Raw genomic sequence first — 51,329 nt, 5'->3', positions numbered from 1 at the left:
CCGCCCGCTTCCTCGACTTCGTCAGCGAAGGACTCATTCGCGCCGCGGAGCAGGGTCGCGAGGTCCTCTACGCCAGAACCGAAACGACCCCGGACGGCACCGCCACGCCACGTTCGGATCGCGCATAGACGGTCGTCTCGACGGTCGCGCAACCAGTGATGCCCGCGCCGGATCCTTCATCTTGAGCCGACCCCTGGCTCCGGCCAGGGGTCTCGTTGTCTCTGCTGCTGAGAAATGGGGAGATCTCAGCGGCGATCCGCAGCATTACCGCCACGCCCCGAAAGGAGCGTGCAGAGGGTTCAGGAGGAGACCGCCTTTCGGCCCTGCGCATCGCAGGGCACGTGATGTGCGCCCCGGCCGGCCAGGAAGGGGCGAGAGGCCTGGTCCTCGACGTCCGCCAGCGTCGGCGTGCAGACGATCACGCTGAGCCTTGGGCGCATACTCGGCCACCTCGGCCAAGTTGTCCACGGCGTGGGCCTCGGCTCGTGCGGCTTCCTCGGCGTTCTTGTAGGAGCTCGATGCCGTGACCAGGGTGAAGGCGAGGAGCAGGACGGTCAGGGTCAACAGCGGCCCCACGAGATCGCGTACGCACATGCCGTCATCGTCCTCGGGAACCAGCCCCGCGCACCTCCACCTGCGCCGGTTCGGCATCCTGGAGACCAGCACGCTGCGGCTGGCGCACCGCGATGTCATCGACACGCACGCAGTCGTGGACAGCATTCCTCCTTTCGCTCGGCCGCTTTCCGGGCCGTACCTGGGGCAGCCACGAGGAGACGGCCCGTTCGACATCGCCCAGGCACCCGGCGTCCTCCGCGCCACGAACCTGCCCGAAGCCTGGTACCCGGCCAACGACGAGAACGAGCCCGTCGGCAGCGCACCGTTGGCGTTCTTCGCCCCGAGCGCCAGTCCCTTCCTGACCATGATGGTCGACCCCTCGATGATCATGCAGGTCTCACTCGAGGGCACGCTGGAGCTGGAAGTGGCCGGCAAGACCGTGCGGGTCGAGATGGCGGGCGACTACCGAAAAGCCGCCGGCGTGGAGATCCTGCTGTTCGGCCCCGAAAAGCACACCGACGGCGCCGGCGTGCAAGCCCGGTTGGCACGCCTGGCGGTCCGCGGCCACTGCGCGGAGCTGGGCGGCCGCGTCATGCTGCGGGTCAGCTGGCCGCGTCCGTCGAACGGCACGCTGGACGACGATACCGAGGACAGCCTGAGCCGCGTCTCCTACCCGGGCGCGTTGCACTTCGACGCCAACTTCGAGCTGTGCACGCCGCACGGGACGCTCTACGCCGACAACCCGGTACACCTGGCGGGCAAGCTGCGCGACCTGGAGGCCACCGGTACCGAGTTGCGCGCCAGCGGCGCCGCCGCCCCACTGACGACCGCGGACAACCAGGTCAAGGCCCGGATCACCGATGTGCAGCTGGCCATGCGCGACGCCCACGTCGGCGAGACGGCGGCGGTGAACATCTGACACCTCCAGGCGGGGCCGGCCTGACTGGCCTGCCCCGCCACGTCCCGGCGGGTTCTCAAGGCCCACATCGCCCGCGGTGACCTCGCCCGCCCTCGCCCCTTCCGACGATGCCTGCTGCGCGCCGCATGCACCACCGGAAGGGGCCAGACCCGAAAGGGCAGACCGGACGAATTCGCGAAGACGACTATGAAGTTGCGTCGCCGTTGCCGTTGCCGTTGTGCTCCTCCGCAAGGCTGCAGGCCCGCCGATATCTCAGATCAGCCTGCCGATGCCACAGGCGAGCCACCAACGCGACGACGACGGCACCCGCGAGCCCTGCCACGGTCGAAACCCAACCCGACAAGGACGCCCTGATGACCGTTCCCGCGCAGATGGCCCCGGCGACTCCGCCCGCGAAGAACAGACTGCCGTTCGGTGGACGCGGATCCTTCCGCTTCATCGCAACATCACCTTGAAGCATCCCCACACCCTAACTTCCGCTGCGCCGGTCAGCACTTGTGTGCGCCCTGGACAGCACCGGCCACGGCCCCACCGAAGCCACCCACGGCGGCACCCGGGGCACAGCCGGTCTCCAGGTCTGCGACACAGCCGGCAACGCCGCCAAGCTCCGCCGTGTCCAGGCTCTTCTTGCCGACACACTTGGCCCAGTCCCAGAATCCGTAGGCCGTCACGGTGGGAACCACGGCCCCCTTGAGGGTGGCGTTCGGGGTGTCGACGTGCTGGTAGAGGGTGTTGCCCTTAACCGTCCACGTCACCTTGTGCAGGTGACCGGCCGTGTCCTTGATGGGCTTTGGCGACATGGTGAGGAGCTTCTCGCCCTTGCCGTCCTCGATCGACACGCCGCCGTCCTTGTCGGCGGCAAGGTGGTGGTCCCCCTTCAACTGAGAGAACGTCCACGCGGTGTCGCGAGCGAAGGTGGTGGTCTTGCCGGAATCGGCCAGCACCTGGTCCAGCGTCTGCCCTGAGGGCGCCGCAGCGGTGGCGCTCGGCGCAGCAGCGATGAGGGCGGCCGTGGCAGCCAACCCCGTTGCTATGCCAGTCCGCTGACGTGCCGTCATACGCATAAAGTCATTGCCTTCCTGTTCAAATCCAAGGAAAGAGGACACATGCGCCTCTGTCCGGTGTACGCACACCAAGATCAACATCTATGCCCAGTACCACGCAAAGCGCATTTACCGACTTGAGGAACCATTTACCAAGGGTTTACGAGCCATGCGCGGAGCCAGCACGCGACGCGATATCCGGATGTCGCCGCGCCGCGGCCCGAACACGAGCCACGGCCGGTGCGGGCCCCAAGGCGCCAAGGGACCAGGGCACCAGGGCACCAACTCAGTCCACACCAAGGGGAAATAGCCCCCCACATGCCCCCCACCTGTGAAGCCGACCTCCGCCTCCGCCTCCGCCGCCTCCGCCAAGAGAAACCTGGCCGGAGCGCAGCGCGGCAGTACAAAGACCGCGACAGTGGCAGGGCGCCAGCGAGGGAACGCCTCGCATCTTCGAGCCCCGCCACTGCCGGCGCCCCATGGGAGTGCCTGGGCCGGCGGTCAGCGCAGTGCGCCACCGGCTCGCGTCGTAAGGCCGTAGCCGTACGGGAACAGCGGGTCGTAGTTCTTGTCCCCGACGTTGATGGGCTCCTGCGCCTCGCTGCGCGGCCAGGTCACGGGGAGCTTGCCGGTGAACGGACGCTTGCCGAACAGCACGTCGGCCACGCCTTCGCCCTCACTGCCGGGAAGCCACGACATGACGAAGGCGTCCGTCTTCGGCAGCTCGTCGGTGACGATCTGCGGTCGTCCCGCAACGTCGAGAACGACGCACGTCTTGATCGCCCCGCACACGCGGGCGACGTTCGCGCGATCGGCGTCCGAAAGGTTCAGGGTGCGGCCGTTGTTGCCGACATCGCCGATGCCTTCGGCGTAGGGCGTCTCGCCGACCACCACGATGCCCACGTCATGTCCTCCGGTCGGCGCCGACGCGTCCTTGCTGTACGTCACGTTCGAGGCGTTCTGCTTGATGCCCTGCAGGATCGTGGTCCCGGGGAACGCGGTGTTGCCGGACTGGCCCTGCCAGGTCACCGTCCAGCCACCGGCCTGGTTGCCCAGGTCGTGAGCGTTGGTGCCGGCGACGTAGATCCGCTGGGAGGGCCTGAGCGGCAGCGCGTGGTGGGCGTTCTTCAGCAACACCTGCGACTGTGCGACGGCGCGGCGCGCCACCGCGCGGTGGACGGGCGAGCCGATCGTGTCGATGTTCGTGCGGTCGGAGTACGGGTGCTCGAACAGTCCCAGCTGGAACTTGGCGTGCAGGATACGGCGCACCGCGTCGTCGATGCGGGACATCGGGACCCGTCCGGCCTGGACCTCCGCGATCAGGGTCTGCACGAACTTCGGGGCGCTGTAGGGCTCCATGAACATGTCGACCCCGGCGTTGACGGCCGTGCGCACCTGCGTGGCGTAGTCGCCGGGTATCTGGTGGATCGCCTCCCAGTCGCTGATGAGAAAGCCCTGGAAGCCGATCTTCTGCTTCAGGACGTCCGTCAGCAGCTCCTTGTTTGCATGCATCTTGACCGGGTTGCCGACGCCGTCCTCGGTCCAGTCGACGCTGGAGTAGGAGGGCATGATGCTGCCGACGCGGTGCTGTCGGACGGCCGGGATGTACGGCGCCAGGTCGGTCTTCCAGAAGTGCTCGCGACCGGTGATCGTCACACCCTGGTCGATCTTGTACGTGCCGGTCGTCGACGTGCCGTACGTCGTGTCGCCGTCACCGGCGTAGTGCTTGGCGGACGCCAGGACGCGGTCGCGACGGGCGAGGTCCTTCGGGTCCGTGCCTTGGAGGCCGTCGATCGCGGTCTCCATCTCGGTGACCAGCTTGGGGTCCTCACCGAAGCTCTCGTAGGTCCGGCCCCACCGGTCGTCGCGCGCGACGCACAGGCAGGGGGCGAAAGCCCACTGGGGGCCGGTCGCCCGGGTTTCGGTGGCCGTGATGTGGGCCGTCTCCCGTACCAGCGCCGGGTCGCGGGCCGCGCCCAGTGCGATGTTGTGCGGGAATACGGTGGCGCCGACGAGGTTGCCGTGGCCGTGCACCGAGTCGGTGCCGTACAGCAGCGGGATGTGCAGCCGCGTGGCGAGCGCGTGCTTCTGATAGCCGTCGAACATATCCGCCCAGGCCTCGGGCGCGTTGGGGGTCGGCGCCGAGCCGCCGCCGGAGAGCAGTGAGCCGAGGCCGAGACTGGTGATCTTGCTCTGGTCCTCATCGACAGCGGCGCGCTCGGCCTGCGTCATCTGGCCGGCCTTCTCCTGGAGCGTCATGCGCCCGAGGAGGTCGCCGACCCGCCGCTCCACCGGGAGCTTGGGGTTCAGGTACGGCGCCTTCTGGCTGCTGGAAGACGTCGGGGACGTCCCGGACTCCGGGAACGTTTGCGCCGATGCTGCGGGCACCGCGCTGACGGCCAGCGCCGACGCGGCGAGCAGCGCGCCAATGAGGCGGGATCTGGAGGGACGCCCATGTGGCGATGGGTGAGCTATCAAGTTGGACTCCTTGGTGGGAAGCGGCTTCCACAGGGGAGCCGGCTTTCAAGAAGCCGCCGCGGCAGAACGAACCACGCCGACCGGTCAGGGCAGTCGCGCGCCCGCTGACATACCGTCAGAATCCCTATGGGGCAGGGACCTTGACGGTTCGGCCGAGATCTTTCTCCACGGTCCATCCAGGGGTCAAGATGTAAACCAAGGTAAAAATGAAAAGGGCTCAGTCATTCACTAGTTGAATGGACGCGACAGGTTCGACGCACTGGATTCGCCCATGCTCTGCGCCTTGCGCCAAGAGTCGCCACCGCAGCCACACCGGCCGCCACAGGTCAGGCGCCGACCCCGCGCACCCCCTCATCGGACATGTCCGCTTCCACGCCCGGATCCTCACCACCTGTTCGCCGAGCTGCCGACAGTCGGCATATGGAGCTGGCCCAGGCCGTAGGGTTGTTGAGGGGGTAGTCCACGCGGTCAGCAATGATCTTGACGCGTCTGTGCTACCAGGGCGATGAACAGTTTCGCCGACCGTATGCGAACACGCCCGCCAACCGCCCCCGGACGGACTGATCCCGCTGACGTGCAGCGAGATCCAGCACCCGTTCACCCACCTCGCCGTCCGGCCCGTCCACAATGCAGTCCACCGGCTCCGCTGGTCCGACTGACGACGGCTTCACCAGGCCCGAGCCCGCGGTGGCCATCACCGACGGCATGCAACGCACCAGCCATGAAGCTCAGCTTCCCTGACTGGAGTACGAGGCGGTTTCCCACCCGCGGCTCACGCATCGAAATCGTGAGATCCATACTCGACATAGCCTCGTTCGATCAGTTCATCCTCCAACTCGTCCTCGTCGAGGTCATCAAGGTCATCGAGGTCGTCGAGAGGGCCGTCGCCAAGCATCACGTAGTCGCCCTCCTTCGCGATCTCACCCACGAGCGGAGGGACGACGACACCGCCCCAGTCCACGGTGACTTCGATCGCGTCGTCGAAGTCACCGGAAAATATCCCGTCCTCAAGCACTGACTTCACCTTGTAGGGATCATCCGCACCGACGGCGTAGCCGGTCGGCTTGCCCGGTCCGCGGAAGGTGATGTCCGGGTAGCCGTCGACTCGGATCGTGACGAAGGGGTGAAGATCGATCGACCGCACTCGTTCACCCCGCTGATACACGTCCAACGCCAAATCCGCGCCGTACTCGAAGAGCAGCCATACGTTGAGGGACTCTTCGAGTTCGGAGTCCAGAGCGGCCATGGCTTCGTCGAGACTGCCGCAGATGTGGTGCGCGTCCTTCCTGGCCCCGCCGGGGGACACGCCAAACCTCACATCGTAGAAGCTCTTAGGCACCATGCCCGCAACGCTACCCAAGAGGACCGACAACCGGCTTCCGTCACAGGACCGGCACCGCGGCCGAAGCCCTCGCCGCTACCCACGACACGCAGCCCATCGAATGCGGCGGCTCGCCTTGAACCTCGCGGCCGCCGTTGAGTTGGTGGAGAATCACCGCACGCCGCAGTCGTCAGTGACGATCAGCCGGTCGTCGGTAGGGCCCTGGGCAACCACCTCGATCCGGCACCGCCGGACCGGTCGTCAACCCCAACCTCGAGCCTCAGTAGAGCTGCCGAAGGTGATCTCGGAGTCTGCGGGCGGCCTGGGACATGAGGGCTTCGGCACCGGGCTGTGTGGTGGCCGGGACGAGTGACTCGGTGAGGACGGCGATGGCGAAAGCCTGACCGTCGGAGTGCTCGACGACGCCGATTTCGTGGCGGAGGTTGAGGAGGGTGCCGGTCTTGGAGGACCAGGTCGTGGCGTCGGAGCTGAAGTCCGGGGCGAGTCGGTGTCGTAGCAGGTTGTGGGCCATGAGGCCGCGTACCCGCTCGGCCACGTCGGGGTGGATCGCCGAGGGTATCCACAGGGCTTGAAGCAGGTCGACCCAGGCACGTGCACTGCCGGTGCTGGCCCGGGTGGCGTCGAGCTGCGGCACCCGGTGTCCGCGGCCGCTGGTACCGGAGTCGATGGCCAGGGCGAGGGCGAGATGAGCCTGGGCGGCGTCGAAGCGTTCCGCAGGGGTGTCGGACAGCTCGCGCGTGGTGTGCCGCACGGTGATGCCGTGGAGGCCGAACTCGTGGAGGGTGTCGGCGACTTGGGAGGGCGGGGTGAGGCCGAAGAGCGCGTCGGCAGCCGTTCCGTCGCTGATGCAGGTACTGAGGTACAGGAGGTCGTCGATCGCGATGCGGGCGGGGTGGCGGAATCGGCTCAGGCCGGTGGGGCCGGGCGTGGTGATGCGCCCGGGCTGCACATCGAGCGTCGTGGCTCCGTCGAGCTCGCCCCGCCGGATGCGCTCTGCTGTTGCCAGCGCGAGCGGGACCTTGACCAGGGACGCGGCGGGGAGCTGGGTGTCCGGGTCGATCCCCAGCTCGTCCCCGGTGTGGAGGTCCCGCACGAGCAGGCAGCCGCGCAGGCCGCCGTCGTGCAGCTGCCGGCGCAGGTCGCGAAGGAGTGCCTCGGTGTTCACGCTGCCGCCCCTCCCGCGGTGCCCGCCCGGGTGTCTGCGCCGAGGCAGCGGGCGATGGCGTCGCCCAGGCGTGCTTCGATGTGCTGGGGGTTGCCGTCCGCGGCGGCCAGGGCGAAGCCCCGGCTGAGCGTGGTCTCGCCGATGGGCCGCCAGGTCAGGGCGAGTTCGTCGGCCTGCGCGGGAGAGCACAGCAACAGGTCGTGGGTGCAGAGGACTTCTGCCGCGGCGGTCGTCAGATCGGCCCCGGCGACGACCTGTGCGGGCCGCAGGCCGACGGCGTCGCGCAGTCGCGTCAGCGGGTCGCGGATGTGGGGCACATCGTCCTCCGGCTGGATCCAGATACGGCGGGCCGGGCCGGCGGAGGCGCGGCCCATCCGTAGCGTGTCGAGGTAGACGCGCTTCACGCCGGGATCCTGGGCCCCGGCAAGGCCGAGCGGGACGGACCACCGCGCCTCGTCGGGCGGCACGGCGCGCAGGGCAGCGCGCACCTGCTGCGCGTGGATGAGCTCCATGCGCTGCGCCGGCGCCGCGACGCGAAGATCGAGGACGACACCGTGTCCTCGTGCATCGGCGACCAGGCGCGCCAGATCGACCGTGGAGCAGATGCCGGGTACCGCGAGCCGCCACGGCTTGCGTTTGGCGGCTTCCGCCTCGTCCAGCAGCACATCGGCCGCCTGCACGAGCTGCCTGGCCACCGGCAGCATGTCCCGGCCGAAGGGGGTGAGGACGGCTCGCCGCGACCTGCGCTCGAACAACTGCTCACCGAAGTGGTCCTCCAGAGCGGCTACGCGACGGCTGGCCACCGACTGGGACATCCGGGCAGCGGCCGCTCCGACGGTGAAACTGCCGTGCTTGCTGACATTGATGAACGCGCGACAGGCTCCGACCAGATCCACAGTCCGGACTCTATCCGGCCTCCATCCGGACTCCATGCCAGATCGGCATGGAACAGCGCATGAGCGTATTGGACTGCATGGCTGCCGACGGTGAGGGTGTTCCCGGCACTCACCACCACACACAACACGCCGGATGGAGCCTGTCGCTCCCTCCCCTGTCGTGCCCTGCGTGCGGGGCACCTAGGAGGTTTGGACCATGCAGCACTCTCGTACCCGGCGCGCCGTTCTCGGTGCGCTTGCCACACTCACCATCGTCCCGCTCGCCGCCTGCGGCCAAGGCGGTTCCGCGGCCTCGTCGTCTCCGTCCGCAGCAGCGGCGAGGCCGACAGTGGCCGGTCAGCCGTTCGCCGGTGAGTTCAAGAAGCTTGAACGTAAATTCGACGCACGGCTCGGTGTCTACGCCGTCGACACCGGCACCGGGCGCGAGGTGGCCTACAACGACGGCGAGCGGTTTGCCCATGCCTCCACGTTCAAGGCGCTGGCCGCCGGTGCCGTGCTGAGCAAGTACGCACCGAGCGGGATGGGCAAGGTGATCAAGTACTCCAAGAGCGATCTGGTCGAGAACTCCCCCATCACCGAAAAGCACGTCGAGACCGGGATGACCCTGCGCGAGCTGTGCGACGCCGCCGTCCGCTTCAGCGACAACACCGCGGGCAACCTGCTGTTCGACGCGCTCGGCGGGCCCAAGGGCCTGGACGCCGCACTCGCAAGGATCGGCGACGACACCACCCGGATGGAGCGCCGCGAGCCCGAGCTGAACCGCTGGGCCCCTGGCGAGCAGCGGGATACCAGCACGCCGCGGGCGCTGGCCAAGGACCTGCGCGCATTCGTCCTCGGAAACCTCCTCGGCAAGGGCGAACGCGCCCAGCTCACCAAGTGGCTGCGGACCAACACCACCGGAGGCGAGCTCATCAGGGCGGGGATGCCCAAGGACTGGAAGGTCGGCGACAAGACCGGAGCCGGCAGCACCTACGGCACCCGCAACGACATCGCCGTGGTGTGGCGCCCCCACGCCGCCCCCATCGTCGTAGCGATCCTGTCGAACCGCAGCAAGGCAGGCGCCCACTACGACAACAAACTGATCGCGGAAGCGGCATCCGTGGTCGCCGACAGGCTGTCGTAGCAGGAGGAACGCGCCGCGGCCGAGTGCGCCGGAGAGCGTCAGAAACTCGGAGGGGTTTCGGCCCAGACGCAGACGGCCGGCACATCACCGGGGTTGCTGTAGCGGTGCGGGGTGGCCGAGGGGAAGCTGACGCAGTCGCCGGGCCCCAGGCGGTAGTGGACGCCGTCGACCCAGTAGTCCAGTTCGCCGCTGAGCAGGACGCCGACCTCCTCGCCGGTGTGGGTGTGCGGCCGGTCACCGGAGGAGGCTCCCGGGGCCACCTCCAGCATCATCATCTCCAGCCTGCCGCCGTGTTCGGGGTTGAGGAGGGTGTAGGTGACCCCCTCCACACCGGCCCGGGTCAGCTCGACGCGCTGGTCGGGGCGGGTCAGGACGCGCTGCTCGCGGTCGACGGCCTGCAGCAGCCGGCTGAGGGTGGTGCCGAGGGCGTTGACGATGGTGCGGAGCGTGTTGATCGTCGGGCTGTTCACGTCCCGCTCGACGTTGCTGAGGTAGCTCCGGGACAGGCCGGTCTTCTCGGCCAGCTGTTCCAGCGTCAGCCCCCGCGCCTGACGTTCGCGGCGCAGGTGCCGGCCGATTCCCTCGTCTGCGTCGGCGGCCGCGCCAGGAACACCGTCCTTCGCCACGCACCCTCACCCCTCTCTCTCGCACGTCGAGTAAACAAGACGTCCCATCCACTATACCGTTTGCCCGCACGTCTCATATCCTCTACTGTCCGTCTTCTATAGAAGACACCGGCAGGCGGACATCCGCCTGCCGGACGCACTGCCGAGAACCCCTTGAGGACAGATGGACTCCCCTCCCGCTTCCCCTGCCTCCCGCCGAGCCCGCGCGCTTCCCGAACTCTGCCTCGATCTGGGCGCGTTGGAACACAACGTGGAGCTCATGGCGGACTGGTGCCACGCACACCGCCTCGAGCTGTGCCCCCACATCAAGACGACGATGACCCGCCCCGTGGTCGAGCGGCAGCTGTCTGCCGGGGCATGGGGCGTGACGGTGGCCACCGCCCGCCAGGCCGACATCGCGCTGAGCTGGGGAGTACGCCGCATCCTCATCGCCAACCAGGTCGTCCACCCCACCGACCTGGCGCTCCTGCGACAACGCCTCGACGCCACGCCGGACCTGCAGCTCTACTGCCTCGTCGACTCGGCGGCCGGGCTCCGATACGCCCGCGCGGCCTTGACGGGCGCCGCCACCCCCCTCCGGATACTGGTCGACGTCGGGGTGCCGGGCGGCCGTACCGGAGTGCGCACCGCCTTGGAGGCGTACGAGCTGGGGGCGGCCGTGGCGAAGGCGGGGGACGGACTGCTGCTGGCCGGTGTCGCCGGGTATGAGGGGGTCCGCCCCAACCACCGGGACGCCGCCACGCTCGCCGCGGTCGACACCCACTGCCGCACGACGGCCGACGCCTTCGCCTCCCTCGCCCCGCTGTACCAGACCCCGCGACCGGTCTTCAGCATGGGCGGCTCCGCCTTCCCCGACCGCGTCGCCGACACCGCGGCGGACCTCGCACGCCGGTGCGGCGACCTGCCCCTGGCGCCGGTGCTGCGCTCGGGTTGCTACGTCACCCACGACCACGGCACCTACGCACAGGTCTCACCCCTGCCCGGCCTGCGCCCGGCCCTCACCGTCCGCGCCGCCGTACTCTCCACGCCTGAGCCCGGCACCGCCGTCGTCGGCGCCGGAAAACGGGAACTTCCCTACGACGCCGGCCTGCCCGTCCCCCTCGCCGCGTACACGGCGACCGGCACCCCGCGCCCCGTGGCACGGGCCACCGCAGCCCAGATCTACGACCACCACCTGGTCCTCACCGACGCGCAGGGCCTGGACGTGGGCGACATCGTCGACCTCGGCATCTCCCACCCCTGCTCCGCCTTCGACCGCTGGCCCGACATCGCCGTCACCGACGGCGACGGAGACGTGCGCGAGGTGTGGCACCCGCAGTTCCACCTGTAGCCACCGTGCACACTCGTCGGGCGACGGCTGCGACGGGGGCGTCCAGGCCGGCCGACACGACCGAGCCGCAACTGCCGGGGGCGTCCTGGCCCTGCACGTCATCGGCCGCCCCGCCTCGTGACCGTCCTGCACCTCCTACGGAGCTGCTGCCTCCCCCTCCCTGGCAGCCGCGCTGCTCGGCCGCATCCCACGGTGATGGGCGCGCGCACGCCGAAATGACGCCCGATCACCTCCGCTGCCTCCAGGCACCAGCCCTCGCGATACATCTGGTCGACGAGCCGGACGCTCTGTGACCCTGCCGTCCGCGAATCCGGTGGGCACGCCCCACCGGAGGCTCAGGCGCGGCGGCAGTGGAAGATGCCCCAGCGCAGGTGCCCGCGGTGGGCCGCATCCACCCAGAGGGGCAGGTTGGCGACCAGGCCGTCGACGTAGGCGGGGCTGATGATCCCGCGCAGTTCCTGCTCTCGGCGGCGGGTCTCCGCGGTGATGCGCTCGTAGTGAGGGATCAGCTGGCCGCTGCGGTCGTCGAAGTCGACGCGGGACAGGCCGAGTCCGGCGAGCGCCCTTCGGTAGAAGTCCGGGGTGGCCAGGGCGTCCACGCCCAGGCGGGACACGGCGGGGTAGAGGGTCTCGACGGGGGTCTCCTCGGCGGCCATCAGATCGGTGAAGACCATGGCCCCTTCTCGGTCGAGGACGCGTACGGCTTCGCTGAGCAGGCGTGTGCGGTCGCCGCTGTGGCAGAAGGCTTCCTGGGACCAGACGACGTCGAAGCGGCCGTCCGGGAAGGGGATGTCGTGGAAGGACCCGGTGACGACCTCGATCAGACCGTCGAGGCCGCGCTTGGCATTCGTGGCGCGATGGCGCTCGTTCTGGCTCTCACTGAGGTTGAGGGCGAAGACATGGCACCCGAAGCGTTCGGCCAGACAGCGGGCGGCGCCCCCATAGCCGGACCCGAGGTCCAGCACCGTGCCCCCCGCGGAGAGAAGGTCGCTCACCTTGTCTGCGGCCTGCTCGATGGTGCGGCGGGATGCCGTCGCGATCGACTCGTCGTCATGGGTGTAGACCCCCGTGTGGATGTCCTCGCCGCCCCACACGGCATCGTAAAAGGCGTCGACATCGGCGGTGTCGTAGTAACTGCGGGTCGCTTCCTCAGAATTCGATGCGCTGTCGTACGGCATGCGTATCTCTCCTCGCCCTGTGGTGCCGGTGCAGTTCAGGCACCACCTCAACGTACTCATCGCTGCGGCCACAGAGGGCAAACAGGCCAACCGGCTCCTTCGCGTGGACGAGTGAAAGAAGAAGAGTGAAGGATGCGGCGAGGCATGGCCATCCGCTGACTGATGTACCCCAACCGACTGGCGCACGCCTGGTTCCGAGCCGGTTCGGACGAACCCGTTCAGAGGTGAGTGATCACGCCGACGATGAACCAGATGGCCCATACGAACGGCACTGTCGCGACGTATGCCAAGGGCCGCCGGTGGATCGGGGCTCCTTCCGGAAGACGTGCGTATCCGGGCGCCGTCGGCCCCGGCGGTGCCAGCGCAGCGAGCTTGCGGCCGGTGCGGAAGTTGGTCAGCAAGGTGATCAGGCTGAAGATCAGGGAGAAGGGTGACCACCAGCCCTGCCACATTGTTTTCGTGCTCAGGTCGCGGACTATGGCGATGCCGCACGACCGGCAGAAGGGGCCAGGCACTTTGTGGAAGCGCATCGCCAGCAGCAGCCCCTGGTGCGCGGAGACGGACACCACGGCAGCGGGCATACCGCCACAAATACGACAACACGGCTTGATGGCCTGCCACAGGGGTGCGCCCCCGGGGTAGGCAGGCGTGTGGCGCGCGGGCCGGCCGGCGTCCTGCGGATCGTAGGGACTGGGATGCGCAGCCGGACTGGTCATGGGGAAGCCTCCTGAGGCGTCGGGACGGTGTGGTGGTCGCGGGAGCGGGCCGCGTGCGACGACTGAACGGTGGGCGGCTGCCGTGTCATCCGTCTTCCGCGCTCGCAGCCGTGCCGTGAGACGTTCGGCAGCCGCCGCGCACTCCAACCGGGCGCTGAGGCGCAGGTTCTGTCTGGTCGCGCAGGCCCGGATGATGCGATCCGGGCTCTTGCCCCCCGGCCCCTGCCTGCGGGTGGTTCTTCGGCACAGGAGGCGCCGCTGTCCTCCGGACTTGGTAGTTCCAGCGTGTGAGCGCCCGGACGACGGTTTCGGCGCCGATGGGGTTGGCACTGTGAACGAAGACCGTTCCGATGTGGAAGGGCCGTCCGCTGAAGGCGGCCTCTTCCATCAGGGTCACCACAGGCATGATGCTGTCGTCGCCGCCGAGATCGTGGTCGAGCCAGAGTTCGTCGATGAAGACGTCGCGGTGCTCTTGCAGGAGATGGATACCTTCACGGCTGGTACGGGCGATCCGGGTGGCTCTGGGGAGCGGCCGGAGGTCGTCAATGCCGAGGATGACAGGCGTTGGCGCGGCTGGGTCCTCACTCACCTGATCATCATCGCAGCAGATCGGCCGCGAGAACCGCGGGGTGCCGGACAAGGCGGCATGGCCGACGTCGTGGGCAGGTCGCACCGAACTCGCCGGAAATACCGAAGTCACCTTTACTGCGGTCGAGTTGTCCGCAGCCAAGAGGCTCTGGCACAGATCTTGGGGAGCTGTTACGGCGAGTGGTATTGCGGACCTGGCGGACACCGCCGGCCCGCGCCCTGCACCGCCTCCGGCCGCGGCCCCGAACGGTGGAGATCTACAACTACTTGACGGAGCGTCGGGGTTGCGGCCTTCCAGAGGGCGGTCGAGGATGCGCTCGCCCCCTATGCCGGGCCGGTCACCAGCACAGTGAACACGGTGCCTGAGGCGCCGTGCGAACCCGCCCTCCCTGTAAAGCAAGCTTGACACCCATCGAGGGGTGACAAGTAAGCTTTACACGTGCGAAACAGCGTCAGGAAACTGCGGTCGTCACGAGGGCTCTCCCAGGGCCAGCTGGGCACAGCCCTCGGGGTCTCACGGCAAACGATCAACGCCATCGAGACCGAGCGGTACACACCTTCCCTGCCGCTCGCCTTGTCCATGGCCAAGTTCTTCGAGGTCAGCGTTGAGGAGATGTTTCATGTCGATGAGAGCCCGGCAGATGTCCATGACCAGTAACACAGCCAGGCGGTCCGTCCCCGGCTTCTTCCTCGTCCTCGGAGTCGCCTGCCTCGTGGCCGCGACTTTCGGCGGCCGCCTCGCTCTCGGCCTGGTGACGTTCGGGATCCTGGCGGCCTGCAGTCTCGCCTTAGTGCTGCTGGGACGGCGGAGCGAGACCTATCAGGGCCTCACCGAGAAGGAACCCGACGAGCGCTTCGCCCGGATCGGAGGGCGGGCCTGGGTCGGCACGGGCGTGGTGCTTACCGTGGGGAATCTCTGCGCCTTCATCGGTGACCTGGCATCCGGAAGAAGCGGCGATCCTTACTTCTGGTTGGTGGCCACCGCCGCCGTCACCTACATCGCGGGTGTCGCCTTCTGGTCTCGGCATACCTGAGATGCCATCGCGTCGAACGGCTCGCCACCGTACGTCCGACCAGGCAATGCGACCTGGTCACCGGAGGGCGGTGCCAGACGTGTCACGCCGCCCGCGGCGCCCCAGGCCCGGCCGGCGCCGGCTGGCCGACAGCTCCGCGGACGGGCCCGGGCGGGCCCGGCTTCATGGGGTCTGAGCCCTCTCCCTCGCGCATCCCGCACGGCCCCGTCATACCGCGAACACGTCTCGACCTCGCGGCCTCTCGACGTCTCCCCCGACAACCTTCGAAAAAGTCAGTAGCCGGGGGAGCTTGAGGGCGCGGCGTCGGCGGTGCCCGCCCGCGCCCTCGCCAACGCGGCCGCGTTCTCCTTGAACGCCCAGGACAGTTTCGGCTCCACCACATATCGGAACACCCGCCGCACCGGCCTCGTACACAGCAGCGTGATCAGCGCGGCAGCCAGCACCGTCACCACGATCTCGCCGACCGGCGTACGCACCCAGGAGAAGTCGTCGTACCAGCCGAACCAGCGCGACATCTTGATCACGAAACCGTGCAGCAGATAGCCGTACAGCGTGCCCGCGCCCAGCTTCGTGAACCATGCCTGCCGCCGTGGCACCAGGGCCAGGAAGCACACGGTGAGCACCATGGAGCAGCCGAACAGCGCGAGTTCCATGACCGGGGAGACCCACGCCGGCACACCCAGGTCCTGTACGGCGTCGTTGTGCCGGAACCATGCGGCGTTGATGCGCGGCGCGGCCCAGTACGCGAAGACAACGGCGCCCAGCATGACCGGCACTGCCGCGATGCGGAGCGCGCGCCGCCGCAGCAGGTCGAAGTGGGCCGGCGTCAGGTGCAGTCCGAGGACGAAGAACGGCAGGAACTGCAAAACGCGCATCATGGCGAAGTCGTTGCCGACCTCGGGCGAGGCCGCCGCGAGCACGGCGATCACCAGGGCCAGCGGAACGGGCCAACGCACCAGCTTCCAGATCGGGGTGCTCAGCCGCCAGACGAAGAGGGCTGCCAGGAACCAGTCCAGGTAGTACGGGCTGGTGAGGCTGATCGGCTCGTTCGGGTCGTTCTGCAGCCAGCGCTGGAAGAAGGTGTAGAGGACCTCGAACACCACGTACGGCACGGCGACACTGGTGATGAGCCGCTTGAGCTTGGCCGGGCTGAGGTCGAACCCGCGGGATAAATAGCCGGAGATGAGGATGAACACCGGCATGTGGAAGGTGTAGACGGTCATGTAGAGCGCCATCGCCGCCCGGCCGCCGTGTGTGAGCGGCTCCCACGTGTGCCCGAGGGCGACGAGGACGACCGCCAGGTACTTCGCATTGTCGAAGAACGGGTCTCTCCCACCGGATGGGGGCTTGACGCGTGGGGCGAGGGCGCGTGGGACGGGAGCCTGCTGCCCTTCGGGCGCCGGGTCCACATTACGTACGAAGGGTATGGCCGCGCTGAACATTTGAGGCACCCTAAGCCCCTCAGCGGCAACGGGTAAAACCGCCCTGCGAAGTTCTGAGGAAAGCGGTGTGGCCGGGCTGACGTTGGGTATGCGGCTGCGTTCGGAACGATGCGGGGGGGGGGACGGGCGGCGCCGTCGAAACTCGGGCATGACGGTGGCGCCTGGGCCTGTCGCGGCGGGTGGCTCGCCTCATCCAGGGAAACGGCGTGAAGCGGACCCTTTCCTGGCGCGACTTGGCTCGGCTCTCGTGGTGACGGTGTGATGTCGCCGGCAGCGGGGAGCCGTTGGGAGCGAGGGCTTTGAGGCCAGGTCCAGATCCAGGTCCAGGCGCCCCCGCGCCACCCCCGTCGTACCGAACGACGACCTCGTCGCCGGTTCGCCAACGCCCTCCCGTCCAGGCACCGGTCCTGCGCCAAGTGCTGCCAGAGAGCTCCCGCGGGTGGCTCTTGCGTGTCAGCACCGATCAGGGCCAGGGCCTCTCTGGCGGGTCGAGAGCGTTCAGGGCGTCTTGGCAGTGTCAGATACCGCGTTCGATCATGTCGATGACATGCCGGCCGGCGTCGTGGGCCTGGGTGGGGTGGAGGCCGCGGAGGGGGCCGTCGATGAGGAGGGCGGCGAGGCCGTGAACGGCTGACCAGGCAAGGAACTCGGCACCGGGGCGGCGGTCTTCGGGCAGGATTCCAGCCTCCACGAGGCCGTCGAGGGCTGCGCCGAGGAGTTCGAAGGGGGTCTTGCCGGTGGTGCCCGCGGCGGTGTCGGCGGCGGCGTGGGCCATGTCGTCGGGGACGTGGAAGGCCGTGCGGAACAGGCCTGGTTCTTCCTGGGCGAAGCGCAGGTAGCCGGTGCCTACGGCACGGAAGCGGTCACGGGCGGCGGCCGTCGCGTCCGTGGCCGGCGGCAAGGCGGCTTGCTCGGCCTCCATGGTGCGGGCGAGGTGGGCCATGGCGGCCTGGGAGACGGCGTGGAGCAGTGCATTGCGGTCGGTGAAGTGGCGGTAGGCGGCGTTGGGGGCGACTCCGGCCTGCCGGGTGGCGGCGCGTAGCACGACGGCGGCCGGCCCGCCCTGGCGGGCGAGTTCGAGACCGGCTTCGATCAGTGCGTTGCGGAGGTCGCCGTGGCGGTAGGTGTCCCGCTTCGGCTTGTTGTTCTCGGCTGCTGTCATGACCGCCGCCTCCAATGTGGACAGCATCCACTTAGGTCGTCTAGGCTCCTGCGTGATCACTCGGGGGGCGCGGATCGCCACACCCTCCGAATGTGGACATCGTACACAATGGGTGGTCGTCGACCGCCCGGGCGCTCGTTCATCAGGGGGATCCGCTTCTCATGGGCAAGATCACGCATTTCGTGCACCAGTCGCTGGACGGTTTCATCGAAGGCCCGAACGGTGAGTTCGACTGGCCCTGTTTGGACGGCGAGCTGTCCGCCTATTCACAGGCCCTCACCGACAGCGCCGACGTCTTCCTGTACGGCCGCGTGGTGTGGGACATGATGTCCGGCTACTGGCCCCGCGCCGAGGAGTTCTCCACCCACGAGCACGACCTCGCGTTCGCGCCCGTCTGGCGCAAGGCGTCGAAGGTGGTCGTCTCCTCGACGCTGACCGAGGCCGACTGGAACACCCGCGTCATCAACACCCAGGTCATCGAGGAGCTCACCGCACTCAAGGACAGCGGCGCCCATCTGCTGCTGTTCGGCGGCTCCACGCTGGCCGGCTTCCTCACCGAACACCAGCTGATCGACGAGTACCAGATCTTGGTCCACCCCGTCGTGCTCGGCGGCGGCAAGCCCGTCTTCACCATCCCGCAGCAGCGGTTCGACCTGACCCTGACCGAGACCAGGACCTTCGACTCCCAGGTCGTTCTCCTCCGTCACGAACGGGCCAACTAGGCCGTTTCGTTCAAGCCCACCCCGAAGGGCGGGCGAGAACCGATGAGTTTCTCCGTGATCAGCAGTCAGAGATCACGGTGGGTGCACTGCAGCAGCGAGTGTGAGCGAAGCGTGCGCCGACCGAACCTTCCTAAACCCAGCCACGAGATACCGAGGAACCTCACGATGCGTACCCTGATCAGCACCGCCTTCATCTCGCTCGACGGCGTCGTGGAGGCCCCCGGCGGTGAGCCCGGCTACCGGAACTCCGGATGGACCTTCAAGGACGTCGAGTTCCTCCCCGAAGCGTTCGACATCAAGGGCCGGGAGCAGAAGGAAGCCACGGCGATGCTGATGGGCCGGACCAGCTACCAGGCATTCAGCCCCGTGTGGCCGGACATGGAGGACTTCGCCGACTACAAGCTCATGCCGAAGTACGTCGTCTCCACCACTCTCACCAAGGACGACCTGGTGTCGAACTGGGGCGACACCACGATCCTGCGCACGCTCGACGACGTCGCCGCATTGAAGGGGACCGAGGGCGGCCCGATCATCGTCCACGGCAGCGCCTCCCTGAACCAGGCACTTTCGGACGCCGGCTTGATCGACCGCTATCACCTTCTCGTCTTCCCGCTCCTGCTCGGCGCGGGCAAGCGCCTGTTCAGCGCCACGGACAAGGACACCCAAAAGCTGAAGCTGGTCGAGCACGAGGTCTACGCCAACGGCCTGCAGAAGAACGTCTTCGACGTCCTCCGCTGACCAGGCTCCCGCACCCGACCTGGGCCAGAGCCGGATCGCGGCGACGGTGAGCGTGCCGCGAACGGCTGGCCCTGCTTCCACTGCGGCGCCGCCTCGCCGCCGGCAAGACGCTCCCACGGGCCGTACGTTCCTACGGGCCTGGATTCGGGGACGTGGCTCACTGGAGTCGCAACCCGGCACAGGCAGCGCCTCGACGGCAGGGAGTGATGACGGCCAGGGCGGCCACCCCCCACAGGAGTCGCCCTGGCCGTGATCAGATGCGGGGCGCCCTATGGATGCCCAACACCCAGTTCTGCGCCGCGGCGCGCCGACGCGTTACTCGGCCAAGCGCCACGTCCGGTATTCACGGCCGGCGGGCGGGCCAACAACCTCCGTCGGCGCCCGACCACTCGGCCTTGAAGCCTTGTTCGACGTTCCTCTCGACGCCGCGGCCGTCCCTTGCGCCTGCGCGCCTTGGCGGTCGTTCTACCGCTCCGGGAACCCCCGACAGCGGTGCGCAACGCCGCCTGGTCGTCCCTGCTCAATGCGGGGGCTGTGCCGCGTTGAGAAGGTGGCGCAGGCGGAGGCCGTCCGGGGCGATGGCGGTGACCAGGGTGGCGGGGCCGGCGAGCGGCGTCAGTACGGCCTGGCCGTGTTGCGCGGCATCGCCGAGTAGGTGGATTTCTGGCACGTTTTCCTCGAAGACCGGGTCGACGACGAGGAGTTGTCCGGTTGCACGGTTGTCGGCGAGGACGGCTGGGCCGTCCCAGCCGGTTGCGCCCGGACCGTAGGCGGCTTGTTGATCCAGCAAGGTGCGCCCGCCGCGTCGGACGGTGAGGCGAGTGGTCACGTGGCCGGGGGGTTCGCCGGTGCGTCCGAGGATCTGTTCCTCGCGGAGGACGAGTCGTGCGGTGGGGGCGAGGTCGATGGTCCAGGTCTGGCGCAGGTCGCTGCCTGCCGCGCAGATCAGCGGTTTGGGGAGCCAGTGGAGCTGTGCGTGGTCGCCTACGGTCAGGTGCACGTCGTAGGTGGCGGGTTCGGGAGTCGGGCCCCGTAGCGCGAGGGTCGCGGCGGCGGAGGTGATGTGGAGCGCCGCGCCCTGTTGGGCGGTGGCTTCGATCCGTAGGCGGTCGCCGCCGAGGGGGGCGGTCATGGCGCCGACGATGCACACCCGGGCCTGGGTGCCATGTGAGCGCAGGCGGCGGAGTTCGAAGGGGCCGTCGCCGTCAAGGACGGGGAGGGTGGTGGTACTGCCCCTGGCGGCGGCCAGGATACGGGCGGTGGCGCGCACTCCGCCGAGGGCAGTCCGGTCAGGTGCCGGTGCGGTGGTCTGCGGGTGGGTGAGGGTCATGCGGGGCCCGCGCTCCAGTCGCTGATGCGTTCACGGACCCAGTCGGCAACCGGCTTGACGCCCTCGTCGGTCTTGAGGGAGGTGAAGGCGACGGGAAGGTCGCCGCGCTGGGCCTTGGCGTCGCGGGCCATGCCGTCCAGGTCGGAGCCGACGTAGGGGGCGAGGTCGGTTTTGTTGATCACGAGGAGGTCGGCGGTGGTGACGCCGGGGCCGCCCTTGCGGGGGATGTCGTCGCCGCCGGCGACGTCGATGACGAAGATCTGGGCGTCGACCAGGCCCTTGGAGAAGGTCGCGGTGAGGTTGTCGCCGCCCGACTCCACCAGGACCAGGTCGAGCGGGCCGACCGCGTCCTCGAGGTCCTCGACGGCCTCCAGGTTGGCGGAGATATCGTCGCGGATGGCGGTGTGCGGGCAGGCGCCGGTCTCGACGGCGGCGATGCGCTCGGCGGGCAGGACGGCCTCGCGGCGCAGGAATTCGGCGTCCTCGCGGGTGTAGATGTCGTTGGTGACGACGGCGATGGACAGTTCGTCGCGCAGCGCATGGCACAGCGCGGCGACGGTGGCGGTCTTGCCCGAGCCGACCGGGCCGCCCAGGCCGATACGCAGGGCACGCCGGGTGCCGTCGAGGCGTAACGGGTCGGCGGCACTGTAGGTGTGGCGCTCGGGGAACGTCTCGCCGTGGTCGCGGTGCATACGGACTCCAGTCCTGCGTGGTGTGTGACGTTCTTGGGGTGCTGTTGGGAGTGGGGCGCTGCTGGGGTGGTCAGGAGGCGAAGAGGCGTGTCGGCCAGGCGGCGTGCTGCTGTGCGGTGATGTCCAGCAGTGGCGCCGAGGCGGCGGGCAGTGCGTCGAGCCCCTCATCGGGGATGCGTGCGGCGGCCCACATGGGACGGGGCAGAACCGGTTGCGGCGTCGGGATGGACGCGTTGGCGTCGCCCACCTGCGCGTACGCGATCTGCCCGCCCTTGATGACCAGATGCGGCTTGACCCCGAAGAACTTCGGCTCCCACAGCACCAGGTCAGCCAGTTTCCCGGGCTCCACGGACCCGACCACCGCATCGATGCCCTGGGCGATCGCGGGGTTGATGGTGTACTTCGCCACGTACCGCCGGGCGCGCCGGTTGTCGGCCCCCTTGTCGCGCGTCGGCCGCTCGCCCTCCGGCAGCCTGTCCTCCTCCAGGAAGCCCCGGCGCACCTTCATGACGTGCGCGGTCTGCCAGGTGCGGGTGATCATCTCGCCGATGCGGCCCATGGCCTGGGCGTCCGACGACATGATCGAGATGGCGCCGAGGTCGTGCAGGATGTCCTCGGCGGCCATCGTGGAGGGGCGGATCCGGGAGTCCGCGAAGGCCAGGTCCTCCGGGATTTCCGGGTTGAGGTGATGGCAGACCATCACCATGTCGAAGTACTCCTTGACCGTGTTGACGGTCAGCGGCCGGGTCGGATTGGTGGAAGCGGGCAGGACGTTCGGCTCGGACACCATCTTGATCATGTCAGGGGCATGGCCGCCACCGGCACCTTCGACGTGGAAAACGTGGATCGAGCGGCCGCCGATGGCCGCGATGGTGTCGTCGACGAAGCCCGCCTCGTTCAACGAGTCGGCGTGCAGAGCCAGTTGGACGTCCGTCTCCTCGCAGACCTCCAGGCACTTTTTGAGGACAGCCGGGGTGGCGCCCCAGTCCTCGTGGATCTTGAAGCCGATGACACCCGCGTCCACCTGGTCGTACATGGACTGCTCGGACATGGTGGCGCCCTTGCCGAGCAGTCCGACGTTGACCGGGAAGGCGTCCAGCGCCTCGAAGGTGCGGGCGAGGTGCCAGGAACCGGGCGTGACGGTGGTCGCGGTGCTGCCCTCCGCCGGCCCGGTGCCGCCGCCGATGAGCGTCGTGACACCTGCGGCCAGCGCCTCGCCGACCTGGTCGGGGCAGATGAAGTGGACATGTGTGTCGACCCCGCCGGCGGTCAGGATCCTGCCGTTGCCCGCGATGACCTCCGTCTCGGGGCCGACGACGAAATCCGTGGGGACCGGGCGACCGTCGTAGAGGGTGATCCTGGGACCGTCGTGGAGACGGTCCATGGTCTCGTCGTTGTACGCCTTGCCGAGCGCGGTGATGCAGCCGTTGCGGATGGCGACGTCCGCCTTGACGATGCCCCAGTGGTCGAGGATGACGGCGCCGGTGATGACCGTGTCGGGCGGCTCCACGACCTCGCCGCGGTCGCCGTCTCCGGGGCCGTCGGAAGCAGCCGAACCGTCAGGGCTACGGCTCGCGCCGGGACTCCCCGGCCCGTCTGCCGCGTCCTCCCCGCGCGGCACGGCGGACTGGCCCATCGACTCGCGGATCACCTTGCCGCCGCCGAAGACCATCTCGTTCCCGCTGCGCCCCGGGCCGCCCGACCAGTCGTCCTCGATCTCGATCCGCAGCTCCGTATCGGCGAGGCGGATGCGATCGCGGGTGGTCGGGCCGAACCGGTCCGCGTACTCGGCGCGGGTCAGGGCGTGGGGAGGCTTGGGCGTCAGAGGGTCCTCCGTGCATTCAGTCATCGAGCTCCTCCCAGTCCTCGTCGAATTCGCCATCGGTGTTGTCCAGCGAGCCGTCGATCTTTTCCGGCAGACCGTCGGTCTTGCCGCGCAGCCCGTGGACCACCCGCCTGCCCTCGATGGGCACGAGGTCCACCCATTCCTCGATATTGGGCTCGAAGCGTACGGAGCTGCCGGCAGGGACATTGAGACGCTTGCCCCAGGCTTCCCTGCGGTTGAACTTCAGCCCGGCGTTCGCCTCGGCGAAGTGGTAGTGGGACCCGACCTGTACGGGACGGTCCGTCGGATTCTTGACCTTCAGGCGGGTGACGTCACGCCCCTCGTTGAAGCGCACGAACTCGTCGTCCTTTTCCGAGGAGAAAACCACCTTCCCCGGAGAGACAGGCCCCGCCCCTTCCTCGTCCGCCTCCGGGAAGGGATCGTGGACGGTGACCAGCTTCGTGCCGTCCGGGAACGTGGCCTCCACCTGCACGTTCTTGATCATCTCCGGGACGCCCGCCATGACCTCTTCACGAGCCAGCAGCTTCCGCCCGGAAGACATCAGATCGGCGACGGTTCTTCCCTCGCGGGCACCCTCAAGGACATGGACGGTCAACAGAGCGACAGTCTCGGGGTAGTTGAGCCGAATCCCCCGGGCCCGACGCTTCTCGGCGACATCCGCCGCCACATGAATCATCAGGCGCTCTTGTTCGTGTGGAGTCAGGTGCCTAGCCCTACCCTGCGTTCGCCCTCCCCAGGGCTCCTGCCCTGGGCTTCGGAGCCGGGCCCCGGCCATGACCGCCGCCGGCCCGGGGTGGGGCCCAGGCCCTCACTCCCACACCCCCGACGCAGCACAGCCACGACACCCGGTTGTATGGCCCGGCCAATTGGCCACTCCACCTCACCCCGTAAGGGCTGGCGCAGGCCGCCGCCGGAAGTCGCATACCAGACCCCCGCCGGGACGGATGCCCCAGCAGGCCGGTGCGCCCGTGCGCGGAGGGCGTCACCCTGGCACCCGATTCAGCGTTGCCGCGGCTGGCGTACACGCCGGTGATGGGTGGCGAGTTGCGGCTGTCGCAGGCTTCAACTCCCGGTCTGGTCCAGCAACCCATGACAACGAGGCCACAGCTTCCGGCCATGATCGAGCCATGATCGAGCAAAGGCAGCTCGTGCCGGCAGGAAGGCGCAGGCTATGTGCCGCGCACAACGCGCAGAAAGCAGACCGCCGGCGAAGGGGTACCAACTGGCCCTTCGGTCCCCGGCCGGATATCGCGGGCAGTGCGGTCGGCGTGTCGCGATGGACCGGCCCCACGACGGCCCCAGCCCTCAGACGGGTGTGAGGGTCAGTCGAGGGTGAATTCCCAATTCGCTCCCTCTCGATACCCGGCGCTCTGCGGCTCTACCTCGACAGTGACCGGCGTCCCTCTCTTGGCGTCGGTTATGTGAATGGGCACGGTGACGCTCTCGCCCTCCTCCAGAGACGGCAGCAGTTTGCGGGCCACTTGCTCATCGTTCGCCCAATTGAGGTCGCCGGGAGCCGCTGCGTCAGCGCCGTACCGCTTTCCGGCCCTCACGATGAGGGGATCGTGGGAGATCTCGTACTGGGAGACGCCGTCCTCCGAGCCGCCGATGGGGCTGATCGGTTCGTCAGCGTCGTTGTCGTAGGTGATGGTGAAGCGGTAACTGCCGTCCGGCTCCCGGCTCGGCGCGCTGACGGTTACGCTCAGTCCATCCGCGTACTCAGCGGTTCCGCCGGGCCCCAGGGAAGAGCCGTTCTCCAGCCGCCGGGGATCCTTCACGCTCTCCACCACCCAGGCAAGGGCCGCAATTCCCAGGAGCACCAGACTGGTGAGCACGATGCCCGCGATCGCACAGCCCGATGATCCCGGCCCCGCTGCACCGTCGCCGCAAGAGGCGACCCCTTCTCTTTCTTCCGAACCAGCCATGGTGATCACGCTATGGAGGGAAGTCGAACTGCTCCTGAGCGCAGCTACTCAAAGTCCGGGTGAGTAGCCCGGCGAAACGGCACCGTTGTCCTGGGGCTCCATTCTCGGCTCCGGGAATTGGTCGAGGTCCTGGGCCGGCCTCATCGCGGATTCAGCAGTGCGGAGCGGAATGTCTCAGCGGCAGCCTCCCCTTCCGCTTCATCGACGGTTTCAGAGGGACCGTCCAGTGTCCGACCGCAAGGTCAGCAGGCCCTCGGCCGGGACTGCGAGCGCGCTTCACCCGAACGTGACGGCCGAAACGGTTTCCCCCCTTCGGGAGGTCGCGCCCCATGCCCCGCAGACCCCGCCCCCTTGCTCTGCCCCCGGTGCCCCAGCCGACGCAAGCCGACGGAGCGGCATCCGGGTGAGCTGTCCTGAATGCCGCACGCAGTCATGCACCTTTTCGTCCGGATCAGTCGCCAGGGTCGGACCAGGTCGATGGGCCGTCCGTTCGGCGTAGATCCGCTTGTGGTGTGTGGGCTGCAGAGACAGGTTGGCTATCGAGTTTCGACGGCCCGCGCGAACGGTTCGACCGAACAGAGGTGTTTCGTGGAGATCATGCTGGTGGACGCGTCGTTCATGAAGGATCGATGGGACGACATCGAGTCGGCGCTTCGCCGGTCCTTTGAAGACTCGCAGTCCAACGACGAGGGCTATACGGCGGACAATCCGGTGGAGTTCACGCGTTCCGCGGTCGAAGGCAAGATGGGTTCCGGCGTCAAGCACTTGGTGGCCGTTGACGAAACGGGCAAAGTGATCGGTGGCTTCTTTTGTATCCATACGGTACGGAAGGAAGGCCAGGAGGCGACCGATGCTGGTTGGATCTTCGCCGTTCCGGAGCTCGATCGGGAGCCTCGGCGGGAGATGGTTGACACGTTCTTCGAGCGGGCGTTCCGAACGCTGCGTACAGCCGGATTCAAACGCATCTAAAGATCCTTAACGGCTAGGGTTACGACGGTTAATTCGAGCCCATTGCCGCCTTGGCGTGCCTACCGCCACTTAATCGGCCCTGGAACGGCGGCTTCTGCAGCGGCGGCCGCCTCCGCAAGTGTGTGAAATCCTTGCGAGTCCGGCCAGAATGAACACCCGGGGGCAGGCCATCCCGGCCGATGCCGCACGTAGTAGAGACGACTCTCCTCGTTCAAGTCCGGGGTCTCTCCTGGCTCAACGTCTCCGTCTGCGGCTGCGATGGCGAACCAAAAGTCATAGTCCAGCATGACTACGCGCACCGTCGCGGGCGCAGCGTCGCCATACAGCCATACACCCGTCGCTACGACCGACTCCACGCAGCGAGCATAGCCAGTCAAACCATTAATGATCTTCGACTGGCACCCAGAGATCTTCGATAGCTGGGGCTACGGCAGGCTGAAGTCCAGCTGGGTCTTGGCGATGAAGCCGTCGATGAGGCCGGGCCGGTACTGTATCCGTTTGAGCCGGGTCTTCACGAGCGCGGCCAGTTCGTCGATGCCGTGTCTGGCCAGGTTGGCCAGGGACCGTTTCAGGTGTGACCAGACCGCTTCGACCGGGTTGAACTCCGGTGCGTAGGGCGGCAGCTGGTAGACGGTGAGCCAGGGTCGTTGCGCGACCAGCTGACGCATCCGGGCGCTGACATGAGTGTTCAGATTGTCCCAGACGAGCACGACCGGACCGTCGAGCTGCTGGTGGGCGGCGTCCAGGAGCCGGGCGTAGTCGGTCTCGGCGAACCCCTTCCGGCGGCCCTTGCGCGGGCCTCGGTCAACCAGGGTGCGGTAGATCAGCCGGGGCTGGCGTCCGGGCTTCGTGCAGACGAGCGCGGCCATGGACACGCGCCGGGTGCCGACCGAGGTCACCCGCACCACGGGGGTGCGGCCCCTGCGTCCCCAGGTCCGGCCTTTGGGCGGCCTCAGCCCCTGACCTGCCTCGTCCTCGAAGCAGAGCCAGGCGCCCAGGTCCGCCGCAGTCTTTTTATGGCGGGCCACTGCTCATCCTTCCACTGGGCGATCTTCGCCTCGTCGCGCTCGGTGGCCCGTCGGGCGGGCATCTGCACGCTCCATCCGATCCGGTGCAGCAGCAGGTCGATCCCGGCCAGGGTGTAGCTGAAACCGAACCTTGTGCGGATCACCTCGGCGATCCGGGCCAAGGTCCAGCACTGGTCCTCGGCCCAGCCGTGCGTGGCCGGGCCGGCGTCCAGCAGGCCCTCCAGTTCCCTTAACTGGCCGGCGGTGAGACGGCAGCGGGCACCACCGGGCCCCTTCGAAGCCAGACCTTCCCTCCCGCCCGCAGCCAGGGCCCGGCGCCAGCGGTTCGCCGACATCCGCGTCACCCGGAAACGCCGAGCCACCTCACGGTCGCTGGCGCCAGCCTCGATCAAATCAGCTGCTGCTAAGCGGACTTGTTCGCGCCGGGCCCGTCCCTCAGCAGTCAGCCCGCCACCGTCGGGATACCTCATGGCTAAGACATAGCGAACACCACATGAGCTGTCACCAGCCCGGAACCCCCATGGTTAAAGATCTCTAGACGAACATGGGAACTTCGGCCGGTGCGAAGTCGCTCAGCCGCCGTTACGGCTTCGTCCATGCGCCCACCGCTGAGCGAGCGAATCGTTGGATCAGGGAGCTGTAATACGGGGGCTCCGGGAGGTGGGTGCACCCTCTACGGGTTCCCAGGTCGTCAGGCTGGCGGCACAGCTTCTGGAGGCGTCGCCCAACGCCTCGTCTCCCCGAAACCGGCGTGCGCAGCGCTGATGTTGTCGCTCCGTCAAGCGGAACCGGGCTGCGCCTCAACGACGCAGCCCGGCACATCCGCGTCAGTCCTCCCGGCTGGTCACTTCGAGGAGGTGGAACCCGAACTGAGTCTTTACCGGTCCCTGGACCGTGCCGACCGGGGCGGAGAAGACGACCTGGTCGAATTCCTTGACCATTTGGCCCGGTCCGAAAGCTCCGAGGTCACCACCTTGGCGCCCCGAAGGACACGTGGAGTGCTGCCTGGCGAGCTCAGCGAAATCCGCCCCGGCCTCGATCTGCGCCTTCAGGTCCGACGCTTGGTCCTCACTGGCGACCAAGATGTGACGGGCGGTAGCCCTAGCCATTTGTTACACCCTTTCGACTACACAACAACGCCGCCAAGGGTACGCGCAGGGGCCTTCCCGCTGGTAGCGAACACGGCTCCAACCTGCCCACCCCGCGAGCCTCGGGGGCCACTTCCACCGACGAAGGCCGTGGCAACGAATCACCCCGGTTACGGTGAGTGGCAGCCTGATGGGGCGCGGCCTGGGCTCACCCATCACATCGGGAGGCAGACCCGGCCGTGCACCCCGCCGGCGCCTTTCGTCGTCACGATCATCTCTGCTCATGAGCTGGTACGGTTTTGGTTTGAGCCAAACAACATCATCCTTAGGTCCCACCATGCCGCCCCAACGCCCCGGCAACGCGCTTCCCTTTCTTCTCCTGACGGCGTTTCGTGTCCTGATCGATGAGCTCCACGTGCACCTTGCCGAAGTGGGACATCCCGATCTGCGCCCGGCACACGGCTTCGCCATGCAAATGATCAACCGGGGCGGAAGTATTTCCGACCTCGGGCGAAGACTGGGAGTGTCCAAGCAGGCCGCCAGCAAGACGGTGACGGGGCTGGAGCACCTCGGTTACGTGCAACGGATCCCGAGTGCCACGGACCAGCGTCAGATCGAGGTAGCCCTGACGGCGCGTGGTGTGGAGGCGCTCACGGTGTCGGGCGAGATCTTGAACCGGCTGCGCAACGAGTGGGCAGCGAGGGTGGGCGAGCGCGAAATGACCCTGGTCGAGGACGCGCTGGCACAGCTCGGCCGACCCGATGGGCTCGAGCGGATCGTCGGATGGTTGGGGGCCTGATCGCCATGGGGCTCCGGCCGCGAAGGCACTGTGCCCGTACGCCTCACGGTTGGTGAGGCGTACGGGGCACAGCCTTGAACCCAACCCTCAGTGCTGGAGCCAGGCAGGGGCCTCGGCCCCGGCCGGCGCCGTGCGTGCCAGGAATTTCTCGAAGGTGAACGTCAGATCACCGTTCGAGCCGTAGCGGGTGCACATCTGCGTCGGGTAGTACCCGGACACCTCCACCTCCGGCGTCTGGGGTATCGGCCGGCATGCCTCGGCAGGCTTCGTCTGGGCCGCCCAGTCCTTGTTCACCACGGCCTCCCAGAAGCTGATGTGACCGTCCCAGGTGCCGTAGGCGAACGCCTGGGTGAACGGGTCACCGTTGGCCGGGGCCGCATTGGGGTCGATGATGTGATTTCCCATACGACCGGCCGCTCCCGGCATTCCCCAGCCCTCGGGTGCGTACGGCGCCGGGACCGTCTTCTTCGCCGTCGCCTCGTCGTCGCAATTGATGACGAGATTGCACGACCCGGTCCGTATCTTGTTGCGCTCCGAGAAATCCTGCAGGAAGAAGTGGAAGTCGAAATGCGGCTGATCGAAAACATGCGTCGGGCCGTGACCGTGGATCTGCCAATTGAACATCAGCCACTTGAACGGCAATCCGTTCAGTTTGGGGAACCAGAGGTCACGCTCGTGGCCGCTCGCGCAGTCCGTGTCGAGACTGATGCCGTCGCCGGCCTTGTCGAAACACGTCTGGCCGTCGTGCATCGGCGTTGTCGGCAGCGAGTTCATCGCTGCCGCGTTGACCCGAACGGCCAGGACCTTCGGGTGCTTGGCATCATCGGCGGCGTAGAGAGTCTCGACGGAGCCGTTGCCGAGCGCGACCTTGTTGAACGGCGTAAGCGTCGGCAGGCCGGCCGCGGCGGCCACCTCCTCCGAAGGCTCGGAGGAGGTGGCGCCAACCGCTGAGACGATCGGCGCTAGCCCGACCAGGGTGGCCACACTGAACGCGAGGCCCAGCGACCAGCGAGAACGAAGAGCGGCGCGTTTCATGTTCGTCATTCCCCCGTGGTTCTGTCGGTGTTCAGTGCTCGGCGTGCCACTCAAACGCCTTGAAGGGCTCGTCCACGGGAGCGTCGGTCATGCGGTTCGCGTACGTCGAGATGGTGTAGACGCCCAGACCGAGCACGACCTCAAGGGCATTCCGCTGGGTGTAACCGGCGTTGAAGAACGCCTCCTTCACCTCCGGCTCGACGTGACCGTGCCCTTCCATGACTTCGAGGGTGAACACCCGCATGGCCTCCAGCTTCGGGTCGTTCAGGGGCTTGCGGGCTCGCAGGGCCTCGATGAGTGACTCGTCGGCCTTCGAGCGGGTCAGGATGGAGCTGTGCATCGCCACGCAGTAGTGGCACTCCACCGTCGTCGCCATGGTGAGGATGAAGACCTCACGCTCCAGCTGGGTGAGGGTGGTCTTGTTGAACAGCCCATTGCCGGTCATGAAGCCCTCGAGGAGCTCCGGCGACTCGGCCATCAGCGCAACCGGTGCGGGGAGGAAGCCGAATCCCTTGACCGTGTTCTCCATGATGGGCCGTGCGGCCTCCGGGGCCGAGGAGACGTCGTGGCGGGTGAACTCCGTGGTCATGATGGTTTCCTTTCTGGATTTCGAACTTTCGGACTTTCGAACTTTCGGGCTTTCCGAACTGTGGGAATCGAGCGACGGGTTGTCACTCGGTGGTCTTGGGTGACTCGGTGGCCCGAAGTTCCCAGGCCGCACGCACCGTTGAGGCGAGCGCCTCGATCCGGTCGGCCTGGAGAACGGAGTAGTGGTCGCCGTCGAGGGTGTGGACGGCCACCGGACCGGTCAGATGGGCGGCCCACGCCGCGGTCACGGTCTCGGAGGCACCGTCGGCGGCTCGAACCAGCACGACGGGTGCCCCGTAGCTGCCCGGCCGGTGGGCGGAGAGCGCGCGGGCGTTGGCGGCGAAGCGCGACAGGAGCGCGGTGGTCGTCTCGTCGTCGGTGTCGGAGCCCAACAGTCCGCTGGATCGGAGCCGTTCGGCCAGTACGGCCTCCGGGGCATCGGCCTTGCCGAGGTCGTACCCCGCCAGCGGATCGGCTGCCCCGGCGATGTGGGCGACATCCCGGGCGAACCACGCCAACAGCTGGGCGTGGGACGGCTCGGCCCGAGCCTCGTCGGGGTGCTCCATCAGGTCGATCGCGACGACAGGAGCCACGGTGAACCCGCGCGCCGCCATCCGCTCGGCCACTTCCAGCGCGAGCACACCGCCCATCGACCAGCCGGCGATCCGCACGTGCCGGCCCGTGGCGTCGGCCGCGATCGCGTCGGCGTACAGGTCTGCGAGGTGGCCGAGGTCAATCGGGGCGGCCAGGTCGTCGGGCACCTGGACGCCGGTCACCGGCACGCCGAGTACCTGCGCCAGATCGCGGTAGCACACGACGTCGCCACCGACGGGATGGATCCAGTACGACGTGGGGCCGGTCCCATCGGAGGTCATCGGTACCAGCGTCGTGCGCCTCGCCCGGCCGTCGCGCACCGCTTCGGCCATGGCCGCGACGGTGGGGTGCGTGAACAGCACCGAGAGCGGGAGGGTGGTTCCCAGTTCGGTCCGGATGCGGGAGATCAGTCGCACACCGAGCAGGGAGTTCCCGCCGAGCGCGAAGAAGTCGTCATCTCTGCCGGCCGGGGCGTCCGGGAGCAGCTGCGACCACAGGGCGGCCAGACATCGCTCGGTGTCGTCCCGCGGTGGTTCGGTCGGCAACTGTCGTGGGTACCGGTGGCATTGGTCCTCCAGGGCACGCCGGTCCACCTTGCCGTTGGCGGTGATCGGAACGGCATCCAGCTCGACGAGCCGGCTCGGGACCATGTACGCGGGAAGCTGTCCTCGCAGGGCCTCGGTGACGGAATCGAGGGGCGTCTCCGCCGTATCGAGTACGACACCGGCCACCAGCGTCTTGGACTCCATCGCTGCGCCGATCGCTGCGGCAACCGCCCCGCGGACGCCGGGCATCCGGCTCAGCACGCTCTCGATCTCGCCCAGCTCGATCCGGTACCCCTGGATCTTGACCTGGCCGTCCTGGCGGCCCAGGAACTCGATGGTGCCGTCCGGCAGATACCGGCCCAGGTCGCCGGTGCGATAGAGCCGGCCGTACGCCGTATCCACGAAGCTCGCGGCGGTCTTCCCGGGATCGCCCAGGTAGCCCCGTGCGAGGCCGTCACCGGCGATGTACAGCTCTCCGGGAACTCGCGTGGGCCGGTGCCGCAGCCGCTCGTCCAGCACGTGAAAGGCCTGGTTCCCCAGCGGCTTTCCGTACGGGATCGACGGCCAGGAGGGGGCCACGGTGCCGACCGGGTACGTGATGGACCAGATGGCGGCCTCGGTGGCGCCGCCGAGTGAATGGACCTGTGCGCCGGGTGCGCACCGGCGTGCCCGGTCGGGCAGGTCGGTGGGTATCCAGTCGCCGCTGAGCATGATCGTACGCAGCGACGGGACCGTCTCCTCCCGGCCCTCCAGATGATCGGCCATCATCTGCAGCAGCGCGGGGACGGAGTTCCAGACCGTGACGTCGTGCCGCCGTACCAGCTCGGACCACGCCTGGGGATCGCGCAGTTGGTCCGGTCGCGGCAGCACCAGCGTGCCGCCCGCCGCGAGGGTGCCGAAGATGTCGAAGACCGACAGGTCGAAGTTGAGCGCCGAGAGCCCCAGTACCCGGTCCGCGGGTCCGATCCCGAACCGCTCTTCGACGTCCTGAAGAGTTCCCAGGGCGGCGCGGTGCTCGATCACCACGCCCTTGGGCTGCCCGGTGGAGCCGGAGGTGAAGATGACATAGGCGATGTTGTCGGGCTCGGCCGCGGCAGCAAGGGGCGCGCCGGGAGCCGGGCCGTCCGGGTCCGCCTCCGCCTCCGCCTCCGCCTCCGCCACGTCAACGACAGAGCAGGTGCTCAGCCAGGGATGCAGCGCGCGGACCTCCTGGTCCGCCACGGTCAGCGTCGCTCCGGACAGCTCCAGCGTCCGGCGAGCGCGCTCGGCGGGCAGGTCGGCGGCGATCGGCACATACGCCTTGCCGGCCTTCAGTACTGCCAGGACGGCCACGACCTGCGCGATCCCCTTGGGCAGCATGACGGCGATCAGCTCTTCGGGGTCCCTGCCGGTGCCGGCCGCGATCCGGCGTGCCAGTGCGCCCGCGCGTTTGTCGAGTTCGGCGTAGGTGAGCGTCGCTTCCCCACACACCAGCGCGACCGCATCGGGACGCTGTGCGACGGCCCGCTCGAAACCGTGGTGGAGCAGCCCGGTCGGCGGCTTGGTCGCCGTGGCGTTGGCCCGCCGGCGCGGTGCGAGTTCCCGCTCCCCCAGCGTGATCTCCGGTGCGCGATGCCAGGCGTGCTCGTCGTCGCAGAGCCGCTCGATGAGCCCGCGATAGCTCGCGAACATGGACCCGACCATCGCCTCGGGGAGCAGCTGCGTCACGTAATCCCAGTTCAGCCGCAGCCCGCCGGCGTCCTCGATCACCTGGTGGTCCAACCACACCTGAGGCGTGCGGATCATCGAGGACACTTCGTGCCCTTCACCGGTCAGTCCGATCAGGTGGTCGGTCAGTGCGCTGGACGCAGGGCCCTCGCCGGAGGAGAAGTTGAGCGTGCTGGCGAAGACCACGGGCGCCCGGCCGGCCCGCGCCGAGCCATGCAGGGTGGACAGTTCGCGCAGCACCTGCACACCGCTGAATGCGCTGTGCTCCAGGTCGCTCCACAGCTGCCGCTGCAGCCGCTGCCCACGGGCGGCGAAGTCGTCCGACCCGCGCGTGTCGACCTCCAGCAGGGTCGTGGTGGAGAAGTTGCCGAGAACTTCCGAGACTTCAGGGTGAACCGGGGTGCGGTTGAAGAACAGCAGGGTCAGGGTGAAGTGCGGATTCACCGACCAGCAGGCGATGGTCTCGGCGTATGCCGCGGCGATGGCTGCCGAGGGCGTGATGCCCGCCGCCCCGGCGTGGGCCTTGAAACGCTCCCACCGCTCCGGGCCGATCGTCTCCCTCAGATGCGCGAACTCGGGCCGTCCGATCGCCGCCGGATCTGCGCACAGCGGCAGTTCGGGTGCCGGCGGCAGCGCGGCGATCCGGTCCGTCCAGTACGCCCTCGCCGCTGCGTACTCCGGTCCGGACTCCTGGGCGCGCAGGTGCCGGACGTAATCGCGGAAGGTCAGGTCGAGCGGGGCGGGATCGCGCTGCCCCTGGTACGTCTGTGCCAGTTCGGCGAAGAACAGCGCCGTGCTCCAGGCGTCGATGACGAGGGCGTCGATGCCGACGTGCATCCGGGTCACCCCGTCGGGCAGGTGCGTGACGGCCAGGTGGAACAGCGGCCACACGGTGGGGTCGAAGACCTGCCCGGACAGCTCCGCGGACCGTTCGGCCAGGCGCGCCTCCAGCTGCCCGGCCGGTACCGCGCCGAGGTCGAGGCGGTCGAGCCGGTAGCTCTCGACCTTGGGCAGTACGCGCTGCCTGCCGTCGTCGGTCATCACCGCGCGCAGCATGCCGTGCCGTTCGATGGCCGCGTTGACGGCGGACTCCAGCCGCTCGCAGTCGAGCCCGCGCAGATCGACCTCGATGAAGAAGAACGTCGAGACGCCCCCCAGTTCCAGGCCCTCCGACCGGCCGACGAGATACGCCTGCTGCAGATCGGTCAGTTCGAACGGCTCGTGCCGGTCGGCCAGGTCGATGTCCAGGCCCCGCGTGGAGCGGTCCGGAGGTGCGCAGTCGGGTGCCTCTTCTTGTGTGCTCGCGTCGTCAGGTACGTTCGCGTCGTCGGAGAGCGGCGCCGGGCACCGGTCGGCGTCGGCGTTGTCGCCGGACAACTGCTCCTGTACGTATGCCGCGAGCCCGGCGATGTTCGCGCCGTCGAGGAACATCGCCAGCGGTACGGCCACCCCGCAGCGGCCCGCGATCTCGTCCTTGATCTCCAGCGCCATCAGCGAGTCCAGGCCCAGGTTCTGCACCGGCTCGGTCTGCGGGAGCCCGGCCGGCCCGGCGCGCAGCGACCGCGCGCATGCCTCGGTCACCACGGTCAGGGGATCCGGTATGTCGAGGGCCACTGCCGCCGGGCGCTCGGGCGGTGCGATCGCCGCCACCGGTTGCCAGGGATGTGTGCTCCGCGGTGGGCCGCTCACCCGGGCGTGCGCCTGGGCCCGCGCGAGCGTGACCCCGGATGCCGACACCCAGCACGTGCCGGACTCGTCGAGCAGAGAAACATCGGCCACGATCGTGTGCGCGTCCGCCGCGCCCTGCCGCATCCGCAGTCGTACCTGCAGCGGACCGGCCGGCAGTCCCGGCCGTACGCTGAACGCATCGATGCCGACGACCATGAAGGCGCTGTCGGTCGTGCCACGCGCGGACAGGGGCGCGAAGAGGACCTGGAACATCGCGTCGATCAGCCCCGGGGGCACGACGTACCGGCGTGCCTCCTCCGCACCGGCCGCCCGGACCCGCGCCCAGGCGTGGTCCCGGTCGAAGGCGACCTCCTCGACCCACCTCGCTCCGTCGCCGAGATACAGGCGGCGGGACCACATGTGGCGGTAGAACTCACTGCCGGTCATGCGATGCGGGAGATCGGTGGGCAGCTCGGAGGGCGCCGCCGGATCCGCCTCGTATCCGACGATCCTGCCACGGCAGTGCAGGGGCCAGGCGAGGTCCGGATCGGCCGGGTCGGACTGATACGCGAAGCCCAGTGTCCCGTCCTGCGCCGGTTCGAGGGTGAGCATGACCGTCGGGCGGCGGTCCGCGTCGTAAGCCAGCCGCTGGAGCACCGTGACGTCGGTCAGGCCGACGGTGTCCCACTCGCTCACGGCCTGGGCCGCCTGTACCGCGGCTTCGAGGAAGAACCCCACGTTGACGAGGGGTTCGCCCCCGATCACGCAGTCGGCCAGTGCCGGGTCGGCGGTGCTGTCCAGCGTCGTCAGGAAGGCCGCGCCCGAGCCTGGCGTGGGCACGCGCAGACCGAGGAGCGAGGCCGAACTCAGCCGGGGCGCGCCGGCGTCCGGCCGCTGAGCGACCGCGCCGCCGGCGCCGTGGCCCGGGTCGGTGCCGTGGCCCGTACCGGTGCGGCGGCTCGGCTCGTACCAATGCCGCGACCGCTGGAACGGATACGTCGGGGCGTCCGTGATCGCAGCGGCCCGCCCCGACCACAGCTCCATCCAGTCGATGTCCAGCCCTGCGGTGTACGCCTCGGCCACGGTGGCCGCGAAGACCTCGCGGTCGGGACGTCCCGGCCGCAGCGACGCGCCCCAGAGCCCGGACCGCTGTTCCTCGGGCACGAACCTGCGCGCCGTCGCCAGCAGCGTCGGTTGCGGACCCAGCTCCAGGACGTGGTCGACTCCGTTGTCCAGGACGGTTGTCATGGCACCGAAGAAGTCGACCGGCTGCAGCGCGTGCTCCAGGAGGTACGCCGCGTTCCACGTCTGCGGGCCCACCTCCTCCGCCGTCAGTGCGGACACCAGCGGCACGGACGGCGCGGCGAAGGTGACCCCGGCCAGCTCCCGCTCGAATGCGCTGAGCATCGGCCGCATCAGCGGCGAGTGGAAGGCCCGGCCGGCCGGCAGTCGCTTGCTGCGCACCCCCTGTGCGGTCGCCTGGTCCAGGACACGGTGTACGTCGTCGGGGTGACCCGAAATCACCGTGTGCTCCGGCCCGTTGACGGCGGCCAGGCCGACCCGGTCCTGCCCCACGAGCAGCCCGCGCACCACCTCGACCGGCGCGAACACCGCGGCCATCGCGCCCGGTTCGGTCAGCTCCTGCATCAGCCGGCCGCGGGCGGCCGCCACCGCGAGGGCGTCGGCGATGTCCAGGACCCCGGCCACCGCGGCCGCGGCGATCTCGCCCACGCTGTGCCCGACGACGACATCGGGCTCGACGCCCAGGCCACGCCACATCTGCGCCAGCGACCATTCCAGCGCCACCAGCGCGGGCTGTGTGTAGCGGGTGTCATGGAGGGCAGGGTCGTCCGAGGCGAACATGACATCCAGCAACGGCCGGTCCAGAAGGCCGTCGACCAGCGACGCGCAGTGCTGCAGACTCTCGCGGAACGTGGGCGAGGACTCGAACAGGTCGGCGCCCATACCGGCGTACTGCGAGCCCTGCCCCGTGAACAGAAAGGCAGTACGGCTGCGCGGCCGCCCCGCCGCTCCGGTCACCGGCGCGACCTCCCCGTCGGCCACCCGCCGCAGCTCGGCCCGCATCGTCGCCGTGGTCGAGGCGACCGCGGCGTACCTGACCGGCCAGTGGTCACGTGCCACGCCGGCCGTGTATGCCAGGTCCGCCAGGGCCGCATCGGGCACAGTCCCCTTGGCGCCGAGCCGCGTCAGGTACTGCCGGGCCAGCTCGACCACGCCCTCGGCGGTACGGGCCGACAGTGGCAGAACGCACGGTCCTGTGTCGTGCCGCAGCAGTTCGTCCGCCACCGGCTCCGGCGCCTCCTCGACGATGACATGCGCATTCGTGCCGCTCGCTCCGAACGAGCTGATGCCGGCGCGCCGTATGCGCTCTCCTCGCGCCCACGGCCGGCCCTCGACCGGTACGGCGATCTTCCATGCGTCCAGGTCGATCTCGGGGTTGACCTCCGACAGCCCACGATGGCTCGGGATCAGGTCGTGGTGGAGGCTGAGCAGGACCTTGATGAGCCCGGCAATCCCCGCGGCCGGTTCGAGGTGGCCGAGGTTGGTCTTCACCGACCCGACGACCAACGGAGTGGCCCGGCTCTGCGGACACAGCACATCGGCCAGCGCGTGCACCTCGACCGGGTCGCCGAGTGCCGTACCGGTGCCGTGTGCCTCCACGTAATCGATGTCCTCGGCCGCCAGTCCGGACGCGGCCAGCGCGGTACGCACGACATCCCGTTGCGCCGTGGCGTTGGGCACGGTGACGCCACTGGCACGGCCGTCCTGATTGACGGCGCTGCCACGGATGACCCCGAGAATGCGGTCCCCGTCGACCTTTGCGTCCGACAGGCGCTTGAGGACGACGACGCCGCACCCCTCGGAGCGGACGTACCCGTCGGCCGAGGCGTCGAAGGTCTTGCAGTGGGCGTCCGGCGACAGCATGTTCGCCTTGCCGAGCACGGTGTACCACTCCGGCGAGAGCAGGACGTTGACGCCGCCGGCCAGCGCCAGGTCGGCGTCCCGGCTGCGCAGTGCCTGCGCGGCGAGATGGACCGCGACCAGGGACGAGGAGCACGCGGTGTCCACGGAAAGGCCGGGGCCGTGCACCCCCAGCCAGTACGCGATCCGGCCCGCGGCGAACGTCGACGCGTTGCCCGTCAGGGCGTAGGCCTCCAGGTCCTCCGGCGCCACATCGGTCAGCAGCGACTGCATGTAGTCGTTGTTGGTTACCCCGACGTACACGCCGACGCGGCTGCCCTTCAGGCTTGCGGGCCGGGCACCGGCGTTCTCCAGCGCCTCCCAGGAGACTTCCAGCAGCAGCCGCTGCTGCGGGTCGAGGTAACTCGCCTCGCGCGCGGAGACTCCGAAGAACCCGGCGTCGAAGCCGTCGACCGACTCCAGGAAACCGCCCGACGGCACGCCGGCCGGGAAGCCGCCGGGGACGTCGGCCAGCCGTGCGGACGGGTACGGCGCCACCGCGTCCCGGCCGTCGGACAGCAGCTCCCACAGTGCCGCGGTGTCGTCGGCTCCGCCGGGCATCCGAGCTCCCATGCCGACGACGGCGATCGGTTCGGTGGTCTCGGCGCGCAGCGCGTCCCTCTCCGTGGTCAGGGACTTGATCCGCTCCAGCGCAGACTGCATGAGCTTGCGGGCGTCATCCGGAAGGTGAGTGGTCATGACCGTCCCCCGGGTGTCGGCTGGTGGGTTCGCTCGAGCGCGGATTCGAGCGCTTCGATGAGGCCGTCGTCGGTGAGTTCAGAGGCCACTGCGGACAGCGGCCCGTCCGGGGCGCGGCCCGCCGGGACGTTTACCGCGTGCTCGCGGGCCTGCCGGTCGGGACACACCACGGAGACGAGGTACGCGGCGAGCTCCGTGGCAGTGGGGTGCTCGAACATCACGCGGGTGGGCAGGGTCAGCCCGAAGGTCCTGGCCAGGCGGTTCCTGGCCCGCGTGGCGAGCAGGGAGTCCATCCCGAGGGCGAAGAAACCCGCGTCGGGATCGAGTGCGCCGGGGGCCACCCGGAGGGTCTCGGCCACCGCCTCGACGACGGTCGAGGTGACCTGTGTCGCCGTCCAGTTCGTGGCGGACTCGGGCTGTGGGATGTCCGGGCCGTCCGAGGCTGCCACCGTCACGGTGTCGGTGTCCGCCGCGCGGCCGGTCCACGGATTCGCCCACTGATCCTTGGTGAACCAGTGGCGCACACGCGCGAAGGGGTACGCCGGCAGGGCGAGCATGGGGACCACGCGATCCTGCTCTTCGTTGCTGCGGTGCGGCCAGGGGCCACGGCGGCGGTGGGTGTACATGAATCCGAAGGCCCGCTCCACCGCGACATCGTCCGGCAGGTCACGGTGGAGAGACCAAGTGGCCGAGGCCGCCGAGCCCCCGGCCTCGGTACACAGCCCGTCGAGCGCGTCGACCAGCGTCGGGTGCGGCGACATCTCGACGAAGGTGTCGTGACCGGCGGCGAGCAGAGTCCGGATGCCCTCGGCGAAGCGCACGGGTTCGCGCATGTTGGCGTACCAGTAGTCGGGAGCGGCCGACTCCGTCAGGCTCGCCCCGGTCACCGTGGACACCAGCTCCAGCTGCGGCGCGGCCGGCCGGATGCCGTCGAGCGCGTCCAGCAGCTCCGTCCGCAGCGCGTCGATCTGTGGACTGTGCGAGGCGACGTCCACGGCGACGAACCTGCTGAACACCTTGTCCTTCATGAGCGCGGCGGCGACACGCTCCAATGACCTCGGCGCTCCCGAAAGGACGGTGGAGTGCGGCGAGTTGATGACGGCGACGCAGATGTCGTCGTAGCCCTCGCACAGCTTCTGTGCCTGCTCGTGTCCGACTGCCACGACGAGCATCCGGCCCTGTCCCGCGATACGTGCCAGCAGTCGCGAGCGCTCGCAGATCACCGTCACCGCGTCCGGCAACGACAAGGCTCCTGCGACGTATGCCGCCGCCACCTCGCCCATGCTGTGTCCGATGACGGCATCGGGCCGCACCCCGGCAGCGCGCCACATCGCGACCAGTCCGACGGAGATCGTGAACAGTGCGGGCTGGACGTACCGGGTGGGGAGTTGTCCTTCGTCACCGTGCTCGATCAGGTCGAGCACACTCCGTCCCAGCACGGGACGCATGGCCTGATCGACCTCGCGGACGGCCTCGGCGAACGCGGGGCTCGTCGCCCGAAGCCGGGCCGTCATGCCGACCCAGTGCGGGCCCTGCCCCGGGAAGACGAAGACCGTACCCCCCGTGGCCTTGGCGGAGCCGACCGCGGCGGCCGGTCCCGGTGCACCCGCGGCCGCCTCGCGCAGCAGCGTGACCAGCTCCGCCGGTGAGGCGGCGGAGGCCGCCAGCCGGCTGGTCAGCACGGTCCTGCGGTGGTCGGCCGCGGCGGCGACGGCACGGACGTGTGCGGGGGCGGTCCCGTCGAGCACGTCCGCATACCGGCCCGCGAGCTCCGCCAGGGCGGTAGGTGTCGCGGCCGATATGCGAAGGGTCAGCGGTGCCTCGTCGAGTGCCTCACCGTCCTCCTTGGCATCGTGCGGAGCACCGGCCCCCTCGACCGGCAGAGGCGTGGGCTCAGGCGCGGGTCCGATGACGACGTGTGCGTTCGTCCCGCCCGCGCCGAACGCGGAGACGGCCGCGAGCCGCTGCTCGTCTTCGGCGTCCCAGGGCTTCACCTCGCCATGGGCGAAGCCCAGCCGGGTGCCGTCGGTCTGCAGGTGCGGGTTGACCGTTTCCAGGTGCAGCGAGGGGTAGACCGCACGATGGTGCACAGCGAGCGCGGCCTTCACCAGTCCCGCGATACCGGCCGCGGCCTCGAGGTGGCCCATGTTGGTCTTGAGGGAGCCCAGGTGGCAGATCGGTCCGGGCTCCGCGCCGTAGATCTGTGCGAGTGCTTCCACCTCGATCGGGTCGCCGAGGCTGGTGCCGGTGCCGTGTGCCTCCACCAGACTCACCTGCGACGCGCCGGCTCCGGCGTTCTGCAGCGCCGCCGTGATGCAGTCCTGCTGCGCGCGTCCGCTGGGAGCCGTGAGCCCGTTGGACCGGCCGTCCTGGTTGACCGCCGAGCCGCGGATGGTCGCGTAGATGCGGTCCTGGCCGGCGATCGCGTCGGACAGCCGCTTGAGGACGACGGCGAGCACGCCCTCGCCGCGCACATAGCCGTCCGCGGCGGCGTCGAAGGTCTTGCACCGCCCGTCGGGGGACAGCGGCAGCCCCTTGGAGTGGGCCACCGTACTGGCCGGCGACAGCAGGAGGTTGACTCCGGCCGCGACCGCCGCGTCGCATTCGCCGGAGCGCAGCGCCTGTACGGCCAGATGCACCGCGACGAGCGAGGACGAGCAGGCCGTGTCGACGGACAGGCTGGGGCCGCGCAGGTCGAGCTGGTAACTGAGTCTGTTGGCGATGATGCAGTTGGTCCCGCCGACGACGGTGTACAGGTCGACGGTCTCCGGCCGTGCCAGTTGCATGGTGAGGTAGTCACTGGCATTGGCACCGACATAGACACCGGCTCGCGAACCGGCAAGCCGGTCGGCGGGTATTCCGGCGTCCTCGAAGGCTTCCCAGGCAACCTCCAGCAGGAGGCGCTGCTGGGGGTCGACATGGGCGGCCTCGCGGGGCGAGATCCCGAAGAAGGCGGCGTCGAAGGTGTCCACGCCGTCGATCAGGCCGGCGTGCCGCATGTGTGTGCGCCCGACGGCGTCGGGGTCCGGGTCGTAGAACTCCTCGTGGTTCCAGCGAGCCGAACCGACCTCGCCGATCGCATCCACGCCCTTGGCCAACGCCCCGTGCAGGTCCGCGGGCGTCGTGATGCCGCCGGGCAGCCGCACTCCGATGCCGACGAGCGCGATGGGTTCCCGCCGCGCCCGCGTCAGCTCCTCGACCTTGGCCCTCAGGCCCCTGACAGCTTTCAGAGCGGTACGGACCGCTCTGTCGGACTCCCCGTTCTGCTCTCCGTTCAGCGTCATAGCTCCCCCGCTATCGCTTCCAGTTCTGCCAGTTCTCGTTGCAGGACGTCGAGGTCGCTCTCGCCCGTGCTCGCACCGGCGGCCGGGACGTCCAGATGTGTGGTGTAAAGAGGTAGGGACTGCCGTACGGGCCGCTGCGACCGGTCCGGCCCGTCCGGCTCATCTGTCCCGGTGGGCGCCAGCCGGCCGGCGAGCTCGGTGGCGAGGGCCTCCGCGGTGGGGTGGTTCCACACCACGGTCGAGGACAGTGTCAGGCCGATCAGGCGCTCCAGGCGGTTGCGCAGCTCCAGCCCCATGATCGAGTTGAGTCCGATGCTGCGGAAGGGCTCGGCCGGGTCCACCTGAGCAGCCGGCAGGCCCGCAACCTCCCCGACGACGGTGCGTACCACCTCTGCCATGCGGGCGGTGCGCTCGGCGGCGGGAAGCGTCTGCAGCTCCTCGGCCAACCCGGCCTGGACATCGCCGCCGGCCGTACCGGGCGTCGTCGGTTCCGCCCTCGCGAACTGGCGGATTTCGACGCCCCGGACGCGCAGGGCGGGTTGGCCGTCGTCACCCAGCAGGTCGGCATCCGCGAGGAAGATGTCGGCCCTCCGGCCGGGCGCGACCGTCGCCACCACCTGCGGATCAGGACCCGGCCGGGACAACACGGACACCTCACGGACGGCGGTGGTCAGCACGGTCCGCCCGGCGGCCACGGGGCACGGCCCGGTCAGCAGGGGCGCCACGGCGACCTGCAGGGCGGCGTCCAACAGGCGTGGATCGCAGGGGAGATGAGGATCGGCATGCCGCGGGTCCCAGCCGATCTCCGCAGTCGCGCCGGTCTCTGCGACATCGAGTCGGCGGATGCGCCGGTATTGCGGGCCGAAGAGCGGCCCCCGCTCGGCGAAGCTCTTGTACAGCTCCTCCGAGGGGATCCCGTTCCCGCGGACCCGCGTGAGGGACGGTGCGTCGTGGTCCGCCCGCTCGACCGTGGCGGTCCCCACCCGCACCCAGCTCTCACCGTCCCTGCCGAAGAATTCGACGACGGCCGTCGCCCCGGCTTCCCGCACCGTGGTCTGCAGTGCCACGCCCTCGCCGACCACCTCGAGCGATGCCGGCAGCCCGAGGTTCCGTACGGTCACCGGGCCGGCTCCCAGGACAGGCCCTGCCACCTGCGCGGCGGCGGCTGCGAATGCGGCAGCGGATACCACGACCCGGCCATCGATCACATGGTCGCCGAGCGACCAGGTCGCCGTGTCCAGCCGGCCGGCATGCACTGCCAGCGCGGGGTCGTGCGGCAGCTGCGTCCGTACGCCGATCGGGTCGGTGTCCGCACGGCTCGCCGCGCCCGCCAGGACCGGAGAAGACACCCGCTGCCACGGGTACGGCAGCGGCAGCGGCCCGGCACGACCTGCCGGATTCAAGGCGGCGTGGTCGACCGGGACACCGGCGTCGCAGAGCCGGCCGAGCGCGGCCAGCAGCGTCGGCCACTCCGGCTGCTGCTTGCGCAGCACCGGGACCACCAGGACGTCCCGCCTCGCGGCGGTCTCCTCGATGGCCGGGCCGAGCACGATGTGCGGGCTGATCTCGACGAAGCGGGTGAATCCGTCGTCGAGCAGCCGGGCCGTCGCGGCCGCGAACAGCACGGGGTCGCGGAGGTTCCTGGCCCAGTAACCGGCGTCCAGTTCGGGCCCGTCGGCCACCCGGCCCAGTACCGTCGAGTAGAACGGCAGCCTGCCCGCGGCCGGCTCGATATCCGCGATGGCCGCGGTCAGCGACGGCAGGACCGGGTCCATCTGCGGGCTGTGCGAGGCGACTTGGACGCGTACGGGCCGGTTGAACACACCGCGCTCGGTCAGCTCCCGCGCGATCCGTTCGATGTCGGTCGCGGCGCCGGAAAGCACTGTCGAGCGCGCCGAGTTGCTGACCGCAACCGACACCGCAGGATTGCCCGAGCACTCCCACTCTGCTTCTTCGAGGGTGAGTTCGGTGGCCAGCATCGCACCGGCACCGGTCAGGTCAGCCATCAGCCGGGAGCGGCGTCCGATGACCGCGGCGGCGTCGCGCAGCGACAGGGCGCCGGCGAGGTGCGCGGCCGCCGCCTCCCCCATACTGTGGCCGACGACCGCGTCCGGGGCGGCACCGTAATGCTCCAGCGTCCGTGCCAGCGCCACCTGCACCGAGAACAGCAGCGGCTGGGCGGTCGCGACGTTGGTGAACGTATCGTCGTCGCCGGCCTCCAGCAGCAGGGGCAGGATCTGCATACCGCATGCCTGACGGAACGCCAGGTCACAGCGGCGCAGGTGCCGAGCGAACACGGGCTCGCGGCCGTACAGGTCCCGGCCCATGCCCTGCCACTGCCCGCCCTGGCCGGGGAAGACGAACACCGTACGGCCGCCCGGGCCGACTGCGGGCGCGGCACCGGCGGCGCCACCGTCCGCGCGTTCGCGTAACCGCTCCACCGCCTCCTGCCGATCGGCTGCGACGACGCTCACCTTGTGCGGAAGTGTGGCCAGCCCCGCCAGCGCAGGGGCGAGGACAGCGGGCGGCCGGTCCTCGGGCCACCACTCCGCCACCTCACGGCAGCGCTGGGCCAGCGCTGCCGAAGTGTGGCCACTCAGCGTCAGCAGCGTTTCCCTGGCCGGTGGCGCGTCCGTCCCGCATACGGCGGCGACCTCGGAGAGACGTCCGCCGGACCGGGAGTATGCCGCCAGGATGCGTACGCGGTCGCCGTACCCGTCGTACAGCGCGCTGCCCAGGATGGGGTGGGCGTTGATCTCGACCACCGCATCCAGGGCGCTCATCGACGGATGCGCCAGGGCGGCGGCGAAGTCGACCGGCTCGCGCAGGGCCGTCGCGAAGTAAGCGGCGGTGAAAGCGCCGTCGGCCATCACCCGGCCGTCGAGGGCCGAGACCATCGGGAGTGCGGGCGGATACTGGTCGATCTCCCCGAGCGCCGCGACCAGTTCATCGTGTATGTCGTCGATGGCCGGACTGTGCGCGGCCAGACCGACATTGATCCGACTGGCCTTGTGGCCCTCCCCGGTCAGGACCGAGAGGAGCTCATCCAGCTCGTGGGCAGGGCCGGACAGGTTGGTCGATCTCACCGAACTGATACCGGCCACGACTACTTCGGGCCGCGTTTCGAGGTACGGCACGAGCTCGTCGGCCGGGAGCGCTACGACGGCCATGCCGCCGCCATGGCCGGTCAGCCGCTGCTGCGCCGCCGCGTAGTGGGCCACGATCCGGCCGCCCTCGTACGCGGTGAGCGCATCGGCCGCGACGGCCCCGGCGATCTCGCCGAGCGAGTGCCCGACGACCACTGCGGGCCGTACGCCGCGGTCCGCCAGGCTCCGGGCCAGGCCGACCTGGATCGCGTAGACCGCCGACTGGGCCACGGCAACGCCATACGGTTCGAGGTCGGCGCCGGAGGCGATCAGCTCCAGGACCGAGAGGCCGAGCACCGGCGCCGAGCCGCGGTCGCATGCGGTGACCGCGGCGCGGAACTCCGGGTCGGACCGCAGCAGGTCGCGGCCCATGCCGGTCCACTGGCCGCCGAAGGGCGAGAAGACGAACGCGGAACGGACGGAGTTCGGGCCACGGTCGGCATCGCCCTCACCGGTGACCGTCTCCGCGGCAGCACGCTCCGCGGCATACGGCCCGACGACCACATGCGCATTGGTGCCACCCCAGCCGAAGCTGCTCACTCCGCCGAGGAATGGCTCGTCACACGGCAGCTCGACGGGTGCGGAGGCGAGGGCGAGGTTCAGTGCATCCAGGTCGATGTGTGGGTTGGTCTCGCCGGACAGGACGCACGGCGGGACGATGCCGTGGTGCATGACCAGGGCCGCCTTGACGAGCCCCGCCACACCCGCGGCGCCTTCGAGATGACCGATGTTGGCCTTGAGCGTGCCGAGCTGGACCGGCGTCGCGGCGCCCCGGAGCGCACCGGCCAGGGCTGTCGCCTCGATCGGGTCGCCCAAGGGCGTCCCGGTGCCGTGCGTCTCGACGAACCGTACCCGCGCGGGATCGGTTCCGCCGCGCGCGTGCGCGTTCCGTATGACGGCCTGCTGCGCGCTGGGGCTGGGAGCGGTCAGCCCGTTGGTGTGCCCGTCGTTGTTGACCGCGGTCCCGTGGAGCAGGCACCAGATGTGGTCACCGTCCCGCTCGGCATCGGCGAGCCGTTTGAGGACCAGGGCGACGGCACCCTCGCCGCGGCCGAAGCCGTCGGCCTGGGCCGCGAACGCCTTGCTGCGCCCATCGGGTGCGAGCCCGCCGAAGGCCGTGAGGTCGGCCATGGTCTCCGCCGACTGCAGGAGGTTGACGCCGCCCACGACGGCAGCGTCGATCTCGCCGAGACGCAGTGCCTGGGCGGCCATGTGCACGGCCACCAGGGATGACGAGCAGGCTGAGTCCAGCGTGACCGACGGCCCGTGCAGGTCGTAGAGATAGGAGATCCGGTTCGCGACCATCGACAGACTCGAACCGGTCGCCGTGTGCATCGTGTACTGCCCCGGTCGCGATGCCGCACCGCGCTCGTTCCAGATGCTGCCGACGTAGACACCGGTCGCGCTGCCCTGCAGCCCCGTACGCGGCAGCGACGACGCCTCGATCGCCTCCCAGCACACCTCCAGGAAGAGCCGCTGCACCGGGTCGAGCGCTGCCGTCTCGCGCGGGGTGAGGTGGAAGAAGCGGTGATCGAACTCCTCCAGCCCCTGCCGCAGATAGCCCGCGTCGGGCATCATGCCCCGATTGTCTGCGTACCGTCCCGGCGGGGGCGGGCCGATCGCCTCCTCACCGGCGAGGACCAGCTCCCACAGCTGTGCGACACAGTCGGCGCCCGGAAGCCGCGCCGCCATGGACACGATGGCCAACGGCTCACCCAGCGCCGCACCGACGGGGCGCCGTCCACCTGGCACAACGGTGTCGTGGTCCGCAGACACCGCCGCGGCGGCAAGCCCGTTCACCGTGGGGAATGCCCACAGCACGGCCACCGGGAGATCGCGGTCGAGATGCGTCCCCAGGCGGCCAACCATGACCGCAGCGGCCTGGGAACTGAGACCGAGCGAGGAAAAGGTCGCGTCCCGGTCCACCTCCGCCGCCGATAAGTCCAGCTCCTCGCAGAGATGCGCAACGATCCAGTCCGCAACATCCGCGACCGCCCACGCCGTTCGGGTGCCATCCCCTGGGCGGCCTGTCATGCGGACCGCCCCACGCCGGCCTCGACCGCCGCCCCCTGTGTGCGGCGCAGGTGCGCGTCGGAGGGGCCGCGAGAGGTGCGCACCGGGTCACGGGCCGGTGCACTCGCCCCCGACGGCAGGTCGCAGGTGGACCGGGCCACCTCGGCACAAGAAGGAACGCCGTCCGACAGCGAGTCGATCGCGCACTGATGCAGAAGCCCATCAGGCATGTTGAAGACTTCCTATCCCCCGATGATCGTCAACGTGGTTGACGTTATCAGCGACTTGGCGGCGGGGGGTGATGTCGGCATGAATCCCTTCAGTCACCGAGATGGAGTTGCGCCGGCCTTCCGCGGCGACAAGCGCCTCGAGCCACCCCGGCCGAACCCGCGGCCTGCGCGGACGTCTCCGCACAGGCCGTCGGAACACCGCCCGCCACCCAGCGGTGGTGACCTACGTCACATATGACCGGCGTGGCGTGCCGCCCGGCACATCAGCCGCAGCCGTCTTCCGGAAGGAGGCAGCAGTGCGGTTCCCGAGACCGACGCTACCGCCCCACGGTGGCCAGGAACTCCCGCTCACGCCGCAGTTCCCGCTCGGTGACGGTCAGCGGGAACAGGGTGAAGCCGTGCATCGCGCCGGCGACGACGCCGAGCTGCACGGGCGCACCCGCCGCCTGCCACCGTTGGGCCAGAAACAGTGAGTCGTCCAGCAGCGGATCCTCGGTACCGACGACGATCCGGGCGGGCGGCATGCCGGCCAACTCCGCGAAGAGCGGCGAGACCTGCGGGTCACGGCGCTGCTCCGCCCCCATCCCGGGTGTGAACAGCTCGTAGCTGCCCCGCAGCGAGTCGGTATTACTCAGCAGACGCTTGGAGCCGAACGACCGCTGGCTCGGTGTCATCGACAGGTCGTACGGGCCGAAGAGCAGGTGAGCCGCCCGGAAGGCGCCGGTGATGCCGTGCCGGTCGCGAAGGCGCAGCAGCGTCACGACACTCAGGTGGGCGCCGGCTGATTCGCCGCCGATCAGCAGCCGTTGGGTGCCGAACTCGGCTGCGGCATGGTCCACCAGCCACCGGGCGGCTGCTTCGCAGTCGTCGGGCCCGGCGGGGAACGGATGCTCCGGCGCCAGGCGGTAGTCCACGCTCACGACGGCCAGCCGTGCCTGCACGGCAAGCTGCCACAGCTTCTCGTCCTGCCCGCCCGCAGAACCGAACGCCCAGCCACCCCCGTGTATGTGCAGGTACACGCCGTCGACGTGGTCTGGCACGAACGCCCGGACTCTCACTCCACCTGCAACGACGCGGTCTTGGCCGTGCGCCAGTCTCACTGGTGGCGTGTGGCCACCGAGGCGGTTGCGCCGCAGACGCGCCAGCGCGGTGGCGTCCGGCGCCTGCTCGCGGGTTGGACGGCTTGCGGCAGTAGCTTCGAAGTGCTCGTTGAATGCCAGGGTCTCGGCGAGGCAGTCCTCATCGGTGATCGTCATGCCGTCGACGGTCGCAGCTGTCGGCGACAACACCCTGTCACCGTTTCCTGGTGAGCTGCGTCACTCAGCTGTCGCGCCACCCGCCCTCTCCGCCCTCCGTCCCCGCATGACCGGCGCGTCGCCCCGGCCGACGTCGGCGCCCTGCTGGACGTCGGCGCCCCGCCGCGACCAAAAACGCACCACAGAAGGTGACAGAAGGCGACAGAAGGTGGCCGTGGTGGGGCGCCCTCCGGGGGGAGTGATCGAGGGCGCCCCGGACCGGGGACGGTCCGCCAGGGGTACCGCGGGGCCGTCCCCGGCCGTCTGTGGCCGGTCAGTGGGGCCGCTGAGGGGTCACGGGCGGGAGAACTTCACGTAGCCGCCGTTGTTCGGGCGGTCGAACCAGCCGCGGAAGGCCCAGTTGATGTATCCGCCGTCACCGAGGTTCGTGAACTCGCCGTCCTCGAAGACCCAGATCCCGTAGATGACGCCGTCGTAGGTGGCGGAGCCGTAGGCCTTCACACCGTTGAAGTGGTCCTCGTAACCCTGGCTGAGGTTCATGACCATGACGTTGTACTGGCCGCCGGCGGCGTAGAACGCGGATTCCTCCAGGTTCTTGACGAAGCCTTCGCGGTTCTGGGCCGTCTTGATCGACGCCTCTATCTTGTTGGCGATGCCGAGCACGTCGACGTTGAAGTTCAGGTTGGCGTTGGCACCGACGTCGACCGGCGAATCGCCCGCCGCCGCCGTGGCAGCTGCGGGAGCGGCCATCGCGGTTGCCGGGAAGGCGGCACCCGCAACGGTGAGCGCGGCACCCAGGGCCACCGCTACCACACTCTTCCTCAGGACACCCGAAGTGGACATGCTTCTCCTCGATCAATGGGGGGCTTCGTCCTCTCCGCAGGAACGGAGAGCGGCCCGGAGCTGCGGAAGAGCCGCAGCTCCGGCACGGACACCAGACTCGGCCGTGCCGCTCATGAATGGCTCACATCGCGCTCATGCGGCCCATTGCCGACCGCTGGGCCGCCATTGCCCCCGTCCGCCCCGTTCCGGCTGCGTGCGAACACACCGGACGTGTCCGCATAGCGATACGACAGCGGGGGCTGTCACCCTCCGGTCTGGATTTATGGTCTTTATTGGGCAAGGGCGTTCACAGCGCGCCCCGTTCGGCGGTATGCACGAGAGGGCACGATGGTTCAGTTGCGGCTCCTAGGGCCGGTGGCGATCGAGACTGACCAGGGCCTGCCACTGGCTCTGGGGGTGGGCCGCATACGTACCGTGGCCGCGGTGTTGATCAGCGAGGTCAACCAGGCCGTCCCGATGAACCGGCTGATCGACCTGGCGTGGGACGGGGATCCGCCGGCCCGGGCACGGGGCGTGGTCCACAACCATGTACACCGGCTGCGGCAGCTGTTGGCGGGCCAGGCCGAACTGGCCACTCGGGGGCAGGGGTACGTACTGCTCGCCGATCCTGGCTCGGTGGACGTGCACCGCTTCCGGAGCCTGGTCGTAGGAGCCCGGGACGCCGAGCCCTGGGCGGCCGTTGCGATGCTGCGTCAGGCCCTGGGGCTGTGGCGGGGCGAGGCGCTTGCGGATGTGCCCGGTGAGCGGGTGCGCCGGACGTTGGGCCTCGGCCTGTCGCAGGGGCGGCTGGCCGCGCTGCAGGAGCTCGGCAGACGGCTGATGCTGCTCGGCCGGTACGGAGACGTGGTCACGGAGTTGACCGGGTGGATCGTGGAGCATCCGCTGCACGAGGAGCTTGCCGCGCTGCTGATGCGGGCCCTGCAGGCGAGCGGTCGGCAGGCCGAGGCCCTTGACCACTACCACCGGGTCCGCCGCCACCTGAAGGACCAGCTGGGCATCGACCCCGGCCCGGCACTCAGCGAGGCCTACCTGGCGGTCCTCGGCGGCAGCCACAGCCCCGCGCCGACCGCCTCCGGCCGCCCGAAGTCCGCGGCGCGGCGGCCGGCACCGGCCGCACCGGCGTATGCGGGACCGCCGGCCCCACGGCCCCATGGGGAGCCGACGCCCCCGGGGCCGGGTGCCGGACCGTACATTGCTCCGTACGTCGCTCCATACGGACGCTCCCAGCGGCTGGGTCCCCCACCCAGAATCGCCCAACTTCCCCCTGTGGTAGTGGACTTCTGCGGCCGCGACCGGGAACTTACGCTGCTGGACCAGCATCTCGAGCGGGTGCCGCAGCCGGCGTGCGTGGTGCTCGCCGGCGCGGGCGGGACCGGCAAGACCACCCTCGCGGTGCAGTGGGCGCACCGCCGCAAGGCAGAGTTCCCCGACGGACAGCTCTTCGCGGACCTGCGCGGGTTCGAGCGGCCCCCGATGCGGCCCGGCACCGTACTGACGGCGTTTCTGCGGGCCCTGGACGTCCCGGAAGCGGAGATCCCCGAGTCGGTGACGGAGGCGGCCGCGCTCTACCGTTCCCTGCTCGCCGGCCGGCGGCTGCTCGTTCTGCTGGACAACGCCGGCACCCCCGACCAGGTGCGCCCCCTCCTGCCCGTGACGCCGGGCTGTCTGGCGGTGGTGACCAGCCGACGGCGGCTGAGCGGACTGGTGGTGCGGGACGGCGCCGCACTGGTGAGGGTGGGGCCTCTCACCTCGGAGGAAGCTCTGCAGTTGCTGGGCAACGCACTGGGGCGGCAGCGTGTCGAGGCGGACTCAGGGGCAGCCCGGGAGCTCGTCGAGCGCTGCGACCGGCTGCCGCTGGCGCTGCGGATCGCCGCGGCCCGGCTGATGGCGCACCCGGAGTGGTCATTGAGTTGTGTTCATCCTGAACATGCTGGTCGCGGGGGTGGCGTGGGCGGGTGATGTCGTGCTCGTGCTGGCTGTCGGCACCTGTCTGGTGTGAAGATCG

General features: G+C 69.3%; 34 protein-coding genes and 4 pseudogenes. 12 read left to right on the top strand and 26 right to left on the bottom strand.

Annotated elements, in window-relative coordinates:
* Positions 1 to 128 (top strand): annotated as a pseudogene (locus tag ADL29_RS46720) (MarR family transcriptional regulator); the annotation flags it as partial.
* Between the two features lie 464 nt (positions 129 to 592).
* Complete coding sequence (locus ADL29_RS29055; protein ID WP_053926534.1) at positions 593 to 1,474, top strand: DUF6004 family protein; 882 nt, start codon at positions 593 to 595, stop codon at positions 1,472 to 1,474.
* A gap of 488 nt (positions 1,475 to 1,962) precedes the next feature.
* Here ADL29_RS29055 and ADL29_RS29050 read toward each other — a convergent pair whose 3' ends face one another.
* Both ADL29_RS29050 and ADL29_RS29045 read right to left on the bottom strand, forming a co-directional pair.
* Entirely contained in the window at positions 1,963 to 2,532 is a 570-nt protein-coding gene (locus tag ADL29_RS29050) for a hypothetical protein (RefSeq protein WP_157878604.1), read from the bottom strand.
* A gap of 510 nt (positions 2,533 to 3,042) precedes the next feature.
* Positions 3,043 to 4,833, bottom strand: a pseudogene (locus ADL29_RS29045) (glycoside hydrolase family 3 protein); the annotation flags it as partial.
* Positions 4,834 to 5,525: 692 nt separating this feature from the next.
* Here ADL29_RS29045 and ADL29_RS46715 point away from each other — a divergent pair.
* Positions 5,526 to 5,720, top strand: a pseudogene (locus ADL29_RS46715) (IS701 family transposase); the annotation flags it as partial.
* A 47-nt stretch (positions 5,721 to 5,767) separates the two neighbouring features.
* On the opposite strand, the gene ADL29_RS29040 reads toward ADL29_RS46715, so the two are convergent.
* The 3 genes from ADL29_RS29040 to ADL29_RS29030 all read right to left on the bottom strand — a co-directional run bounded on the left by ADL29_RS29040 (position 5,768) and on the right by ADL29_RS29030 (position 8,398).
* A complete protein-coding gene (locus ADL29_RS29040; RefSeq protein ID WP_053926538.1) occupies positions 5,768 to 6,337 on the bottom strand; it encodes a hypothetical protein in 570 nt (189 codons plus the stop codon).
* Between the two features lie 259 nt (positions 6,338 to 6,596).
* Positions 6,597 to 7,502: a serine hydrolase gene (locus ADL29_RS29035; protein WP_053926532.1), complete on the bottom strand. Its 906-nt coding sequence runs from the start codon at positions 7,500 to 7,502 to the stop codon at positions 6,597 to 6,599.
* On the bottom strand, positions 7,499 to 8,398 hold the full coding sequence (locus tag ADL29_RS29030; RefSeq protein ID WP_053926531.1) for a LysR family transcriptional regulator: 900 nt from the start codon (positions 8,396 to 8,398) through the stop codon (positions 7,499 to 7,501). Before ADL29_RS29030 ends, ADL29_RS29035 begins: the two co-directional genes overlap by 4 nt.
* Positions 8,399 to 8,594: 196 nt before the next feature.
* On the opposite strand from ADL29_RS29030, the gene bla reads away from it, so the two are divergent.
* Positions 8,595 to 9,521: a class A beta-lactamase gene (gene bla, locus ADL29_RS29025; RefSeq protein WP_053926530.1), complete on the top strand. Its 927-nt coding sequence runs from the start codon at positions 8,595 to 8,597 to the stop codon at positions 9,519 to 9,521.
* 38 nt (positions 9,522 to 9,559) lie between these two features.
* Here bla and ADL29_RS29020 read toward each other — a convergent pair whose 3' ends face one another.
* The gene (locus ADL29_RS29020; protein ID WP_053926529.1) at positions 9,560 to 10,147 is read right to left on the bottom strand and encodes a cupin domain-containing protein; all 588 of its coding nucleotides are present in this window, start codon (positions 10,145 to 10,147) and stop codon (positions 9,560 to 9,562) included.
* A gap of 163 nt (positions 10,148 to 10,310) precedes the next feature.
* On the opposite strand from ADL29_RS29020, the gene ADL29_RS29015 reads away from it, so the two are divergent.
* Positions 10,311 to 11,477, top strand: coding sequence for an alanine racemase (locus ADL29_RS29015; RefSeq protein ID WP_053926528.1), 1,167 nt, complete (start codon positions 10,311 to 10,313; stop codon positions 11,475 to 11,477).
* 335 nt (positions 11,478 to 11,812) lie between these two features.
* Here ADL29_RS29015 and ADL29_RS29010 read toward each other — a convergent pair whose 3' ends face one another.
* From ADL29_RS29010 to ADL29_RS45570, 3 genes are all read right to left on the bottom strand, one after another.
* Positions 11,813 to 12,655, bottom strand: coding sequence for an SAM-dependent methyltransferase (locus tag ADL29_RS29010; RefSeq protein WP_053926527.1), 843 nt, complete (start codon positions 12,653 to 12,655; stop codon positions 11,813 to 11,815).
* A 218-nt stretch (positions 12,656 to 12,873) separates the two neighbouring features.
* Positions 12,874 to 13,236: a hypothetical protein gene (locus ADL29_RS43740; protein WP_157878603.1), complete on the bottom strand. Its 363-nt coding sequence runs from the start codon at positions 13,234 to 13,236 to the stop codon at positions 12,874 to 12,876.
* A 220-nt stretch (positions 13,237 to 13,456) separates the two neighbouring features.
* Positions 13,457 to 14,101 carry a cyclic-phosphate processing receiver domain-containing protein gene (locus tag ADL29_RS45570; protein WP_245689683.1) on the bottom strand — a complete coding sequence of 215 codons (645 nt, stop codon included), beginning with the start codon at positions 14,099 to 14,101 and terminating at the stop codon, positions 13,457 to 13,459.
* 297 nt (positions 14,102 to 14,398) lie between these two features.
* Between ADL29_RS45570 and ADL29_RS28995 the strand changes: the two genes are divergently transcribed.
* Both ADL29_RS28995 and ADL29_RS28990 read left to right on the top strand, forming a co-directional pair.
* Positions 14,399 to 14,617 (top strand): helix-turn-helix transcriptional regulator, encoded by a 219-nt coding sequence (locus tag ADL29_RS28995; protein WP_053926525.1) that lies wholly within the window; start codon positions 14,399 to 14,401, stop codon positions 14,615 to 14,617.
* Positions 14,607 to 14,993: a hypothetical protein gene (locus ADL29_RS28990; RefSeq protein ID WP_245689682.1), complete on the top strand. Its 387-nt coding sequence runs from the start codon at positions 14,607 to 14,609 to the stop codon at positions 14,991 to 14,993. The genes ADL29_RS28995 and ADL29_RS28990 overlap by 11 nt, the downstream gene beginning before the upstream one ends.
* Before the next feature lie 272 nt (positions 14,994 to 15,265).
* Here ADL29_RS28990 and ADL29_RS28985 read toward each other — a convergent pair whose 3' ends face one another.
* Positions 15,266 to 16,435, bottom strand: coding sequence for an acyltransferase family protein (locus ADL29_RS28985; protein ID WP_245689681.1), 1,170 nt, complete (start codon positions 16,433 to 16,435; stop codon positions 15,266 to 15,268).
* Positions 16,436 to 16,952: 517 nt separating this feature from the next.
* Positions 16,953 to 17,597 (bottom strand): TetR/AcrR family transcriptional regulator, encoded by a 645-nt coding sequence (locus tag ADL29_RS28980; RefSeq protein ID WP_053926537.1) that lies wholly within the window; start codon positions 17,595 to 17,597, stop codon positions 16,953 to 16,955.
* Between the two features lie 161 nt (positions 17,598 to 17,758).
* Here ADL29_RS28980 and ADL29_RS28975 point away from each other — a divergent pair, with 161 nt between their 5' ends.
* Together ADL29_RS28975 and ADL29_RS28970 are read left to right on the top strand one after the other, a co-directional pair.
* The gene (locus ADL29_RS28975; RefSeq protein ID WP_053926522.1) at positions 17,759 to 18,319 is read left to right on the top strand and encodes a dihydrofolate reductase family protein; all 561 of its coding nucleotides are present in this window, start codon (positions 17,759 to 17,761) and stop codon (positions 18,317 to 18,319) included.
* 165 nt (positions 18,320 to 18,484) lie between these two features.
* Positions 18,485 to 19,057 carry a dihydrofolate reductase family protein gene (locus tag ADL29_RS28970; RefSeq protein ID WP_053926521.1) on the top strand — a complete coding sequence of 191 codons (573 nt, stop codon included), beginning with the start codon at positions 18,485 to 18,487 and terminating at the stop codon, positions 19,055 to 19,057.
* Positions 19,058 to 19,577: 520 nt separating this feature from the next.
* Here the strand turns inward: ADL29_RS28970 and ADL29_RS28965 are convergent.
* From ADL29_RS28965 to ADL29_RS28945, 5 genes and pseudogenes are all read right to left on the bottom strand, one after another.
* Positions 19,578 to 20,387, bottom strand: coding sequence for an urease accessory protein UreD (locus ADL29_RS28965; RefSeq protein ID WP_053926520.1), 810 nt, complete (start codon positions 20,385 to 20,387; stop codon positions 19,578 to 19,580).
* Positions 20,384 to 21,079: an urease accessory protein UreG gene (gene ureG / locus ADL29_RS28960; protein ID WP_053926519.1), complete on the bottom strand. Its 696-nt coding sequence runs from the start codon at positions 21,077 to 21,079 to the stop codon at positions 20,384 to 20,386. Before ureG ends, ADL29_RS28965 begins: the two co-directional genes overlap by 4 nt.
* Before the next feature lie 82 nt (positions 21,080 to 21,161).
* A pseudogene (locus tag ADL29_RS28955) lies at positions 21,162 to 22,928 on the bottom strand (urease subunit alpha); the annotation flags it as partial.
* A complete protein-coding gene (locus ADL29_RS28950) occupies positions 22,921 to 23,628 on the bottom strand; it encodes an urease subunit gamma (protein ID WP_281181975.1) in 708 nt (235 codons plus the stop codon). The pseudogene ADL29_RS28955 and the gene ADL29_RS28950, both read right to left, overlap by 8 nt.
* A 619-nt stretch (positions 23,629 to 24,247) precedes the next feature.
* A complete protein-coding gene (locus ADL29_RS28945) occupies positions 24,248 to 24,850 on the bottom strand; it encodes a hypothetical protein (RefSeq protein ID WP_157878602.1) in 603 nt (200 codons plus the stop codon).
* 588 nt (positions 24,851 to 25,438) lie between these two features.
* Between ADL29_RS28945 and ADL29_RS28940 the strand changes: the two genes are divergently transcribed.
* Positions 25,439 to 25,819, top strand: coding sequence for a hypothetical protein (locus ADL29_RS28940; protein WP_157878601.1), 381 nt, complete (start codon positions 25,439 to 25,441; stop codon positions 25,817 to 25,819).
* A 425-nt stretch (positions 25,820 to 26,244) separates the two neighbouring features.
* Here ADL29_RS28940 and ADL29_RS46710 read toward each other — a convergent pair.
* Positions 26,245 to 27,317, bottom strand: a protein-coding gene (locus ADL29_RS46710) for an IS630 family transposase (protein ID WP_425424292.1) whose coding sequence is annotated in 2 segments (ribosomal slippage) — positions 26,245 to 26,837 and positions 26,837 to 27,317 — 1,074 coding nt in all. Because the reading frame shifts where the segments join, the coding sequence is not laid out codon by codon here.
* Positions 27,318 to 27,674: 357 nt separating this feature from the next.
* A complete protein-coding gene (locus ADL29_RS28925) occupies positions 27,675 to 27,956 on the bottom strand; it encodes a peptidylprolyl isomerase (RefSeq protein WP_046925105.1) in 282 nt (93 codons plus the stop codon).
* A gap of 262 nt (positions 27,957 to 28,218) precedes the next feature.
* Between ADL29_RS28925 and ADL29_RS28920 the strand changes: the two genes are divergently transcribed.
* Positions 28,219 to 28,734, top strand: coding sequence for a MarR family winged helix-turn-helix transcriptional regulator (locus ADL29_RS28920; RefSeq protein WP_211274408.1), 516 nt, complete (start codon positions 28,219 to 28,221; stop codon positions 28,732 to 28,734).
* Between the two features lie 87 nt (positions 28,735 to 28,821).
* Here the strand turns inward: ADL29_RS28920 and ADL29_RS28915 are convergent, their stop codons facing one another.
* The 8 genes from ADL29_RS28915 to ADL29_RS28885 all read right to left on the bottom strand — a co-directional run bounded on the left by ADL29_RS28915 (position 28,822) and on the right by ADL29_RS28885 (position 49,324).
* A complete protein-coding gene (locus tag ADL29_RS28915; RefSeq protein WP_157878600.1) occupies positions 28,822 to 29,778 on the bottom strand; it encodes a hypothetical protein in 957 nt (318 codons plus the stop codon).
* 22 nt (positions 29,779 to 29,800) lie between these two features.
* Positions 29,801 to 30,358 (bottom strand): carboxymuconolactone decarboxylase family protein, encoded by a 558-nt coding sequence (locus ADL29_RS28910; protein ID WP_053926512.1) that lies wholly within the window; start codon positions 30,356 to 30,358, stop codon positions 29,801 to 29,803.
* An 82-nt stretch (positions 30,359 to 30,440) separates the two neighbouring features.
* Complete coding sequence (locus tag ADL29_RS28905; protein ID WP_053926511.1) at positions 30,441 to 38,552, bottom strand: hybrid non-ribosomal peptide synthetase/type I polyketide synthase; 8,112 nt, start codon at positions 38,550 to 38,552, stop codon at positions 30,441 to 30,443.
* A complete protein-coding gene (locus ADL29_RS28900; RefSeq protein ID WP_053926510.1) occupies positions 38,549 to 41,836 on the bottom strand; it encodes a type I polyketide synthase in 3,288 nt (1,095 codons plus the stop codon). The genes ADL29_RS28905 and ADL29_RS28900 overlap by 4 nt, the downstream gene beginning before the upstream one ends.
* Positions 41,833 to 47,016 carry a type I polyketide synthase gene (locus ADL29_RS28895; protein ID WP_078971366.1) on the bottom strand — a complete coding sequence of 1,728 codons (5,184 nt, stop codon included), beginning with the start codon at positions 47,014 to 47,016 and terminating at the stop codon, positions 41,833 to 41,835. The genes ADL29_RS28900 and ADL29_RS28895 overlap by 4 nt, the downstream gene beginning before the upstream one ends.
* On the bottom strand, positions 47,013 to 47,225 hold the full coding sequence (locus tag ADL29_RS43735; RefSeq protein ID WP_157878599.1) for a hypothetical protein: 213 nt from the start codon (positions 47,223 to 47,225) through the stop codon (positions 47,013 to 47,015). Before ADL29_RS43735 ends, ADL29_RS28895 begins: the two co-directional genes overlap by 4 nt.
* 317 nt (positions 47,226 to 47,542) lie before the next feature.
* On the bottom strand, positions 47,543 to 48,481 hold the full coding sequence (locus ADL29_RS28890) for an alpha/beta hydrolase (RefSeq protein WP_053926535.1): 939 nt from the start codon (positions 48,479 to 48,481) through the stop codon (positions 47,543 to 47,545).
* 333 nt (positions 48,482 to 48,814) lie between these two features.
* Entirely contained in the window at positions 48,815 to 49,324 is a 510-nt protein-coding gene (locus ADL29_RS28885) for a hypothetical protein (protein ID WP_046925110.1), read from the bottom strand.
* 354 nt (positions 49,325 to 49,678) lie between these two features.
* Here ADL29_RS28885 and ADL29_RS28880 point away from each other — a divergent pair, with 354 nt between their 5' ends.
* The gene (locus ADL29_RS28880; protein ID WP_245689680.1) at positions 49,679 to 51,283 is read left to right on the top strand and encodes an AfsR/SARP family transcriptional regulator; all 1,605 of its coding nucleotides are present in this window, start codon (positions 49,679 to 49,681) and stop codon (positions 51,281 to 51,283) included.
* Positions 51,284 to 51,329: the final 46 nt, after the last annotated feature.

The organism is Streptomyces chattanoogensis (assembly GCF_001294335.1).
Taxonomy (GTDB): Bacteria; Actinomycetota; Actinomycetes; order Streptomycetales; family Streptomycetaceae; genus Streptomyces; species Streptomyces chattanoogensis.
Note: the sequence above shows the minus strand (reverse complement) of the source record. Positions and strands in the feature narration are given on the sequence as shown.

What these genes read in the sequence shown, in the direction of transcription:
- ADL29_RS28990 (WP_245689682.1), top strand. Translation starts at nt 14,607, where the DNA reads ATGACCAGTAACACAGCCAGGCGGTCCGTCCCCGGCTTCTTCCTCGTC.
- ADL29_RS28905 (WP_053926511.1), bottom strand. Translation starts at nt 38,552, where the DNA reads ATGACCACTCACCTTCCGGATGACGCCCGCAAGCTCATGCAGTCTGCG.
- ADL29_RS28895 (WP_078971366.1), bottom strand. Translation starts at nt 47,016, where the DNA reads ATGACAGGCCGCCCAGGGGATGGCACCCGAACGGCGTGGGCGGTCGCG.
- ADL29_RS29040 (WP_053926538.1), bottom strand. Translation starts at nt 6,337, where the DNA reads ATGGTGCCTAAGAGCTTCTACGATGTGAGGTTTGGCGTGTCCCCCGGC.
- ADL29_RS28985 (WP_245689681.1), bottom strand. Translation starts at nt 16,435, where the DNA reads ATGTTCAGCGCGGCCATACCCTTCGTACGTAATGTGGACCCGGCGCCC.
- ADL29_RS28885 (WP_046925110.1), bottom strand. Translation starts at nt 49,324, where the DNA reads ATGTCCACTTCGGGTGTCCTGAGGAAGAGTGTGGTAGCGGTGGCCCTG.
- ADL29_RS29055 (WP_053926534.1), top strand. Translation starts at nt 593, where the DNA reads ATGCCGTCATCGTCCTCGGGAACCAGCCCCGCGCACCTCCACCTGCGC.
- ADL29_RS28910 (WP_053926512.1), bottom strand. Translation starts at nt 30,358, where the DNA reads ATGACCACGGAGTTCACCCGCCACGACGTCTCCTCGGCCCCGGAGGCC.
- ADL29_RS28920 (WP_211274408.1), top strand. Translation starts at nt 28,219, where the DNA reads ATGAGCTGGTACGGTTTTGGTTTGAGCCAAACAACATCATCCTTAGGT.
- ADL29_RS29010 (WP_053926527.1), bottom strand. Translation starts at nt 12,655, where the DNA reads ATGCCGTACGACAGCGCATCGAATTCTGAGGAAGCGACCCGCAGTTAC.
- ADL29_RS28945 (WP_157878602.1), bottom strand. Translation starts at nt 24,850, where the DNA reads ATGGCTGGTTCGGAAGAAAGAGAAGGGGTCGCCTCTTGCGGCGACGGT.
- ADL29_RS28970 (WP_053926521.1), top strand. Translation starts at nt 18,485, where the DNA reads ATGCGTACCCTGATCAGCACCGCCTTCATCTCGCTCGACGGCGTCGTG.
- ADL29_RS28925 (WP_046925105.1), bottom strand. Translation starts at nt 27,956, where the DNA reads ATGGCTAGGGCTACCGCCCGTCACATCTTGGTCGCCAGTGAGGACCAA.
- ADL29_RS29015 (WP_053926528.1), top strand. Translation starts at nt 10,311, where the DNA reads ATGGACTCCCCTCCCGCTTCCCCTGCCTCCCGCCGAGCCCGCGCGCTT.
- ADL29_RS28965 (WP_053926520.1), bottom strand. Translation starts at nt 20,387, where the DNA reads ATGACCCTCACCCACCCGCAGACCACCGCACCGGCACCTGACCGGACT.
- ADL29_RS28915 (WP_157878600.1), bottom strand. Translation starts at nt 29,778, where the DNA reads ATGACGAACATGAAACGCGCCGCTCTTCGTTCTCGCTGGTCGCTGGGC.
- ADL29_RS43740 (WP_157878603.1), bottom strand. Translation starts at nt 13,236, where the DNA reads ATGCCCGCTGCCGTGGTGTCCGTCTCCGCGCACCAGGGGCTGCTGCTG.
- ADL29_RS28890 (WP_053926535.1), bottom strand. Translation starts at nt 48,481, where the DNA reads ATGACGATCACCGATGAGGACTGCCTCGCCGAGACCCTGGCATTCAAC.
- ADL29_RS28975 (WP_053926522.1), top strand. Translation starts at nt 17,759, where the DNA reads ATGGGCAAGATCACGCATTTCGTGCACCAGTCGCTGGACGGTTTCATC.
- ADL29_RS28900 (WP_053926510.1), bottom strand. Translation starts at nt 41,836, where the DNA reads ATGACGCTGAACGGAGAGCAGAACGGGGAGTCCGACAGAGCGGTCCGT.
- ADL29_RS29050 (WP_157878604.1), bottom strand. Translation starts at nt 2,532, where the DNA reads ATGACGGCACGTCAGCGGACTGGCATAGCAACGGGGTTGGCTGCCACG.
- bla (WP_053926530.1), top strand. Translation starts at nt 8,595, where the DNA reads ATGCAGCACTCTCGTACCCGGCGCGCCGTTCTCGGTGCGCTTGCCACA.
- ureG (WP_053926519.1), bottom strand. Translation starts at nt 21,079, where the DNA reads ATGCACCGCGACCACGGCGAGACGTTCCCCGAGCGCCACACCTACAGT.
- ADL29_RS28980 (WP_053926537.1), bottom strand. Translation starts at nt 17,597, where the DNA reads ATGACAGCAGCCGAGAACAACAAGCCGAAGCGGGACACCTACCGCCAC.
- ADL29_RS43735 (WP_157878599.1), bottom strand. Translation starts at nt 47,225, where the DNA reads ATGCCTGATGGGCTTCTGCATCAGTGCGCGATCGACTCGCTGTCGGAC.